Below are 57,671 nucleotides of genomic sequence, written 5' to 3' on the forward strand. Positions count from 1 at the left end.
GATGAATCCCGCCTTGAGCACCTCCGCGAAACCGGCCTTCAGCTCGTTCAGCGGCAGCGGCTCGAGCATCTCGAGATCGCACAGGACGGCCCGCGGCGACCAGAACGCTCCGACGAGGTTCTTGCCCTCCGCCGTGTTGATGCCGGTCTTCCCGCCGATGGCCGCGTCGACCATGCCGAGCACGCTCGTCGGCACCTGGACGACGGCCACCCCGCGCAGCCACGTCGCGGCCGCGAATCCTGCAAGATCGGTCGCCGCTCCCCCGCCGACCCCGACGATCGCGTCGGTACGGGTGAAGTCGGCCTGCCCGAGGATCCCCCAGAGGAAGGAGGCGACCTCGACGCGCTTGGCTGACTCGGCGTCCGGGATCTCGGCGAGGAGAACCTCGAGGTCACCGTCCGCCAGCAGCTCCTCGCGAAGATCGTTCACGATGCGTCCGAGCGTCGGCTGGTGCACGATGAGCACCTTCTTCGCCTCGGACGGCAGCGCCGCGCGGAGCAGGTGGCGCGCCCCGTGCCCGACGGTGACGTCGTAGCCGGGCGTGCCGTCGACGTGGATCGCCGTGTGCTCAGTCATGGGCTTCCTCTCTTGTGTCGTCGGCGCCCGGGGCGGCGTCGCCGAGGCGCGCGGCCGCCCACGCAGCCGCACCCTCGACGACCTCCCGCAGCGGGCCGCGCGACGTGTCGTATGTGATGTCGGCCAGCTCTTCGTAGATCGGCCGGCGCTCGGCCGCGATCCGCCGCCATTCCTCGAGCGGATCGCCCTGGTTCAGAAGCGGTCTCTTCGCGCCGCGTATTCGAGACGCGACCGTGCGATCGGACACCGTCAGCAACACCACGAGGTGCGCGGCGAGATCGGACCGCGTGTCGGGATCCAGCACCGCGCCCCCGCCGAGGGCGACGACGCCACCTTCCCTCAACGCACGGCGCACCGCCTCGCGCTCGAGCCGCCGGAACTCGGCTTCACCCCGCGCAGCGAACAGGTCGGAGATCCGGCCGTGCTCCGCGACGATGAGACTGTCGGTATCGGTGAAAGAGACGCCGAGGCGCTTCGCGACGCGCCTCCCGATGCTCGACTTTCCGGACCCCATCGGGCCGATGAAGACGAGCGACGGTCCGTCAGTCATGCGGGATCGAGTGGGACGCGCTTCGCAGGGTCTCCGGGATCGCTGCGAGGTACGACTCGACGTTGCGGCGGGTCTCCGCGATGGAGTCGCCGCCGAACTTCTCGAGCACGACGTCGGCCAGCGTGATCGCGACCATCGCCTCCGCCACGACGCCGGAGGCAGGGACCGCGCAGACATCGGAGCGCTGGTGATGTGCGGTCGCCACATCGCCGGTCGCGACGTCGATCGTGTCGAGCGCCCGCGGCACGGTCGCGATGGGCTTCATTCCGGCCCGCACGCGAAGGGTGGTGCCGGTCGACATGCCGCCCTCGGTCCCGCCCGCGCGGTCAGACCCGCGTGCGACGCCGTCGTCCGACGGATAGAGCGCATCGTGCGCGGCCGATCCACGACGCCGGGTCGTCTCGAACCCGTCGCCGACCTCGACGCCCTTGATCGCCTGGATGCTCATCAGCGCCTGGGCGAGCTTGCCGTCGAGCCGGCGGTCCCAGTGCACGTGCGAGCCGAGCCCCGGGGGCAGTCCGTACGCGAGCACCTCGACGATGCCGCCGAGCGTGTCGCCCGCCTTGCGGGCGTCGTCGATCTCGGCGACCATCCGCGCGGACGTCTCGCCGTGGAAGCAGCGCAGCGGATCCGCGTCGAGCGTCGCCACGTCGTCGGGCGTCGGAACGGGCGCGCCCTCGGGCGCAGCGACGGGGCCGATCGAGAGAGTGTGGCTCACGAGTCGGATCCCGAGCTCACCGAGGAACTTCCGCGCGACGGCTCCGAGAGCGACACGAGCCGCCGTCTCGCGGGCGCTCGCACGCTCGAGGACGGGACGCGCCTCGTCGAAGTCGTACTTCTGCATGCCGACAAGATCGGCGTGACCGGGACGGGGGCGCGTGAGAGGGGCGCCGCGACCACGCGACTTCTCACTGAGCTCGGTCGGCTCGGCGCTCATCACCTCGGTCCACTTCGGCCACTCGGTGTTGCCGATGCGCAGCGCGACGGGGCTGCCCATCGTGAGTCCGTGTCGGATGCCCCCCGAAAGGGTGAGCTCGTCTTGCTCGAACTTCATGCGCGACCCCCGGCCGTAGCCGAGCTTGCGACGCTGCAGATCGTCCTGGATGTCCTGGGGAGATACGGGCACGCCAGAGGGGAGGCCCTCCATGATGGCGACGAGTTCGGGGCCGTGAGATTCGCCGGCCGTCAGCACGCGGAGCATGCCTTCCAGCCTAGAGGCACACGAGACCACCCACGAACCAGGGCGTCACGCAGCGACCTGTTCAGTCGCCTGCGAGGGCCGCGCGCATGGCCTCGATGACCGCGCGCTCGCCATCGAGTGGCGTGTCCGGGTCGCCGTGCGTGAAGATGCGCACCTGCAGGACCGCCTGGTGGAGGAGCATCGGCAGCCCGTGATGGACGTCGCCGGCCCACGACGCGGCCAACGTGGTGGGCCAGGGGCTGTACGCAACGTCGAAGAGGGTTCCCCCTGTGCTCGCCAGGCGCGCTGCGACGGTCGCGTCCAGCTCCGTTCCACCCGGGAGCGTCGCGATCGTCAGATCGACCGGATCTGTCGCCTGGTCGAGCGCGACCGCGCGCGTGGGCGTGCCAGCGCGCGCTCCGAGGTCGACCAGCCCCTTCGCACGCTCGGGGCTCCGTGCGGCGATCTCGACCGACTCCGACGACAGCTCGCTCACCGCAACGAGCGCGGACGTCGCCGTCGCGCCCGCGCCGAGAATCCGCACACGTCGCGCGCCGTCAGCGCCGATCTCACGCAGCGCCGAGGTGATGCCCCCGACGTCGGTGTTGTATGCGCGGATCTCATCTCCCGCGAATCGGAGCGTGTTTGCGACGCCCGTGAGCTCGGCACGCAGATCGCGTTTCGCCGCCACCGCGAACGCGCTCTCCTTGAGCGGATACGTCACGGCGAGACCCCGGACGCGGGCCCGGGCGAGGTGCTCGGAGAACCGGGCGGCCGACACTTCGCGACGCGTGAACGACCAGTCGAGACCGAGGGCACGATAAGCGGCGAGGTGCAGTACGGGCGATCTGCTGTGTCCGATCGGATCGCCCCAGACCTCGAGGTGCGCCGATGCCATCAGCAGCCCGCCGTACCCGAATTCGCTTCACACCAGGCGTGAAGCTCCGCCTCGGCCGCCAGCTGCTGTTCGTAGGTCTCGCTGAACACGGTCTCCCCCGTGTCGAGATTCACCGTCACGAAGAACTGCCATGGGCCCTCGGCCGGATGCATCGCGGCGTCGATCGCGAGAGCGCCGGGGTTCGAGATGGGCCCGGCCGGCAACCCCGCACGCACGTAGGTGTTCCAGGGATTGTCGTCGTTCAGCGCCTCCTCGGAGCTGAACACATCACCCTCGTGCATCTCGCCGTAGCCGTACTGCGCTGTCGAGTCCATCTGCAGCAAGCCGCCTGTGGCCGAGATCGACTCATCGAGACGGTTCACGATGACGCGCGAAACCTTGTAGAAGTCGTCTTCGTCCCGCGCCTCGCGCTGGATGATCGACGCGATCGTGAGGATCCGCTCGGCCTGAGCGTCGGGGACGCCGGCCGCCTCGAGCGATTCTCGTGTGCCGTCGACCATGCGCTGGATCGCCTCACGCGGTGTCGTCTCGCGATCGAACTGGTAGGTCGCAGGGAAGAGCCAGCCCTCGAGGCTGTCGGCGTCGACGCCGTAGTCGCCCGGGTCGCTCAACGCGTCCCGGACACGGTCTTCCTCGACCTCAAGCCCGGCGGCGATACGCGGCACGATCTGCTCGAGGGTGAAGCCCTCAGGGAAGAACACCGCATCGTCGAGCTTGTTATCCAAGTCCTCGATCGCCTCGAGCGCGGCCGCCGCCGTCATCTTCTGCTGCAGCTGGTATGTGCCCGGCATCAACTCCGGGTCGCGCTGCGACGAGACGAGCATGTCGTAGAACACCGACTCAGTGAGCGTCGTGCCCGCCTCGTACAGCGCGACCGACACCTCCCAGCCCGTGTCACCCTCGCTGATCGTGATGGTGGTCTCACCCGTCGCCAGACCCGGTTCGTAGTCGGTTGGCGTGGGATCGATGCCGAATACGCTGATGCCGAAGCGATCGGCCACCTCTTGACCGTAGGTGCTCACCGCCCAGACACCGACGCCGGCGAGACCGCCGAGGACCGCGAGCAGGATCACGAGCGCGATGAGGCAGCCGCCTCGCCGGCGCTTCTTCTTCGGCGCGGAGTCGTCGTGATGCCCCGAGAGAAGGTCATGCAGCTCGGCGTCCGCGGCCGTTTCCGCATCCGCTTCCTTCACGGATCCCCGAGGGGCCTGCCCGTCCTGCGGGATCTGCCCGCCCTGCGAAGCCTGCCCACCTTGCGTCACCTGCCCACCTTGCGGTGCCTGCCCACCCTGGGAAGCCTGCCCGCCCTGCGGAGCTGCCGCTCCCGCGTCGGCCTGTCCGCTCGCGAGAGGCGCCGTAGGCTCCGGGCGTGGTCTGTCGGCTTCGGTCGGAGGCTCGGGCGCGCCCCCTTCCATTCGCGCACGCCCGGTATCGGCCGGTGCTGAATGCTCGCGCAACTCGCGCAGCTCGCGCCGCGTCCGCGGCCTGCCCTGGGGGGAATCGGGCTGGGTCATCTCGGTCCGTTCACTCCTCGTCGCGCGCGAGCACCTCGCCCGGCGCGCGCCCTGTGCGCTTCTCGGTATCGATCGCGTGCTGCAGGAACACCACCGCCGCCACCTGGTCGACGACGCCGCGCGACTTCTTCTGCGACCGTCCCGACTGCCGGAGCGCGGTGTGCGCGCTCACGGTGCTGAGCCGCTCGTCGACGAGCCGCACGGGCACGGCCGGCAGCGCGCGACGCAGCAGCTCTGCGAACTCCCGCGCATCCGCCGTGGACAGCGTATCCTCGCCGCGCATGTTCAGCGGAAGACCGACGATCATCTCGATCGGATCGTGCTCGCCCGCCAGCTCGACGAGGCGGGCGACCGACCGGTCGTCGCGCATCACCGTCTCGACCGGCACGGCGAGCATCCCGTCGGGATCGCAACGCGCCACTCCAACGCGTGCCTTCCCGACATCGATTCCGAGGCGCACGCCCCGACGGAACTCGGTCATCGTTCGGACAGCGCCTCCACGGCACGGCGCACGGCCTCGATCGCGGCGGGGATCTCCGCCGGATCCGTGCCTCCGCCCTGCGCGAGATCGGGCTTGCCGCCTCCGCCACCGCCGAGCGTCTGCGAAGCCAGCTTGACGAGGTCGCCGGCCTTCGCCCCGGCCTCACGTGCGCGCTCCGTCGTGCCGACCACCACGACAGGTCGTCCCTTTGCGACGCCCGCCAGGACGACGATCGCCGGCTCCGAGGCGAGGCGCTCCCGCACCTGCGTCACGAGCGTGCGCACGTCGTCCGCGGATCCGACCTCGCCGACGCTGTCTGCGACGAGCACCACGCGCCCCACGGGAGACGCGCTCGCAACGATCTCCGGGACACGCAGCTGCAGCTGCTGCGCTTCGAACTCCGCGATACGCTTCTCGGCCTGCTTCAGATTCGCCGACAGCTCGGCGACGCGGTCGACGAGCTTGTCGCGCGGTGTCTTCAGCGCGCTCGTGAGCTCTCCGATCAGCGCGCGCTCAGCAGTCAGCCCGCGGAACGCATCCTGTCCGACGAGAGCTTCGACGCGGCGGTTCGCCGCACCGACCGACGACTCGCCCGTGAGCGAGATCAGTCCGATCTCGGCCGAGGAGCGTACGTGGGTGCCACCGCACAGCTCGCGCGACCACGGGCCGCCGATGTCGACCATGCGCACCTGCTCGCCGTACTTCTCGCCGAACAGCGCCGTGGCGCCCGCGGCCTTAGCCTCGTCGAGAGTCGTGACGCGCGTCGTCACCTCGAGGTTGTCGCGCACGGCTGCGTTTGCGATCTCCTCGATCTCGCTCTTGGTCTGCTCGGACAGAGACTGACCCCACGAGAAGTCGAACCGCAGATAACCTGCGCGATTGAGCGAGCCGGCCTGCGTCGCACCCGAGCCGAGCGTGTCGCGCAGTGCGGCGTGGACCAGGTGGGTCGCCGAGTGCGCCTGCTGAGCCTGGCGACGGTTCGCCTCGTCGACGACCGTCGTGGCAGCGTCGCCGACGCCGACCTCTCCCGACGTCACGAGAACCGTGTGGCTGACGAGACCGGGGACGGGGCGCTGAACGTCGAGCACGTCGAGTTCGAAGCCGCTTCCCACGATCGTTCCCTTGTCGGCGACCTGTCCGCCTGCTTCCGCGTAGAGGGCGGTCTCGGCGAGGATCACCTCGGCCGTCTGTCCGGTCACGGCGCGGTCCGCCGGGGCTCCGTCAACGAGCAGACCGAGCACGCGTGTCTCGGTCACGAGGTCGTCGTATCCCGTGAACGACGTCTCGCCCAGAGCGCGGAAGTCGCGGTACACGCCGACATCGGCGATCGCGCTCTTGCGCGAACGCGCGTCCTCCTTCGCTCGCTCCCGCTGTGCGCGCATGAGCGAGTCGAAGCCGTCGCGATCGACTCCGAGGCCCGCTTCCTCGGCGATCTCCAGCGTGAGATCGATCGGGAAGCCATAGGTGTCATGCAGCAGGAAGGCCTTGTCGCCGTCGAGCGAAGCGCGCCCCTGCTTCTTGGCCGTGTCGACCGCAGTATCGAGGATCGTCGACCCCGAGCTCAGGGTCCGCAGGAAGGTCTCCTCCTCGGCGAACGCATAGTTCGAGATGCGCTGCCAATCGGTCTCGAGCTCCGGATAGGTGGCCTTCATCGCATCGCGCGACGCGGCAAAGAGCTCCGGGAAAGTCGCCTCGCCGACGCCGAGAAGGCGCATCGAGCGCACCGTTCGGCGCATGAGGCGTCGCAGAATGTAGCCGCGTCCCTCATTCGCCGGAGTGACCCCGTCGCTCAGGAGCATGAGCGAGCTCCGCACGTGGTCAGCGATGACGCGGAAGCGCACGTCGTCCTCGTGGTCGGCCCCATAGCGGCGCCCGCTGAGTTCGCTCGCGCGGTCGAGGACCGGACGGACCTGGTCGGTCTCGTACATGTTCTCGACGCCCTGCTTGAGGAACGCGACGCGCTCGAGCCCCATGCCGGTGTCGATGTTCTTCTTCGGCAGATCGCCGACGATGTCGAACTCCGTCTTGCTGCGGACGTTCTCGATCGCGTACTGCATGAACACGAGGTTCCAGATCTCAAGGAACCGGTCGTCGTCGACCGCGGGTCCTCCGTCGCGACCGTACGCCGGGCCGCGATCGAAATAGATCTCGGAGCACGGGCCGGCCGGTCCGGGCTGTCCCGTATGCCAGTAGTTGTCCTCGCGTCCCATCCGCTGGATCCGATGCGCGGGGAGACCGGCGATCTTCCGCCACAGCTGCTCGGCCTCGTCGTCGTCTTCGTAGACGGTGACCCAGAGGTCTTTCTCGTCGAAGCCCAGGCCGCCATCGGACTCACTCGACGTGAGCAGCTCCCACGCGTAGGAGATCGCGCCTTCCTTGAAGTAGTCGCCGAACGACCAATTGCCCATCATCTGGAAGAAGGTGCCGTGGCGCGCGGTCTTGCCGACTTCTTCGATGTCGTTCGTGCGAATGCACTTCTGGATGTCGGCAGCGCTTGGGTACGGCGCAGGCACGACCCCCGTCAGATACGGGATGAACGGCACCATTCCGGCGATCGTGAACATGATCGAGGGGTCGTCGCTGACGAGCGACGCCGACGGCACGATCGTGTGATCCTTGGCACGGAAGAAGTCGAGGTAGCGGGTGGCGATCTCCGCGGTCTTCATGTGAGGGAGTGTGTCCTTGGCAGTTGCGTGTGGAGGCGCCGCTTCATGCGCGACGCCCGTCGAGGTGTGCGGCAGAGAGCCGTCAGTCTTCGGTATCGCGGGCGACCTCGGCGTGGTACGCCTCGGTCAGGGCGTCCGTGAAGCCGCTGATGCGCGCATCGATCGAGGCGAGCAGCTCGTTGCCGCGAGGATCCTTGCTCATGAAGTGCGCTGCGACGAAGCCGCCCACGATGCCGAGCAGGAACCACAGCGTGTTCTTCATGTCTTCTCCACGGGTCGCGAGCGTCACGGACGGTCTTTCCATCCTAGGCGCTTCCCGGGGCGGATACGCGAAGGGCGCCGCGGACCGAGGTCCGCGGCGCCCTGGGCGCTGGAGAATCAGCGTGCGGCGTAGTACTCGACCACGAGCTGGACCTCGCACTGCACCGGCACCTCGGCGCGCTTGGGACGCGCCACGAGCTTCGCCTGCAGCTTGTCGAGGGAGACCTCGAGGTAGCTCGGAACGGCGGGAAGAACCTCGGCGTGCCCGCCGGCAGCGGCGACCTGGAAGGGCTCGAGGCCCTCGCTCTTCGCCTTGACCTCGATCGTCTGCCCCGGCTTCACGCGGAACGACGGACGGTCGACGATCTTGCCGTCGACGAGGATGTGGCGGTGCACCACGAACTGGCGCGACTGCGCCGTCGTCCGGGCGAAGCCCGAGCGGAGCACGAGCGCGTCCAGACGCATCTCGAGCAGCTCGACGAGGTTCTCACCCGTCAGGCCGTCGGTGCGGTTGGCTTCGTTGAAGGCGATGCGCAGCTGCTTCTCGCGGATCCCGTACTGCTCGCGCAGACGCTGCTTCTCACGCAGGCGGACGGCGTAGTCGCTGTCCTGCTTGCGCTTCGTGCGTCCGTGCTGGCCGGGGCCGTACGGGCGGTTCTCGAGGTAGCGCTGCGCCTTCGGCGTCAGCGCGACACCGAGTGCGCGGGAGAGGCGGACCTTGCGACGGTCCTGAGCCTTGGTGACCATGGGATTCCTTTCACGTGCCGCGATTCGCGGCGTCACGGGCGTACATGCCGCCTTCTTCCCATTCGCGGGCGTACGCCGCACTGCCCGCGGGAATCATGAAGGGGATGTGCTCGGACTTCGAGCCGGTCTATCTTAGCAGACACCTCCCGCCGCGTTCACGGGCGTCAGGAGTCGACGATCCGCCGGATCTTCTCGAGACGCTCTCCGACATCACGCTCGGCACCATGCGACGTCGGTTCGTAGTAGCGCACGCCGCGAAGCTCATCGGGGAGATACTGCTGCGGGAGAACGCCGCGCGGGTCGTCGTGCGGGAAGCGGTACCCCTTGCCGTGCCCGAGGCGCTTCGCGCCCGCGTAGTGCGCGTCACGCAGGTGCAACGGCACGGGCCCAAACCGTCCGGCCCGCACGTCTGCCAGGGCACCGTCGATCGCCGAGATCACCGCACCCGATTTCGGGGCCGTCGCGAGGTAGATGGTCGCCTCAGCAAGCGGGATCCGCGCCTCGGGCATACCGATGAGCTGCACCGTATCGGCGGCCGCGACCGCGATCTGCAGCGCACGAGGATCCGCCATGCCGATGTCCTCCGCCGCGTGGACCATCAATCGGCGCGCGATGAATCGCGGATCCTCGCCCGCCTCGATCATGCGGGCGAGGTAGTGGATGGCCGCGTCGGCATCGGATCCGCGGATCGACTTGATGAACGCACTGATGACGTCGTAATGCTCATCGCCCTGCCGGTCGTAGCGCAGGAGGGCGCGATCAACGGCCTGCGAGACACGATCAGCCGTGACGACCGGAGTCTCCTCCCCATCCCGTTCGGAGACGGCGACGCCCGCGGCCGCTTCGAGGGCCGTGAGCGCGCGGCGCGCATCACCCGAGGACAGAGAGATGATCGCCTCCCGCGCCTCCGATTCGACCTCGACGGCGCCGTCGAGCCCGCGCGGATCCGACACCGCCCTGTCGAGGAGGGCGCCGAGGTCGTCGTCGGTGAGCGGCTTGAGGGTGAGCAGCAGCGAGCGGGACAGGAGCGGGGAGATCACCGAGAACGACGGGTTCTCGGTCGTCGCCGCGATGAGGATCACCCAGCCGTTCTCGACGCCCGGAAGCAGCGCGTCCTGCTGAGCCTTCGTGAAGCGGTGGATCTCATCGAGGAACAGGATCGTCGACTGGCCATACAGATCGCGCTGATCGAGCGCCTGCTGCATGACCTCCCGCACGTCTTTCACCCCCGCGGTGATCGCGGAGAGTTCGACGAACCTCCGACCGGAGGACCGCGCGATGGCCTGGGCCAGCGTCGTCTTCCCCGTGCCCGGCGGCCCCCAGAGGATCACCGACACCGTTCCGGGCTTCGTCGCGTCCGGATCCGCGAGCGCCACGATGGGCGAGCCCGCGCCGAGCAAGTGGCGCTGTCCCGCGACCTCATCGAGAGAGTTCGGTCGCATCCGCACGGCGAGCGGAGTCTGCCCCTGGAAGAGCGCGCCGGAGTTCGTCATCCTCTCCACGCTAGACGGTTTGGCGCGCACTGCGCGCCTCGCGTAGTCTCTCCCGCGTTCTACAGAGAGAGCGTCGAGGAGGCACCGTGGCATCGGCCAAGCAGCGTCGAGAGCGGATCGAGCGCGACCGCGCCCGCACCTACGAGGCGCGCGTGCGCTTCCAGGAATCGCGCGTCGCCCGCCGACGGCGCGACAACGTGGTGGCCGGCGTCGTCACGGGCGTCGTCCTCCTGCTGGCTGTCGGAGGCCAGGCGATGTTCTACTCCGTCGGTCCGGGCGCCGCCGACGAGTCCGTCGTCACGCCCACTCCCGAGCCGGCGGAGACCGCCACGCCCGACGACGCGGAGTGACGACGGGGCCGAGAGACTTCAGGCCCCGACTGACATGCCATAGGCTGGGATCGTCCCTTTCCCCTTCCCGCGGACGCCCGCGCTGAGGAGCCTCCCGTGTCGACCTCCGACAACACCCCCGAGACTGACGAGACCGCCGCCGCGAAGCCCGGTCCGGTCCCGAGCCCCGCCGCCTTCGCGAAGCGCACGAAACCCGCCGCTCCCACAGTGGATGCCGCGCCGGTCGTCGTGCCGCCCGCCGCCCCCGCGACCCCCGGTGCCGCCGAATGGGGACGGGTCGACGAGAACGGCATCGTCTCCGTCCGCGAGGGCGACGACTGGCGGGTCGTCGGCGAGTACCCGGACGGCACGCACGAAGAGGCGCTGCAGTACTACGTGCGCAAGTATGACGATCTCGCTTTCAAGGTGCAGGCGATCGAGCAGCGGCATCAGGCTGGCGGCGCCGCCGCGGCCGAGCTGCGCAAGCAGGCGACGCAGCTCAAGGATGATGTCGTCGGCGCCGCTGCCGTCGGCGATCTCGCGGCCCTTGAAACCCGCCTCACGACGATGATCGACGAACTCGCCGAGGCGAGCGCGCAGGAGGCCGCCGCCCAGCGGGAGGCCGTCGACGCGGCGATTGCCGAGCGCACCGCGATCGTCGAGCAGGTCGAGCAGCTCGCGGCACGCGATCCGCAGACGGTGCAGTGGAAGCAGGCAACAGCCGAGCTGAACGATCTCTTCGCGGCCTGGCAGACGCACCAGAAGACCGGACCGCGCCTGCCGCGCGGCACGGCTCAGGCCCTGTGGAAGCGATTCCGGGACGCGCGTTCGAAGATCGAGCGAGCGCGGCGCGCGTTCTTCGCCGAGCTCGACGAGGTGCACAAGACGGCGAAGTCGCAGAAGACCCGCATCATCGAGCGTGCCGAGGCCCTCGCGACGAAGGGTGAGGACGGCATTCCCACCTATCGTGCGCTGCTCGACGAGTGGAAGGCCGCGGGCCGCGCCGGCCGCAAGGCCGACGATGCACTGTGGGCGCGCTTCAAGGCCGCCGGCGACGTGCTCTACCAGGCTCGCGCTGAACGCAGCGCCGAGGAAGAAGCCGAGTCGGCGCCGCGTATCGAAGAACGCGAGGCGCTTCTCGAGGAGGCGAAGCAGGTCTCCGACATCACCGACCTCAAGAAGGCGCGCCAGGTCCTCACCGGGATCCAGCGCCGCTGGGACGAGGTCGGGCGGATCTTCCCCCGAGACGTCGAGCGCGATCTCGACGGGCGCATGCGCAAGATCGAGCAGGCGCTGAAGGACCGCGAAGACGTCGACTGGAAGCGCAACAACCCGGAGACCAAGGCGCGGGCCAACGACATGGAGTCGCAGCTGCGCGAATCGCTCGAAGGTTTCGAGCGGGATCTCGAGGCAGCGCGCGCCGCGGGCGACGACAAGGCAGCGCGCGAGGCGCAGGAGGCCATCGACGCTCGCACCGCCTGGCTTCGAGCCATCGGCAACTGAGCGCCGGGTTCTCCACAGGCGTTCCCGGACGGGGCCGTGCCGCGGCATACTCGCGGCATGGCCCCGTCCGCTTTGCGCAGCCCTGTCCCCCTCTCCGTCGCCGAGCTCTCCGCGGCGGCGCTCGACGGCGATCTGCAGCGCGTTTCCCGGACGGCCTATGCGCCGATCCGACTGCCAGCGAGCGAGATCGTCCGCGCGCGAGCGGCCCGCGAGGTGCTGACCGGTGGTCTCGCCGCCGTCGGCATCACGGCTGCGTGGATCCACGGAGTCACACCGCATGAGCCGGATCCGCACCACGTTCAGCGCATCGAGGATGCACCCGCACGTCGACACTGGCAGGCCGGAGTCGTCGTGCACACCTGGCCGCTCCCCCGTGCAGACGCACTCGAAATCGCCGGCACGCACGTCGCGACGCTCGAGCGCACGTTCTACGACCTCGCCCGCGCCGCCTTCACCGGCGGCGCTGACGCCGCGCACCGCGACGCCATCGGATGGTTCGCGCGGCACAGCGAGCTGCATCCACGCCTCATCGAGTGGCTGAACCGCGGTCGCCGGCTGCGATACACGAAACGCGCCGCCCAGCTGCTGGAGCCGGGTCAGGACGACGTGACGCGGTACACGTCGTAGACGCCCTCGATCCGTCTGACCGCGTTCAAGACGCGATCAAGGTGCACGGTGTCACCCATCTCGAACACGTACCGACTCAGCGCGAGCTGATTGCGGGTCGTCTGCACCGAGGCCGAGAGAATGTTGACGTGGTGCTCTGTGAGGATCCGGGTGATGTCGCTGAGAAGGCCGCCGCGATCAAGCGCCTCGACCTGGATGTGAACGAGGAAGACGGCCTTCGTCGACGGCGCCCACTCGACCTCGATCATGCGCTCCGGGTCCTCGCGCAATGACTCGACGTTCGAGCAGTCTGCCCGGTGCACGCTCACACCGCTGCCGCGCGTGACGAATCCGACGATCTCGTCACCCGGCACGGGCGTGCAGCACTTCGCGAGCTTGACGAGAATATCGGGAGCACCGCGCACGAGCACGCCCGAGTCGCCCACGCGGGGACGCTGGCTCGCTGTCGGCGGCAGCTCGACAGGCCCCGTCGACGTGTCGGCGTCACTCAGGGCCGCCTGCACCTTCTCGAGAACCGACTGCGCGGAGACATGCCCCTCGCCGACCGCCGCGTACAGCGCCGAGATGTCGTGATAGTGCATCTGCGCCGCGACCTCGGGAAGAGCATCCTTCAGGCGCGCGAACGAGACGTTGTGGCGGCGCATCGCACGCGCGATGTCCTCCTTGCCCTGCTCGATGGCCTCGTCGCGGCGCTCCTTGGTGAACCACGAACGGATCTTGTTGCGTGCGCGCGTGCTCTTGACGAACGACAGCCAGTCGCGGCTCGGTCCGGCGTCGGGGTTCTTCGAGGTGAACACCTCGACGACATCACCCGAGTGCAGCTCTGTCTCGAGCGGCACGAGGCGCCCGTTGACCTTGGCGCCCATCGTGCGGAAGCCGATCTCGGTGTGCACGGCGAACGCGAAATCTACGGGGGTCGCCCCTGTGGGAAGGCCGATCACCCGCCCCTTCGGCGTGAAGACATAGACCTCCTTCGCACCGATCTCGAACCGCAGCGAGTCGAGGAACTCCCCCGGGTCCTTTGTCTCGGCCTGCCAATCGCTGAGCCGCGCGATCCACGCCATGTCCTGATCCGAGGCACGTTCGTCGGGGCGTCCGCCCGTCGCCGCCATGCGCTCCTTGTACATCCAGTGCGCGGCGACGCCGTACTCGGCCTGCTGGTGCATCTCCTGCGTGCGGATCTGGATCTCGACGGTGCGTCCGCCTGGTCCGATGACCGTCGTGTGCAGCGAGCGATACAGATTGAACTTCGGCGTCGCGATGTAGTCCTTGAAACGCCCCGGCAGCGGAGTCCAGCGCGCATGGATCGCGCCGAGCACGGCGTAGCAGTCGCGCACTGTCGGGACGATGACGCGAATGCCGATGAGGTCGTAGATGTCATCGAACTCGCGTCCGCGGACGACCATCTTCTGGTAGACGGAGTACAGCTGCTTCGGACGACCCGAGACGTTGCCGCGGATGCGCAGATCGCCGAGATCGCGATTGACCTCGTCGATGACCTTCTGCACGTACTGCTCGCGCTGCGGCGTCCGCTGCTTCACGAGGCTGTCGATCTCGTTGTAGATCTTCGGGTAGAGCACGGCGAAGGAAAGATCCTCGAGCTCACTCTTGATCGCGGCGATGCCGAGTCGGTGCGCGAGCGGCGCGTAGATCTCGAGGGTCTCCGTCGCCTTCTTCTTCGCCTTCTCAGGCGGAACGAAGCCCCACGTACGGGCGTTGTGGAGGCGATCGGCGAGCTTGATGACGAGAACCCGGACGTCCTTCGACATCGCGACGATCATCTTGCGCACGGTCTCAGCCTGTGCGCTCTCGCCGTACTTGACCTTGTCGAGCTTCGTGACGCCGTCGACGAGCAACGCAACCTCGTCGCCGAACTCGGCCGTCAGCTCGTCAAGGGCGTATCCTGTGTCCTCAACGGTGTCGTGGAGTAGTGCGGCCGCGATCGCCCGCGGACCGAGGCCGAGCTCCGCGAGAATCTGCGCGACGGCGAGCGGATGGGTGATGTACGGTTCGCCGCTGCGACGCTTCTGACCGCTGTGCTTCTCTTCTGCGACCCGATAGGCCTTCTCGATGATGCTGAGGTCGACCCGCGGATGCTTCGCCCGGACGGATTCCGTCAGGCGCCTGACGGACTCGTTCGGCTTCGCCCGCGTGAAGATGCGCGGAACGAGCCAGCGGAGGCTCGGCCCGGGAGAAGACGATGTCGACGAATCAGCCATCGCGTCCCGTGCCGTCGGCGTCCGAACGAGCCCTCATGCACCCATCCTAGGCGTCTGCGTCGCCGCGCTGTTCGCGCACGCGCGCGTCGCGCCGAGCGATCTGCGGCTCACGTTCGCGAAGAAGCGAGTACAGAGGAGCCGACACGAACAGCGTCGAATACGTCGCGACGATGATGCCGACGAAGATCGACAGCGAGATGTCGCTCAATGTCTCGGCCCCCAGGCCGAACACGCCGATGAACAGGATCGCGGCGACCGGGAGCGCCGCGACGACAGACGTGTTGATCGAACGGATGAGCGTCTGATTCACCGCGAGATTCACCGACTCTCCGAAGGTGCGATCGCCCTGCTCTTCCTGGGTGTTCTCGCGGATCTTGTCGAACACCACCGTGGTGTCGTACAGCGAGTACGCGAGGATCGTGAGGAAGCCGATGACGGCCGACGGCGAGATCTGGAAGCCCGCGAGCGAGTAGATACCCACTGTGACGACAAGCACGTCGACGAGACCGATGATCGCCGCGATCGACATCTTCCAGGTGCGGAAGTAGATCGCCAGGATGAGGAATGTCAGCGCAAGGAAGATCGCGAGTCCCCACAGCGATTGCTTCGTGACGTCGGCGCCCCACGACGGGCCGATGAACGAGTCCGTTACCTCTTCCGTCGAGACTCCGTATGCCTCCGCCAGCGCCACGGCGAGGTCGCGGGTGTCTTCGTTCGAGAGGGTCGACGTCTGCACGCGCACGTCGCTGCCGCCGACGATCGTCACGGTCGCTTCCGCTCCGGGAGCGACGTCGTCGACGGTGTCGGTCGCGATCTGCTGATCGGTCGAGGACGGGTTCGAGATCGTGAACTGCGAGCCGCCGGTGAATTCGATCGACGGCTCGATACCGCGCACGAATGGCGCGATCGCGGAGATCACGACGAGCGCGATCGCGATCTTGAACCAGAGGCTCCGGCGCGCGACGAACGGGACGGAGGTCTTGCCGGTGTAGAGGTCGTTGCCGACCTCGTTCATGGTGCGCATCAGGCGCGGCCCTCCCCGCTCGTCGTGTCCGTATCGCCCACGGCTGTCTTCTCTGCCTCGAGCTTTCTCTCGGCGATCGTCTGTCGCCTGCTCGCCTCGTTCCGGGAGCGGCTGTTCTTCGCTCCTACGCCAACGGGTTCACGGAAACGTGCCCGGCCACTGTAGACGGCTCCGAGTGCATCCGGATCGAGCCCCGAGAGCGGGTGCCCGCCACCGAAGAACTTCGTACGCACGACCAGCTGCATCACGGGGTGCGTGAAGATCACGAAGATCAGGATGTCGAGCAGGGTCGTCAATCCGAGGGTGAAGGCGAAGCCCTTCACCGTCGCGTCCGCCAGGATGTAGAGCACGACGGCGGCGAGAACGTTGATGGACTTCGAGATGAAGATCGTGCGCCGAGCGCGCGCCCAACCATCCTCGACGGCGGCCGTCGCGGTCTTCCCATCGCGCAGCTCGTCGCGGATGCGCTCGAAGTACACGATGAACGAGTCTGCAGTGAATCCGATCGTGACGATCAGACCGGCTACGCCGGCGAGCGACAGTCGGTAGTCGATGCGCCACGAGAGCAGACACAGCATGACGAAAGTCAGAACAGCCATGACCGCGAGCGAGGCGATGATCACGAAGCCGAGTGCGCGATAGCTGACGAGCAGCACCCAGAGGGCGACGAGCGCAAGACCGATGAGACCCGCGACGAGGCCGATCATGAGCTGCTGGGATCCGAGCGTCGCCGAGATCGTGTCGCTCGAGACGACCTGGAAGCTCATGGGCAGTGCCCCGAAGCGCAGCTGATCGGCCAGGACCTTCGAGCTCTCCTCGGTGATCCCCTGTCCTGAGATCTGAGGCGTGCCGTTGGTGATGATGCCGTCCATCGACGGGGCCGAGATGACATTGCCGTCAAGAACGAATGCGAACTGATTCTGCGGCGACTGCAGGTTGTACAGCCGCTGGCTGATCTCGCCGAAGACATCGGAGCCTTCGGCGTCGAAGTCGATCGTGACCAACCAACGACCGTTCTGCTGGCTCACGCCGGCCTGCGCGTCGTCGATCGCCGATCCGTCGAGCTCCACGGGGCCCAGGATGTACTTGGCCTGCCCCGCCGGATCGCACGTGATGAGCGGCTCGTCGGCGGGAGCATGAGCGGGGTCGTTCTCCTCCGACGTGCAGTCGTACGCGAGCATCTCCGCCCACAGTGCGTCGGTCACCCACGCAAGGTCACTCGCGTTCGTCGGCTCCGCCGTCGGCTCCGCGTTGAGCGAAGGATCGGGCGTCGGATACGGCGTCTCCTCGCCGTCCTCACCCACGAAGCTCGTCGCGGGCGCGGCCGCGTAGAGCACAGGGCGCAGCTGCATCTGCGCGCTCGCCTGGATCCGCTCGCGCGTCTCCTGATCGGCGTTCCCGGGGATCTGCACGACGATGTTGTCGGCGCCCTGCGTCGTGATCGATGCTTCCGACACACCCGATGCGTCGACACGCTGGCGGATGATCTCGACGGCTTGCGCCATCTGATCCGCACTGGGCGTCTCGCCGGCCGTATCGGCCTCCATGATGATCTGCGTCCCACCCTGCAGATCGAGCGCGAGCTCGGGCACCCACGTGCCTTCTTTGAACAGGTGCACGCCGAGAGCGTTCGCGCCGAACAGCACGAGCGTGATTCCCAGCAGGCCGATAAGTGCGCGCCATGCTCGGCGCGTCGGAGGGGCTGTCGCCACGACGGGATCCCTTACGTGAGTCGCTGTCGATGTGTCGCGCGGGCGCCGTCAGATGGCGCGCCGCGAGTCAGTCCTTCTTGGGGTCGTCCGCCTCGGCCTCGGCCTCGGCCTCGCCCGATGCGCGATCCGCGTCCGCTTCGACGGTCTCGACGTCGTCGCCCTCGTCGTACACGTCCTCATCTTCGTCCTCGTCGGTCTCGTCCTCGTCGAGGGGAGCTTCGGGATCGATCGTCACCGTCTGCGCGTGGACCTCGACCTCGACGCCGGGCGCGATCTCGATGATCGCGTGGCGCGTGAGATCGTCCGCGTCGAACTCAACGAGCGTGCCATAGAGGCCCGCGCGGGTCATGACCCGCGTGCCGGGAACGAGCTGCTGCTGGCGCTTCTGCTCTTCCTCCTGCATCTTCTTGCGGCGGCGACTCGAGCTCCAGAACATGAAGACGAGAAGGGCGCCGGCGACGACGAGCAGGATGATGTCCATAGAAGAGCTGAGGCCTTTCGAGGTGGGGGACGTGCGATGCGGAACGCGCCGTCAAGACGAGCTCGCGTTCCGCGGACGCTGCGCCGAGAGGCCCCGGCGCATCCCGTCGATTATAGGGCATGCGCATCAGCGCACGGACCGCTCAGACCCCCTCCGGAACGGGGAGCTCCAGATGCTCGTAGGCGTCAGGAGTCGCGACACGCCCACGCGGCGTGCGACCCATCAGCCCGATCCGCACGAGGTATGGCTCAACGACGCTCTCGACCGTGTCGGCTTCCTCGCCGACCGCGACGGCGAGGGTCGACAGGCCCACGGGGCCGCCCCGGAAACGGCGCACAAGGGCGTCGAGTACGGCTCGGTCAAGACGGTCGAGCCCGATCGCATCGACATCGTAGAGCTCGAGTGCAGCACGAACGCCTTCGAGCGTCACGGCACCGCCTCCGGCATGAACGAGGTTCCAGTCGCGCACGCGTCTCAACAGGCGGTTGGCGATGCGCGGCGTGCCCCGCGAGCGTCGGGCGATCTCACCACGCTGCTCGGGACCGAGATCGACGCCGAGCACCGCTGCCGAACGGTCGACGACGCTCTCGAGCTCGTCGGTCTCGTAGAACTCCAGGTGCGCCGTGAACCCGAAGCGGTCGCGAAGCGGATTGGGAAGAAGCCCGGAGCGGGTCGTCGCGCCAACGAGGGTGAAGGGAGCGAGATCGAGCGGAATGCTCGTCGCACCGGCGCCCTTGCCGACCATGATGTCGATGCGGAAGTCTTCCATCGCAAGGTAGAGCATCTCTTCGGCTGAGCGCGCCATTCGATGGATCTCGTCGATGAAAAGCACTTCCCCCGGCGTGAGGCTCGAGAGCACCGCCGCGAGATCGCCGGCGTGCTGGATCGCGGGCCCGCTCGACATCCGCAGGGGTCGCGACGCCTCGTGCGCGACGATCATCGCCAGGGTCGTCTTACCGAGGCCCGGCGGGCCCGCAAGCAGAATGTGATCCGCGGGCCGATCCTGCATACCCGCAGCATCGAGGAGAAGCTGAAGCTGCCCGCGCACCTTGTGCTGCCCGATGAACTCACCGAGACTCTGCGGACGCAGCGCTCCCTCGACAGCGAGCTCGGTCTCGTCCTGTGGCTCGGGTGAGACGACGTCGTCAGCCACGCACTCCTCCCGTCTTCGCTGGTCCAAGCGCCGCGAGAGTCAGGCGGAGGAGCGGCTGAACGGCCCCCCGATCGGCATCCGATGCACTTTCCGATACCTGCCGGACGGCGTCGACCGCCGTGCGCTCCGGCCAGCCGAGCCCGACGAGGGCCTGCACCACCTGCTCGGAGACGCCGGCGGGCGCCGCTCCGGCCGCCGGGGATGCCTGCGAGACATGCTGCAGCTTGCCCTGCAGCTGGACGGCGATGAGCTTCGCGGTCTTGGGACCGATGCCCGAAACTTTGCGGAACGGCGCGGGGTTTTCGTCGGCGACGGCCTCGGCGATCTGGTCGATGGTCATGCCCGACAGGACGCCGAGGGCCGACTTCGGGCCCACGCCACTCACGCCGAGAAGCGTGCCGAAGACGTCGAGTTCGTCGCGCGAGGCGAAACCGAAGAGGCTCAATGCGTCTTCGCGGACGACCAGATGAGTGTGCAGGAACAGCTCCTGCCCGGGGTGGGCGGTGCGCGCGACGTCGGGCGGAACGGCGACGGCATAGCCGACACCCGCGACTTCCAGGATGACGCTGTCGGTTCCGGCGTGCTGGACGGTGCCGCGCAGGGACGAGATCATCCCTCCACCCTATCGGGGCGTTCGTACGTATGTTCGAGCGACACGCGATCGCTTCTCGGCCTCGGCCCACGCCCGTTGCGCCGGCGTCTGGCCCCCACCAGCCCCGGCGGTGTCGGGAGCGGTTCCTGAACGCCAAGCGTGACAGAGCGCAATCGCCAGAGCGTCAGCCGCGTCGGCAGGCTTCGGCAGCACGGCGAGCCGCAGCACGCGCGCGACCATGTGCTGCACCTGGGCCTTCTCGGCAGAGCCGTAGCCCGTGATCGCCGCCTTCACCTCGCTCGGCGTGTGCGTCGCCGTCGGGAGACCGCGTTCAGCCGCAAGCATGAGCGCCACACCGGACGCCTGCGCCGTTCCCATCACGGACGCGACATTGTGCTGAGCGAACACGCGCTCGACGGCGACGACCTCGGGGGCGTGCGCGTCGAGCACCTGGCGGATGCCGCGGGCGATCGTCGCGAGCCTGTCCCCCGGATCCGCGTCAACGGGCGAGCGCACGACGCCGACATGCACGAGCGAGGCCGTGCGATCGGCCGCGACGTCGACGACGCCGACGCCGCACCTTGTCAGGCCGGGGTCGATCCCGAGAACGCGCATCTGGCTCTCCTCATCCTCTCCTCACAGCGTACGACGAGGTGCGCGCCAGCCGCGGAGCGGAGCACCCGACGGAAACTACTCTTCGTCGTCCGCGAGCTCCGCCTGCACCTCATCGCTGAGGTCGAGGTTCGAGTAGACGTTCTGGACGTCGTCGCTGTCCTCGAGCGCGTCGATGAGCTTCAGCACCTTGCGTGCTGTGTCGGCGTCGAGGGGAACCTTCACGTTCGCGACGAACTCGGCATCGGCGGAGTTGTACTCGATTCCCGCGTCGACGAGGGCCGAGCGCACCGCGACCATGTCGGTCGCTTCGGTGACGACCTCGAATCCGTCGGGGTGCGGTTCGATCTCCTGCGCGCCCGCCTCAAGCGCGGCCATCATGACGTCGTCCTCGGTCGTGCCCTCGGACGGGACGATGATGACGCCCTTGCGCTCGAAGTTGAACGAGACGCTGCCGGGATCGGCCATGTTGCCGCCGTTGCGCGTCACGATCGTGCGCACCTCGGCCGCCGCGCGGTTCTTGTTGTCGGTGAGACACTCGATGAGAAGCGCCGTGCCGCCCTGACCGTAGGCCTCGTACATGATCGTCGTGTACTCGACGGCTTCGCCGCCGATGCCCGCGCCGCGCTTGATGGCGCGCTCGATGTTGTCCTTCGGGACCGACGTCTTCTTCGCCTTCAGAACGGCGTCGTACAGCGTCGGATTGCCCGCTTCATCGGGGCCTCCCAGGCGCGCCGCGACCTCGATGTTCTTGATGAGCTTCGCCCACGACTTCGCGCGCTTAGCGTCGATCGCGGCCTTCTTGTGCTTGGTCGTGGCCCACTTGGAGTGACCGGACATATGACTCCTCGCAAAACGTCTGCGGCTGTTCGGCGCCCGCGCACCGCGGATCACCGGTGAACAGGCCTCGGGCCATACTACGCGGACGACCGCGTCCGCCCGAGTCGGCGTCAGGCCGTCACATGCACGGGCGTCCCCGCCGGAAGCGCGGCAAGCCGCTCGATCACGTCCGCGGAGACGCGAAGACAGCCGTTGGAGATCTCCCCCGTGCGAGCATCGTGATAGTGGAACGCGGTCACCGCGACCGACTGGCCGCCGAATCCCGCCAGGGTCGGCGACTGGACCGAGAGGTAGATCATCTCGTGGCCGCGCGTGTAGGCGAACGAGACCTGCTCCGTGAGCATCACGAAGGAGCGTCCGAGCGGCGTCGGCGTCTCATCAGTTCCGGAGGCGAAGTCGGTCGCGATCGTCTCGCGCGCGGCGTCATCGCCGTCGATCGTCACGAGGTCGATCGTCCGCTCCGAGAGGTCGACCTCGACGCGCCTGTCGTTGGATGCCATCGCGACGTCCGCCGTACGGATCCATCCCGACAGCTGGCTCGGGTCTCCCTCGCCGGCCACGGCCTGGCGTCCGACGAGAAGCACCTTCGCCCAGGCTTCGTGGATCTCGACAACGGGAACCGTGGTGCCTCCGTAGCGCTGCTCGGGCAGCAGCCACGCGACGGGCTCGCCTGTGGGGTCGGCGAACACCGGCGCACCCGCATCGTGCGGCGTCGCCGTGAGGCCGACGGTCATCGCGTCGGGAGCGTCGTCGACGGGAAGTTCGGGGATCACGGCATGCACGTCGACGGTCGGGAGCCCCTCCGCCTCGTATGCGCGTTCGTTCGCCGGCGGACCCGTCGGCGTCGGGGTGGCGGTGGGCGTCGGAGCCGGTGTCGTCGCGACGCTCACCGTCGGATCGGGCGTCGCGATCGCGTTCGTCTCGCCGCGCGGCCACACGAGCGCCGCGACGATGACCGCCGCCATGACCACGCTCGCCGCCGCGCCCGCGATCCACGCCCCTCGCGTCCCCATGGATCCATGGTGGCATGATCGAGGGATGCAGATCCTGTCGATTCAGTCCGCTGTCGCATACGGGCACGCGGGAAACTCCGCCGCCGTCTTCCCGATGCAGCGCATCGGCGTCGAGGTGCTGCCCGTGTACACCGTGAACTTCTCGAATCACACGGGATACGGCGCGTGGCGCGGTCCGGTCATGGATCCGTCGGATGTCGCAGAGGTCATTACAGGCGTCGAGGAGCGCGGCGCGTTCGGATCCCTCGATGCCGTTCTGAGCGGCTATCAGGGATCCGAGGGGATCGCCGACGTCATCATCGATGCCGTCGCGCGCGTGAAGCGCGAGAATCCGCGGGCGCTGTACTCCTGCGATCCCGTGATGGGCAACGCGCGATCGGGCTGCTTCGTGGCGCCCGCGATCCCCGAGCTCCTGCGCGACAAGGTCGTCCCGGTCGCCGACATCATCACTCCGAACCAGTTCGAGCTCGGATACCTCACCGGCACCACTCCCGACACGATCTCCTCGACGCTCGCGTCCGTCGACGCGGCGCGCGCGATGGGCCCGTCCACCGTCCTCGTCACGAGCGTCGAGCGCCCCGACCGCGAGGACGGGACGATCGAGATGATGGCCGTCGACGACACGGGCGCGTGGATCGTGCAGACGCCGCATCTGCCCATGAAGGCAAACGGATCAGGCGACGTCACGGCCGCCCTGTTCACGAGCCACTACACCCGCACGCGCGATGCGGCCGACGCCCTCGCCCGCACGGCATCGAGCGTCTTCGGCCTGCTCGAGCAGACCCACACGGCGGGGACGAAGGAGCTGCAGCTCGTCGAGGCGCAGGAGCACTACGCGTCTCCACGCATGGAGTTCACGCCGCGGCAGGTGCGCTGAACGCCCGACCGGAACGCCGGAGAATTGCCCGAACGCCGGAGAGATCCGCCCGGCTGCGTCCGGAGATCGGGCGATTCTCCGTCGAATCGGTCCCCGGCTGATCAGCCTGCCGCACGCACCGTCCGGAGGAAGCGCTCGTGGAACCGCGTCTCCCCCGTCTGTTCGGGGTGGAAGGCGGTCGCCAGGACCGAGCCCTGCTCCGCCGCCACAGCGCGCCCGTCAGCGACGCGAGCGAGCACGGTCACGCTCCGGCCGGTCTCCTCGATCGCCGGCGCCCGGATGAACGCCGCCCGCACGGGCGGACCCCCCAGCACCGGCACCTCGAGCTCGGTCTCGAACGACTCGCTCTGACGGCCGAACGCGTTGCGGCGCACCGTGATGTCGAGCCCTCCGAAGGTCTGCTGCCCCGTGATCCCGTCCCGAATCCGGTCGGCGAGGAGGATCATTCCCGCGCACGTGCCGTAGACCGGCAGGCCCTCACGGATCCGCGCGATGAGCGGATCCCGCAGCTCGAACGCGCGCGCGAGCTTGTCGATCGTCGACGACTCGCCCCCGGGAAGGACAAGCCCGTCGATGTCGTCGAGCTCCCCCGCCCTTCGCAAACGGACCGTGCGAGCGCCGAGTGCGGCGAGGACGCCCTCGTGCTCACGCACATCGCCCTGGAGCGCGAGGATCCCGACCCGCGGACTACCAGCCACGCTCAGCAAGGCGGTGCGGCGCGGGCACGTCAGCGACGTTGATGCCGACCATCGCCTCGCCGAGACCGCGCGAGACCTCCGCGACGATGGCGGGATCATCGTGGAAGGTGGTCGCCTTCACGATCGCCTTCGCGCGGCCGGCCGGGTCACCCGATTTGAAGATGCCTGAGCCGACGAACACGCCGTCCGCACCGAGCTGCATCATCATCGCCGCGTCCGCCGGAGTCGCCACGCCGCCCGCTGTGAAGAGCACGACGGGGAGCTGTCCCGTGCGAGCGACCTCTGCGACGAGCTCATACGGAGCCTGCAGCTCCTTCGCCGCAACATACAGCTCGTCTGCGTTCTTGCCCGCGAGCGCGCGAACCTCCCCCGTGATCTGACGGATGTGACGCGTCGCTTCCGAGACGTCGCCCGTCCCTGCCTCGCCCTTCGAACGGATCATCGCCGCACCTTCGGTGATCCGGCGCAGCGCCTCGCCCAGATTCGTCGCGCCGCACACGAAAGGAACCGTGAACGGCCACTTGTCGATGTGGTTGACGTAGTCCGCGGGCGAGAGCACCTCGGACTCGTCGACGTAGTCCACGCCGAGCTCCTGCAGCACCTGCGCCTCGACGAAGTGCCCGATACGAGCCTTCGCCATGACGGGGATCGACACGGACGAGACGATGTCGTCGATGAGGTCCGGGTCGCTCATGCGCGCCACACCGCCCTGCGCCCGGATATCCGCAGGAACCCGCTCGAGCGCCATGACGGCCACGGCCCCCGCGTCCTCCGCGATCTTCGCCTGCTCGGCGGTGACGACGTCCATGATGACGCCGCCCTTGAGCATCTCGGCGAGCCCGCGCTTGACGCGCGCAGTTCCCGTCTCATTCGCTGCACTCGATGCCATGAGGTCCTCGTCCCGCTCGGGGCGCGCGGTGCGCGCCGTTTTGTCCTATGCCAAAATCGTACAGCTCCTCGGGCATACACTCGGCTCCGATGACACACGACGACATCGCGGACGCGATCCGCGGCAGCACGGCGGCCGAGATCGCCACGAGCGTGCGGGGCCTCATCGAACGCGGCGCACTGCCGCCGTCGAGCGCATTGCCGCCCGTTCGGGTCCTCGCCGAACGTCTCGGCGTGAACAGGAACACGGCCGTCGCCGCCTACCGACAGCTCGCATCCAGCGGGATGGTCGTCAGCCGGGGCCGCGGTGGCACGCGCGTCGCCTCGCCGGATCCCGTCGCTCACGAGGGCTTCGCCCGCGACACCGACCTCCGTGACGTCGGCACGGGGAACCCGGATCCGGCCCTCATCCCGGATCCATCGTCCGCGCTCGCCTCCGTTGTCGGCCGACCCGTGCTGTACGGCGCGCCGGTCGTCGATCCCGAGCTCGAAGACCGGGCGTACGAACTGCTCTCCGCCGATCTGTCCCGCGACGACGTCCGCGTCAGCGTCACGGGCGGCGCCGCGGACGCCCTCGAGCGACTCCTCACGGCGACGCTCGCCCCAGGAGACGCGGTCGCGATCGAGGAGCCGGGCTTCCTGACCGGCATCCACATGGTGCGCGTGGGTGGCTATCGCGCGGTCCCCGTCGCCGTCGACGCAGAGGGCATCACACCGAGCGGCCTGCGCGAGGCCCTCGACGCGGGGGCACGGGCGATCATCTGCACGCCGCGGGCGCAGAACCCCACGGGCGCATCACTGACGGAGGAACGCGCACGGGAGCTGCGCGGGATCCTCGCTGCCCACCCCTACGTGCTCGTGATCGAAGACGACCACTTCTCGATGCTGTCGCGGCACCCCTATCGCTCGCTCATCCCCCGCGACCATCGGCGCTGGGCGCTCGTGCGCTCGGTGTCGAAGTTTCTCGGCCCCGATATGGGGCTCGCCCTCGTCGGATCCGATCCCGAGACCGCGGCACGTCTTGGCATCCGGCTGCGACCCGGCACCGCATGGGTGAGCCACCTCCTGCAGCGCCTCTCACTGGCCCTGTTGAAGGACGAGGGCGTGCGTCGCGAGATCGAGCGCGCCGGGGCTCACTACGCCGACCGCAATCGTGCGCTCTGCGCACGGCTCGCCGACCACGGGATCTCCTGTGATCCGAGTGACGGCCTCAACGTCTGGATCCCCGTCGGCGCTCCCGCGACCGCGACGACGGAACGTCTTCGGCGGCGCGGCTGGCTCGCCCGATCCGGCGACGAGTTCCGCGTCGCACCCGACGCGCCCGCATCGACATACCTGCGCGTCACTGCTCACCAACTCGACGAAGATGCCGCTGCCGAACTCGCGGCGGCGATCGCCGCGTCGGCGAAAGAGGCGCGGGGCTGACTCCCCGATTCCTCTGACACGCGCCGCCCCGCTTCCGGGATGAAGCCGACGGCGCGCGCCTTCCGATTCACGACGCGTCAGGCGTGGTGGTGCTCCGGCCACGCATCCGCGACCGCCTGCCGGACGTCGCCCAGCAGCTGCGGAAGCGCCTTCGTCCGTCCGATCACGGGGAAGAAGTTCGCGTCGCTCGCCCATCGCGGCACGATGTGCTGGTGAAGATGCTCTTCGATGCCCGCGCCCGCGACCTCGCCCTGGTTCATACCGATGTTGAAGCCATCGCAGCGCGACGTCTTCCGCAGCACGCGCATCGCGATCTGCGTGAGATAGGCGATCTCGGCGGTCTCGTGCGGGGTCGCCTCGTCGTACATGCCCACGTGACGGTAGGGGCAGACGAGGAGGTGCCCCGAGTTGTACGGGAACAGATTGAGGCACACGAACGCGTGCTCACCGCGGTAGACGATGAGCCCGTCCTCGTCGGACTTCTGCGGGTTCGCGCAGAACGGGCAGCCGCTGCCCCGGTTCGCGTCCGCGCCAGCCTGGATATACGCCATGCGATGCGGCGTCCACAGACGCTGGAAGGCGTCGGGCGTCCCCCCGAAGGATCCCTCGGGCTCGAGGGCGGAGTACTCGTCGCGGGGATCCGTCACGCGGCGTCCCCGTCGCACAGCACGAGCGTCTTCTCGTCCACGAGTCGGTTCACGAGCGCGACCGCCTCATCCACCGCGACGCCATTGCGCTGCGTGCCGTCACGGAAGCGGAACGACACCGTGCCGGCCGCGCGATCCTGCTCGCCCGCGATGAGGATAAGCGGGACCTTGCCCGTCGTGTGGGTGCGGATCTTCTTCTGCATGCGGTCGTCCGATGCGTCGAGCTCGGCGCGAACGCCCGCGCGCCGCAGCTGGTCGACCACACCGCCGAGATAGTCGGCGAACTCGTCGGCAACAGGGACACCGACCGCCTGCACCGGCGCGAGCCAGAGGGGAAAGTCGCCCGCGTAATGCTCGAGGAGGATCGCGAAGAAGCGCTCGATCGAGCCGAACAGGGCTCGGTGGATCATGATGGGCCGCTGCTTCGTTCCGTCGGCGGCCGTGTACTCGAGGTCGAAGCGCTCGGGAAGATTCGGATCGACCTGCACCGTCGAGAGTTGCCAGACGCGCCCCAGGGCGTCGCGCGTCTTCAGGTCGATCTTGGGGCCGTAGAAGGCGGCCTCCCCCGGAACCTCGGTCAGCTTCAGACCGCTCGCGACAGCGACGTTGCGCAGCGCGTTCGTCGAGTCGTCCCAGAACTCGTCAGTTCCGATCCACTTCGACTTCTCGTCGTCGCGCATCGACAGCTCGAGCTCGAAATCGTCGAGTCCGAAATCGCGCAGCATCGAGATGATGAACTCGAGCACCTTCGTGACCTCCCCCTCGAGCTGATCGGGGGTGACGAACAGGTGGGAGTCGTCCTGCGTGAATCCGCGGACACGGGTGAGGCCGTGCAGGGCGCCCGAGAGCTCATTGCGGTAGACCGTGCCGTTCTCGGCGAACCGCAGCGGCAGATCGCGGTAGCTGCGCGCACGCTCCTTGTAGATGAGGATGTGCATCGGGCAGTTCATCGGCTTCAGGAAGTAGTCCGAGCCCTGCTTCGTGATCGCGCCGTCCTCGTCGCGCTCTTCATCCATGTGGATGGCCGGCCACATGCTGTCGCCGTACGTCGAGAGGTGGCCGGATGCCTGGAACAGGTCGCTCTTCGAGATGTGCGGCGTGTACACGTAGGTGTAGCCGCCCTCGATGTGGCGGCGGCGGGCGTGCTGCTCCATCTCGCCGCGCACGATGCCGCCCTTGGGGTGCCACACCGAGAGGCCGGAGCCGATCTCATCGGGGAACGAGAACAGGTCGAGCTCGCGGCCGAGCTTGCGGTGATCGCGCCGCGCTGCCTCCGCCAGACGATCCTGATAAGCCTTGAGCTCGTCCTTCGACGGCCACGCGGTTCCGTAGATGCGCTGCAGCTGGGGATTCTTCTCGCTGCCGCGCCAATACGCGCCGGCGACGCGCACGATGTCCCAGCCGTTGCCGATGAGCTTCGTGTTCGGAAGGTGCGGACCTCGGCAGAGGTCCTTCCAGATGATCTCGCCCGTCTTCGGGTTGACGTTGTCGTAGATGGTGAGCTCGCCTGCGCCGACCTCGACGTTCGCGCCCTCGGCCGCTTCCTTCTTGCCACCCTTGAGGCCGATCAGCTCGAGCTTGAAGGGCTCGTCTGCGAGCTCGGCGTGCGCCTCCTCGTCAGTCACGACTCGACGCACGAAGCGCTGCCCCGACTTGACGATGCGCTGCATCTCTTTCTTGATCGCCTTGAGCGCCTCCGGGGTGAAGGGCTCGTCGATGCCGAAGTCGTAGTAGAAACCGTCGGTGACCGGCGGCCCGATGCCGAGGTTCGCCTGCGGGTGGATCGCCTGCACGGCCTGCGCCAGAACGTGCGCCGTCGAGTGACGGAGGATCGCGAGCCCGTCCTCACTGTCGATCGTGACCGGCTCCGTGGTCTGCGTGTCAGAGACCTCGGCAGCGAGGTCGCTGAGCTCTCCGTCGACGCGCATCGCGACGACGTTCCGGTCGGGGTACAGATCGAATCCAGTGGTCACCAGACCATCCTAAGACCGTCCCGTACGGCCGCCTGCCCGTTCTCTCAGACGGTCGGCAGGGTGCGGCCGTACATCGCGGCCGTGGCGCGCACGCTGGGCGAACCTGCGTTCGGATCGGCCCCGGCGCGCAGCAGGGTCTCGATGATCTCCTCGTGCCCCTTGAACACGGCGCCGGCGAGAGGGACGAGCCCCTTCGCGTTAGGACGGTTGACGTCGGCGCCCCGAGCGACGAGCCCGCGCACGAGCTCGACGTGACCGTGGTACGTCGCGAGCATGACGAGGGTGTCGCCGTTCTGATTGGCCTTGTCGACGTCGAAACCGTCGTCGATGGCCTGCAGGAGCACCAGGTCTCCCGTGCGCGCGAACTCGAAGAGATCCATGCGACCAGTATCCTCCGTCGGCACTCGGAGTGCCATAACGATGCCGAAGCAAGCCGACACTTCCCCATCACAATGCAGTCAATACGGCGACGTGATGGCCGGCATGCCGTACACCAGAGCCCCCTCGCCACCGATTGACTGCATTGTGTTGCGAGGCGAGGGCGGGCACACCCGAGCTGTGGACGCCGAACCGGCGATGAACGCAAACGAGGCCCCTGTGATGAAACAGGGGCCTCGTGTAACGAGAGCGGATGACGAGACTCGAACTCGCGACCCTCACCTTGGCAAGGTGATGCGCTACCAGCTGCGCTACATCCGCGGATGCGAAAACCCCCGACAAGCGGGGGTTCCGTGCGCGATACTGGGATCGAACCAGTGACCTCTTCCGTGTCAGGGAAGCGCGCTACCGCTGCGCTAATCGCGCTCATGAGAGCTATTCAATTATGACGAGGTGGCGACGGGATTCGAACCCGTGTAAACGGCTTTGCAGGCCGGTGCCTAGCCTCTCGGCCACGCCACCGTGCGGATCGAACCCGCGTGCCAGGCCGCACGTGGCGACCCCAACACTCGAGCGGATGACGAGACTCGAACTCGCGACCCTCACCTTGGCAAGGTGATGCGCTACCAACTGCGCTACATCCGCATTTTCGCTCCCAGCGACTCGCGCCGGGCACTTGAAATACATTAGCCCAGATCCAGCGGTCCACCAAACCGGTCGGCGCCACCGGGCGTGTCTGGCGCAGGCGCCCCGGCGACACCCCCGGACGACGTGCGCGTTCCCGAGCATGGCCTCGCGTCCTGTACTATTGCTACTCGTGCCGCTCGGCACACACAATTCCACACGGGCGATTGGCGCAGTTGGTTAGCGCGCTTCCTTCACACGGAAGAGGTCATGGGTTCGAGTCCCGTATCGCCCACCACGAGGGCCCTGGCAGACGCCAGGGCCCTTCTTCGTTCCCGGATCGCAACGAACGCGCCGCGCGTCGGACAGACCGGTTTCGATAGCGTCAGACGATGCGCAGAACGATCCTCACCTTTGCGGCGACCCTCACCATCCTCGGCACCGCAGGGTGCGCGGATCAGGCGCCGCCCGAGGCGGCCGTGACGCCGACTCCGACTCACATCGTGTCTCCCTCCCCGACCCCGACCCCGACCCCGACGCCAGACCTCTTCCCCTTCGAGGTCGACGATCGTGGTGTTCCGGTGATCTGGGACGTCCCCGTCCCCGAAGCGGAGATCGCTGAGGCCGTCGTCCAGATCGACAGCTACGACGATGTTCGAGCCGTTCTTCTCCGGCCGCGCGACGCACCATCGAACGACGTCACCCGCGCCTGGCTGGACGCCGCAGGGGCGGACTTCGGTAAGGCCCCTACCGTCTTTGAGGACGACGGAGTGCTCCGCGGCGAAGTCGACGACGCAGAAGGCACCAACTACGAACACCTCGTTATCGCCACGGACCGCCTCGAGGGGTTCCAGTTCGAGCTCGTGACGCGCGCGTACTGGGAGAACGCCCTCAACGATGCGGTACCCGAGAGCCGCGAGCTCCCCGCCGATTTCGACGCTCCACTCCCGCAGGGCGACGGCTTCTCCGTCCTCAACTGGTGGAAGACGTACTCGACTGCGACCAGCGATGTCACGACGGTCGCCTCCCTGTCGGGCGTGAATGCCGAGGATCGCCCACAGCTGAAGGAATGGCCCGCAAGCCTCGAAGAGTGGGAACTCGTGGACGAACGTGAGGGCGAGACCTGGTACTACGCGACGCTGACGCGTGGGGACGGAGCCGAACTCGCATTCTCCCTCCCCATGGATCTGCATCAAGGACCTGAGGTGCGCTTCACTCCGTAGCGGCCGCGCCGCCCACTCGAAGCTTCGAATCCCCGCACATCGCCGCACGGACGCTCACGTCGTCGCGTTCGGGCCGTGCGAGCACCGATCATCGCGTCCGCTCATCCGGTCGCTCGCCAGCCGAAGCGCCTCTGCAACTCCCCGGCGACGCGCGTATAGCGGTCCAGGTCGAGCGCGGCGGCCTCGCGCCGCATGCCGTCTTCGTGCACGCTGTAGAGCTGATCCAGGTCGACCCATGACTCCCGCCCGCGCGCGTCCCACGGACCGGTGCCGATCGAGAAGTACTCGCGGTCGCCGTCTTTGTCCTTGCTCGTCAGCTTGACGGCGTACACGCGATCCCCCGTGTGGCGGGCGATCACGAGCACCGGACGATCCTTGCCGCGCCCGTCGTTCTCGGCATAGGGAACCCACGTCCAGACCACCTCCCCCGCGTCGGGTGCGCCGTCGATCGTCGGGGCGTAGGAGAGCGTGAGTCCCTCGACGGAGAGCGGATCCAGCTCGACCGTGCGGGTCCCTTCGATCGGTGTCGCCCGCGACCGCCGTCGCACACCGGACTCGCGCCGTCGCGAGGGGCGCAGCATCGCAGAAGCCACGTCAACCCCGGCCGCGAGCAGCCTCTTCCACACACCGCTGTTCGTCATCCCGTCAGCGTAGAGGCCGACGCGGCCGCGCACCGCACGACGCGGGGCGCCGCCTCCCGAAGGAAGCGACGCCCCGCGTCGTGCTGTGAAGTGAGATCGGGATCGGATCAGCGAGCGTCAGCCGCGATCGCATACCCCTCTTCGCCGTGCACCGAGACGTCCACGCCGGCAACCTCATCCTCGTTCCGGATACGGAATCCGATCGTCTTCTGGATTGCGAAGCCGAGCACGAGCGCCACCACGAAGGAGTAGACCAGCACGGCCACCGCCGAGATGACCTGCACGACCAGCTGCTCGATGCCGCCGCCCAGGAACAGGCCGGTGTCGATCGCGAAGAAGCCGAGGTAGATGGTTCCGATGAGGCCACCCACGAGGTGGACGCCGACGACGTCGAGCGAGTCGTCGTAGCCGAGCTTCCACTTCAGCTCGATCGCCAGCGCGCAGACCGCACCCGTGATGATGCCGAGCACGATGGCCCAGATCGGCTCGAGATTCGCGCACGCCGGGGTGATCGCGACGAGACCGGCGACGGCACCCGATGCGGCGCCGACCGACGTTGCCTTGCCGTCCTTGAACTTCTCGACGATGATCCAGCCGAGGATCGCTGCCGCCGGGCAGACCATCGTGTTGATGATGATGAGACCGGTGGCGAGGTTGCCCTCTTCACCCAGCGGAGCGGCAGTGACGCCCGCGTTGAAGCCGAACCAGCCGAACCACAGCACCGCGGCGCCGAGCATGACGAGCGGAACGTTGTGCGGCTTCTGGATGCCCTTCTGGAAGCCCACTCGTCGGCCGAGGACGAGGGCGAGAGCGAGCGCTGCGGCACCCGCGTTGATGTGCACGGCGGTGCCGCCGGCCCAGTCGATGACCTCGACACCCGCGTCCGGGAACATCTCCCCGCCAAGGCCGAAGATCCATCCACCGCCCCAGACCCAGGCCGCGACCGGGAAGTAGACGACGGTCGCCCAGATGCCGGCGAACACCATCCAGGCGCCGAACTTGGCGCGATCGGCGATCGCGCCCGAGATGAGGGCGACGGTGATGATGGCGAAGGTCGCGCCGAACGCGACGCCGATCGTGCTCTCACCAGTCGGGTCGTCGGCGATCGTCGAGGCGAGGGCGAAGTCTCCGAACGGGTTGCCGGCGAAGCCCCAGGTCGACGAGACGGCGCTCATGCTGAAGCCGTAGAGCACCCAGAGAACGGCGACGAGGCCGAGAGCGCCGAAGCTCATCATCATCATGCTGACGACGCTCTTCGCCTTCACGAGGCCGCCGTAGAAAAGGGCGACGCCCGGCGTCATGAGGAGCACGAGCGCGGTCGCGATCATGAGCCACGCGAGGTTGCCGCTGTCCATGTGAATCCTTACGGGTCGGGTAACAGAACACCCGGAGAGCGGGGACGAAGTCATTCGCTCGACCGGATGCGCCCCATCGTCGCCGCCCGGAGTTACCCGCGAGGTGCGTCACATGTTTCTGACAGATGACATCACCCTCGGCATGTGAACTCTGCGTTACTTCCCCGACATGAATCGGCGACGCCCGTCGGTCACGCGTGCGACGACGCGACGAGCCGCGAAATCGCTCGCAGGTACTTCTTCCGATATCCGCCCTGCAGCATCTCGTCTGAGAAGAGCTGGTCCAACGGCAGCCCCGTCGCGCGAATCGGGATCTGCGCGTCGTACACGCGATCGACGAACGCCACGAAGCGCAACGCCTCCGATTGATCGGTCAGCTGGCGCACATCCCGCAGACCCACGAGGTCGACACCCTCGACGAGCCGGATGTAGCGCGACGGATGGACCTGCGCGAGATGCGCGACGAGGGCCGAGAAGTCGTCATCCGAGGCCGTCTCCGCCGCCGCGGCCAGAACGGACTCGTACGCGGAGTCGGCGACGACGGCTGCGCCGCCGTCGAGCGACCTCTGACGGAAATCGACCCCGTCGATGCGGATCGTCTCGAAGCTCGACGACATCGACTGGATCTCGCGCAGGAAGTCCTGCGCCGCAAAGCGCCCCTCGCCGAGCGCGTTCGGCGGCGTGTTGCTCGTCGTGGCGAGACGGGTGCCGGTGCTCACGAGTTCTCCGAGGAGGCGCGTCATGACCATCGTGTCGCCGGGATCGTCGAGTTCGAACTCGTCGATGCAGATCAGCGCCGTTCCGGTCAGCAGGTCGACGGCGTTCTTGTAGCCCAGCGCGCCCACGAGAGCCGTGTACTCGATGAACGATCCGAACAGCTTCCGACGGGCGGGAACCGCATGATAGATCGCCGCGAGCAGGTGCGTCTTTCCGACACCGAAGCCACCGTCGAGGTAGACGCCCGGCTTCGTGTCGGGAACGGGTGCCTTCTTCTTCCGCCCGAACGAGAACAGCCCACCGCGGGCGACCGCCGTTCCACCGCCCGCCGCGAACCGCTGCAGATGCTCCTTCGCCTCATGCTGCGAGGGATACGCCTCGTCGGTGCGATACGACTCGAATGTCGCCTCATCGAACTGGGGCGGCGGCACGAGGCCCGCCAGCATCTCCTCCCCCGTGAGCCGGGGGTGGCGGTCGGCGAGACGGACGATCGTGGCGGTCGGGAGGGAAGTCATCGCCTCTCAGACTACTGCGCGGGTGAGCCCCCGCTCGTCCAGCCACGTCTGGATGTGCCCCTCCCAGCGCGCTTCGTCGAAGTTCCAGAGCTTCGTGTGGCGCGCCTCGACGTAGGGAACGAAGCGGACCAGATCCGGACGAGCCTCGGCGAGCCCGTGCGATGCCTCCGAGGGAACGAAGCCGTCGTCGTCGCTGTGCAACAGGAGGATCGGATGCGTCAACCGATCCGCGTGGCGCACGATATCGAGATCGTCGAGCGAGATGGCGTCACCGGAACGGACGACGCGGGACCACGACGGCATCGTCAGCTGCCGCAGCGCGATGTGCGTCACGGGCGGGGGTACGCGCAGCGCACGCGCCTGGAAGCCGAGCACCAGACGCCAGTCGACGACGGGAGAATCGAGGATCACGCTGTCGATCGCATCCGCGTGCGCCGTTCGGAGAACCGTCTGCAGCACGATTGCGCCGCCCATGGACCATCCCATGAGAACGATGCGCCGGGCGCCCCGAGACAGAGCGAAGTCGATCGACGCCTCGACATCCCGCCACTCGGTCGCCCCCAGGCCGTAGCGTCCGGAATCGGACCGCGGCGCCTCGCCGTCATTGCGGTACGAGATGGCGAGCGTCGTGAGCCCGGCCGACCGATACACGGGCACGGACCGCAGCACTTCGGATCGCGTCGTTCCGCGCCCGTGCACGGCAATCACCCATGTGTCCGATTGCCCACTTTCCGCCGGGAAAAGCCAGGCGGGGCACTCGCCCACGGGCGCCGGAACCATCACGTCTTCATACGGCACGTGCAACTCATCGGCGTGTTCGAAATACCAGCCGCTGAACGTCGCGGCTCGTCCGATCCGCTCCGACGGCGCGACGTGTGTGAGGAGCTTGCGCGTCACCTCGTCTTCATTCGAGGAGAGGACCGCGCCGAGCTTCAGATAGGAGCGCGAGCCGTTGACGAACAGTCCGTATCGCCCCGGCAGGGATGTGTCTCGCGTGCGCGCGAGCGTGATCGTCTGCGCCGAGCGATCGATTCCGAGGATCTCGGTGTCGGCGAGGCGACGCGTCTGGGGCGTCACGGCCTTCCTCGCGATGGCGAAAGCCACGATCGTTCCGCCTATGACAAGACCCGCCGCTGCGGCGGTCGCCGCGATCAGCGCCTCGAGGGCGCGCGCTCGTCCGCGCGCGGCGTGCCTGGATCCCCTCACCACGATCTCAGCCTAGTCTGACCGCGTGAGTGACGACGGGGGAATCTCCAGCGGTTTCGAGGCCGCCGCCGACAGATTGCGGGCTGCTCGCCTCCGCGACGACTTCACGGTGCGCGCGATTCCCTCCCCGAGCGGCGTCGCTCCGCACAGCATCGCCTTCGCAGGCGATGTGCGGCCCGACTCCCACGGCGATTCCCCGTACGGCACGGGCCGGTTCCTCCTCTTGCACGATCCCGATGCTCCCGATGCGTGGGGCGGGCCATGGCGCATCGTCTCGTTCGCGCAGGCTCCGCTCGAGCCTGAGATCGGTACGGATCCGCTTCTCGCGGATGTCGCCTGGTCCTGGCTCGTCGATGCGCTCGCCTCGCGCGGCGCCGATCATCATTCCCTCTCAGGCACGGCGACGAAGACGGTCTCGCGCGGCTTCGGCTCCCTGGAGGAGCAGGGTGTCGGATCCCAGATAGAGCTTCGCGCCTCCTGGACGCCCCGTGCGCCCACGGTCGCTCACATCGAGGCATGGGCCGAGCTCGTGTGCATGCTCGCCGGCCTTCCTCCCGGTTCGGAGGACATCGCTGTGCTGCGCCCCGGCCCCCACCGCCCGTGAGCCCGCGAGAGAATGTCAACGACGCGCGGACCGGCGCGCGATCTGCACGAAGGAGAACCGCCATCCCGTACCGCGTGATCGACACCGTCGAGGGCCTCGCCGAGGCCTCCCGCCTTCTCGCCGATGCCGGCGGCCCTGTCGCCGTCGACGTCGAGCGCGCATCGGGATTCCGCTACTCGGCTCGCGCCTACCTCATCCAGGTGTTCCGCCGCGGTGCCGGAGTATTCCTCTTCGATCCTCCCGCCATCGGCGATCTCTCCGCTCTCCGAGAAGCAATCGGAGAGGAGGAGTGGGTCTTCCACGCCGCAAGCCAGGATCTGCCCTCGCTGGGCGAGCTCGACCTTGTGCCGCCGCGTCTGTTCGACACAGAGCTTTCGGCTCGGCTCCTCGGCTGGGACCGCGTCGGGCTCGGCGCCGTCGTCGAGCGCACACTCGACATCGTGCTGAAGAAGGAGCATTCCGCGGCCGACTGGTCCACGCGCCCGCTGCCGCAGGACTGGCTCGAGTACGCCGCTCTTGACGTTGAGTATCTTCTCGACGTGCGCGATGCGATCGCGGCGGAGCTCGACGAGACAGGAAAGCGCGACTGGGCCGAGGAGGAGTTCGCGGACGTCCTCGTCCGCCCGCCCAAGCCGGCTCCCGCGGAGCCCTGGCGCCGCCTGACTGGACTGCATAAGGTGCGTGGGCGCCGCAGCCTCGCGATTGCGCGCTCGCTCTGGATCGCCCGAGATGAACTCGCGCAGCAGCGCGATACGGCGCCCGGTCGGCTCGTGCCCGACCGTGCTCTCGTTGCCGCCGTCCTCGCGCAGCCTCGGGCGAAGGACGATCTCGCCGCGCTCAAGGACTTCACTGGACGCGAGAGCCGTTCCGAGCTCGACCGATGGTGGCGGGCGATCCTCGACGGCCGCACGACCGACGACCTCCCGCTCGAGCGCGTTCGCGGGGACGCGCTTCCCCCCGTCCGTTCCTGGGCCGGACGCCGACCCGACGCCGACCGTCGGCTGAAACGTGCACGGCCCGCCGTCGAGACGCATGCGGAGTTCCTCTCCCTTCCCACCGAGAACCTCCTCACCCCCGAGCACCTGCGCCGCGTCGCGTGGGAGCCGAGCCTCCCCGTGACGACGGATGGCGTGGCAGACCAGCTCCGCGACCTCGGGGCGCGCGAGTGGCAGATCGCCCAGACAGCTCCCCTCATCGCGGGCGCCTTTGTGCACGCGGCGCAATCTCCCGACGAGGAGTCCCGAGCGGCTTCGTAGGATCGGCCCAACCGGCTCGCTTCCTGCCGCTTCCCTCCCCCTAGGCTGGCGTCGCACACCAATCTCAGGAGGCAACGTGGCCCAGCTGACGGATGTCTATTTCGTCGACGGCGTACGCACTCCCTTCGGTCGCGCAAGCGACTCGGGGCTGTACGCGAACACTCGCGCAGACGACCTCGTCGTGAAGGCGCTCATCGGACTGATGGAGCGCAACGGCGATGTCCCGAAGGACCGGATCGACGACGTCGCGATCGCCGCGACATCGCAGACAGGCGATCAGGGACTCACCCTGGGACGCACGGCGGCAATGCTTGCGGGCCTGCCGCAGTCGGTGCCGGGCTTGGCGATCGAGCGCATGTGCGCGGGCGCCATGACGTCGGTCACCACGATGGGTTCCTCGATCGGCTTCGGTATGTACGATCTCGCCATCGCGGGCGGCGTCGAGCACATGGGGCGCCATCCGATCGGCTCGAACGCCGATCCGAACCCACGCTTCGTCGCGGAGAAGCTCGTCGACCCGCAGGCCCTCAACATGGGCGTCACAGCCGAGCGCCTGCACGATCGGTTCCCGCAGCTGACGAAGGAACGCGCCGACCGATACGGCATGCGCAGCCAGCAGAAGGTGCAGGCGGCGTACGACGACGGAGTGATCCAGCCCGACCTCGTTCCCGTCGCCATCACCGACGCCGATGGCGCCGCCGGTCTCGCGATCGAAGACGAGGGGCGCCGTCCCCAGACGACGATGGAGGGTCTCGCCGGGCTCAAGACGCCGTTCCGTCCGCACGGGCGCGTCACGGCGGGCACGTCCTCTCCGCTCACCGATGGCGCGACGATCAGCCTCCTTGCCGGTTCCGACGCGGTGAAGGATCTCGGGCTGAACCCCAAGATGCGCATGGTCGCGTTCGGCTTCGCCGGCGTCCAGCCCGAGGTGATGGGCATCGGGCCGATCCCCTCGACCGAGAAGGCGCTCGCGAAGGCGGGCCTCGACATCTCCGATATCGGATTGTTCGAGCTCAACGAGGCGTTCGCCGTGCAGGTGCTCTCGTTCCTCGACCACTTCGGCATCGACGACGACGACCCCCGCGTCAATCCCTGGGGCGGCGCGATCGCCATCGGCCACCCGCTCGCCGCGAGCGGCGTGCGCCTCATGATCCAGCTCGCCGCGCAGTTCGCCGCGCGACCCGATGTGCGGTACGGCCTCACGGCGATGTGCGTCGGCCTCGGCCAGGGCGGCAGCGTGATCTGGGAGAACCCGCACTACACCGGCAAGAAGGCGAAGAGGAAGTGACCGGGCAGATGACCGACTACCGCAGCATCGACTTCTCCGGGCTCGAGGCGGCCGCGGCCGACGAGGTCGTCACGCACTCTCTCGTGCGCGACGTGACCCTCCCGAGCGGCCGTACCCTCGCCCTCATCACCCTGCACAACGGCAAGGATCACAAGCGTCCGAACACGCTGGGCCCGCTCACGCTGCGCGAGCTCGGAGACACGCTCGATGCGCTCCGCGATCGCGCCGCGAACGGCGAGATCGACGCCGTGGGCGTCACTGGCAAGCCGTACATCTTCGCGGCGGGAGCCGATCTTTCGCAGATCGGCGCGCTTCGAACGGTCGACAACGCCCGGAAGATCGCCCAGCGCGGACACGACGTGCTCGGCCGCCTCTCCGATCTCGGCGTGCCGTCGTTCTCGTTCGTCAACGGGCTCGCCCTCGGCGGAGGGCTCGAGGTCGCCCTCAACTCGACGTATCGGACGGTCGACTCATCCGCCGCGGCGATTGCACTTCCCGAGGTGTTCCTCGGTCTCATCCCCGGATGGGGCGGCGCCTACCTCCTCCCCAACCTCATCGGGATCGAGAACGCGCTCGAGGTCATCATCTCGAATCCGCTCAAGCAGAACCGGACGCTGAAGCCGCAGCAGGCGCACGACCTCGGCATCTTCGACGCGATCTTCTCCCCCGCGAACTTCCTCGAGGATTCCCTCGCCTGGGCTGACCGCGTGATCGCAGGCGAGCAGAAGGTCGAGCGGCAGCGGGTGCCCGGCCGCATCGAGCGGGCGACGAAGTGGCCGGCCGCGATCAAGATCGCGCGTGGGATGCTCGAGCAGCGCATCGGTTCGGTGCCGGCATCGCCCTATCGAGCCCTCGATCTCCTCGAACGGGCGGCGAAGGGAACGAAGGAAGAAGGGTTCGCCCGAGAGGACGACGCGCTCGCGGAGCTCGTCGCAGGTGATCAGTTCGCCGCGTCGATGTACGCCTTCGATCTCGTCCAGAAGCGTGCGAAGCGGCCCGTGGGCGCACCGGACAAGGACTTGGCCCGCCCTGTGAACAAGGTCGGCGTGATCGGCGCCGGGCTCATGGCGAGCCAGTTCGCCCTGCTCTTCGTCCGTCGACTGCAGGTTCCCGTCGTCATCACCGACGTGTCGCAGGACCGCGTCGACAAGGGGCTCGGATACATCCGCGACGAGATCGGAAAGCTCGAGGAGAAGGGGCGCCTCGACGCCGATGCCGCCAGCCGCCTGCGCGCGCTCGTCTCCGGCACGACCGACAGATCCGACTACGCCGACTGCGACTTCGTTATCGAAGCCGTGTTCGAGGAGACGAGCGTCAAGCAGGAGGTGTTCCGCGCGATCGAGGAGCACATCGCGGACGACGCGATCCTCGCGACGAACACGTCGTCGCTCTCGGTCGAGGAGATCGGCTCCGTCCTCGCACATCCCGAGCGCCTCGTCGGCTTCCACTTCTTCAACCCGGTCGCCGTCATGCCGCTCGTCGAGGTCGTCCGCACGCCCCAGACGAGCGACGCCGCGCTGTCGACTGCATTCGTCATCGCGAAGGCCCTGAGGAAGAACGCGATCGGATCCGCCGACGCACCGGGGTTCATCGTCAATCGCCTGCTCGCGAAGGTCATGGGCGAGGCGATCCGCGCGATCGATGAGGGCGCCGAGCTGACGGATGTCGAGACGGCGTTCGCGCCCCTTGGGCTGCCGATGGGGCCGTTCGAGCTGATCGACCTCGTCGGCTGGAAGGTGGCTGCCCACGTGCAGGACACGATGGCGACGCACTTCCCGGAGCGGTTCCACTCATCCGAGAATCTGCACGCGCTCTCCGGCGTCGACACTCCCCTCGAACGCGACAAGAAGAAGCGCATCACGGGCTGGTCGAAGAAGGCGCGGAAGGCGATCACCGTAGGCGACGCCCCCGCCTCCGCGGAGGAGATCCTTCGTCGTGTCGAGGACGAGCTCGCTCGGGAGATCCGCATCATGCTGGACGAAGAGGTCGTGCCCGAGGTCGAGGACATCGACCTCGCGCTGGTCCTCGGCGCCGGCTGGCCGTTCATCGACGGCGGCGCGACGCCCTACCTCGATCGCTCAGGCGCTTCCGAGCGCGCCGCAGGCGGAGCGTTCCACGATCCGCAGATCCGCGGGATCTGAGAGATCGACCGCTTCGGGCCCGCCGCACTCCGCGGCGGGCCCGAGTCGTCAGCGGGCGCGGCGGACCCGCGCCGTCTCTCCCGTGTATGGCGCGGCCGACGGCGTCTGCCGCGCGACCGGCACCCGGGTGCCGAGCACCTGCGAGACGACGTCCTGGGCGATCTTCGCCGGAGTGAGGCCAGCCTCTTCGAGGATCTCTCCGCGCGAGGCGTGGTCGATGAACGTGTCCGGGAGGCCCAGCTCGTCGACGGCCGTATCGATTCCCCGCTCGCGCAGCACCTGGCGCACCTGCGTCCCGATTCCGCCCACCCGGATCCCGTCTTCGAGCGTGATGACGAGACGATGGCTTCGGGCCATGTCGACGATGGATTCGGCGACGGGAACAACCCAGCGCGGGTCGACGACCGTCGCCCCGATCCCCTGCGCCCGCAGCCGTTCGGCCACCTCGAGCGCCGTGCGCGCGAACGAGCCGATCCCAACGAGCAGCACGTCCTCGTCTCCGAAGCGCGCGAGCACGTCGACGCCGTCCGTCATCCGCTCGATCGCTTCGATCGGTGCTCCGACCTCCCCCTTCGGATAGCGCACGACCGTCGGCGCATCGTCCACCGCCACAGCCTCGTCGAGCAGCTCCCGCAGTCGATCGGCGTCGCGGGGCGCGGCGATACGCACGTTCGGCACGATGTGCAGCAGCGCGAGGTCCCACATCCCGTGGTGGCTCGGACCATCGGGGCCCGTCACTCCAGAACGATCGAGAACGAACGTCACGCCTGCCCGATGCAGAGCGACGTCCATGAGCACCTGGTCGAAGGCGCGGTTCATGAAGGTCGAGTAGAGCGCGACGACGGGGTGCAGCCCCCCGTACGCAAGACCTGCCGCCGAGGTCACCGCGTGCTGTTCGGCGATGCCCACGTCGTACACGCGATCCGGGAACCGCTCCGCGAACGGAGCGAGGCCCGTCGGGCGGAGCATGGCCGCCGTGATCGCGATCACATCATCGCGCCGCTCGCCGATCTCCACGATCCGCTCGGCGAACACATCGGTCCAGCTCTCACCGGAAGAACCGAGGGGTTCACCCGTGGCGGGGTCGATTCGACCGACCGCATGAAACTGGTCGGCCTCATCTTCGCGAGCCGGATCGTATCCGCGCCCCTTCTCGGTGATGGCGTGCACGATGACCGGTGCGCTGTAGGACTTCGCGAGCTGCAGCGTCTCCATGAGCGCCTCGAGATCGTGTCCGTCGACCGGCCCCAGGTACTTGACGTCCAGCTGCGCGTAGAGCGCTGTGTTGTTCGTGAAGCGCGAGAGGAAGCCGTGGGTGCCGCCGCGGACGCCGCGATAGAACGCGCGCCCGATCTTGCCGAGTCGGCGCGCAACGCGCCCGGATTTCGCGTCGAGGTCGCGGTATGGTCCTGCCGTCCGGACGCGGTTGAGGTAGCGAGCCATGCCGCCGATCGTCGGCGCGTACGAGCGACCGTTGTCGTTCACCACGATGACGAGATTGCGGTCATTGTCGTCGGTGATGTTGTTGAGGGCCTCCCAGGTCATCCCGCCCGTCAGCGCGCCGTCGCCGACGACGGCGACGACGTGACGATCGGCGCGACCCGTTCGCGCGAAGGCTCGTGAGATGCCGTCTGCCCAGCTGAGCGAGCTCGAGGCGTGGGATGACTCGACGACGTCGTGCTCGCTCTCGGAGCGCTGCGGATAGCCGGCGAGACCTCCGCGTGCACGCAGCTCGGCGAAGTCCTTCCGGTCTGTCAGCAGCTTGTGCACATACGACTGGTGCCCCGTATCCCAGACGATCGGATCCCGAGGGGAGTCGAACACGCGGTGCAGGGCGATCGTCAGCTCGACGACGCCAAGATTCGGCCCGAGATGGCCGCCCGTGCGGGCGACGTTCTCGATGAGGAACTCCCGCACTTCATCCGCCAACGACGCGAGCTCCTGTCGCGACAGACGGTCGAGATCCCGGGGCCCGGAGATCGTGTCCAACAGACTCATGCCACGAGACTACGCCCCCTGCCCGGGAAGATCCCGCCCGCGCGCGCAAGAGGGATAACCCGAGGAATCACCGTACGCAGACGCCGAGGGCTCCCTCCCGCCGGAGCGGAAGGGAGCCCTCGAGATACACGGCCCCCGTGCAGACGGCGAACCCGTATCGGCCGTCAGCCGGAGTCCTCTGCCGCCCCAGGGCGGCAGAGGATCACACCAGGCTGCGAAGCACGTACTGCAGGATGCCGCCGTTGCGGTAGTAGTCGGCCTCACCCGGCGTGTCGATGCGGACGACCGCGTCGAACTCGACCGTCGCCTTGCCTGCCGGCGAGTGCTCGCTCGGCTGCGCCGTCACTCGCACCGTCTTCGGCGTCTCGCCGTCGTTGAGCTTCGTGAGCCCCTCGATCGAGAACACCTCGGTGCCGTCCAGCCCGAGCGATTCCGTCGACTGTCCCTCCGGGAACTGCAGCGGAACGACACCCATGCCGATGAGGTTCGAACGGTGGATGCGCTCGAAGCTCTCGGTGATGACCGCCTTCACACCGAGAAGGCGCGTGCCCTTGGCCGCCCAGTCGCGCGAGGATCCGGATCCGTACTCCTTGCCGCCGAGGACGACGAGCGGGGTCTCCTGCTCGGCATAGTGCTGCGCCGCGTCGTAAATGAACGACTGCGGAGCGCCCTCCTGCGTGAAGTCCCGCGTGTAGCCGCCCTCGACGCCGTCGAGGAGCTGGTTCTTCAGACGGATATTCGCGAACGTGCCGCGGATCATCACCTCGTGGTTGCCGCGGCGCGAGCCGTAGGAGTTGAAGTCCTTGCGGTCGATACCGTGCTCGCCGAGGTAGTGACCGGCAGGGCTGTCGGCCTTGATCGCACCCGCGGGCGAGATGTGGTCGGTCGTGACCGAGTCGCCCAGCTTCGCGAGCACGCGCGCGCCCTCGATGTCCTTCACCGGGTCGAGATCGAGCGTCATGCCGTCGAAGTACGGAGGCTTACGCACATAGGTCGACTCGGGGGCCCACTCGAAGGTCGAGCCGGTCGGCGTCGGAAGGTTCTTCCACCGCTCGTCGCCCTCGAAGACGCTCGCGTACTGGCGGTCGAACATCTCGGTCGAGATCGACGAGTCGATCGTCTGCTGGACCTCCTCGGCCGACGGCCAGATGTCCTTCAGGAACACCTCGTTGCCGGCCTCGTCGGTGCCGAGCGGGTCGTTGTCGAAGTCGAAGTTCATCGACCCCGCGAGCGCGTAGGCGATGACGAGCGGCGGCGACGCAAGGTAGTTCATCTTCACATCGGGGTTGATGCGCCCCTCGAAGTTGCGGTTGCCCGAAAGCACGGCCGTCACGGCGAGATCGCTGTCGTTGACCGCCTGCGAAACCTCCTCGATGAGGGGGCCCGAGTTTCCGATGCACGTCGTGCAGCCGTAGCCGACCGTGTAGAAGCCAAGAGCCTCGAGGTCGGTGTTGAGTCCGGCCTTCTCGTAGTAGTCGGTGACGACCTTCGAGCCCGGCGCCATCGTCGTCTTGACCCAGGGCTTCGAGGTGAGGCCCTTCTTGGCGGCGTTGCGCGCAAGCAGACCCGCGGCGAGCATCACCGACGGGTTCGACGTGTTCGTGCAGGACGTGATCGCCGCGATGGTCACGGCGCCGTTGTCGAGCTCGTACTCGGCGTCGGCCGTCGTCACCTTCGTGGGCTTCGACGGGACCTCCGAGTAGACCGGAAGGTCCTTCGCGAACTGGTCCTTCGCGCTCGTCAGCTCGATGCGGTCCTGCGGACGCTTCGGGCCGGCGATCGACGGAACGACCGTCGAGAGGTCGAGCTCAAGGTACTCGCTGAACGTGGGCTCGACCGCCGGGTCGTGCCACATGTGCTGCTCCTTGGCATACGCCTCGACGAGGGCGAGCTGCTCCTCGGAGCGGCCGGTCAGGCGCAGGTAGTCGATCGTCACCTCGTCGACGGGGAACATCGCGGCCGTCGAGCCGAACTCGGGGCTCATGTTGCCGATCGTCGCGCGGTTCGCAAGCGGGACCTGGGCGACGCCGTCACCGTAGAATTCCACGAACTTGCCGACCACGCCGTGCTGGCGAAGCATGTCGGTGATCGTCAGAACGACGTCGGTCGCCGTGACGCCCGTGGGGATCTCGCCCGTGAGCTTGAAACCGACGACCTTCGGGATGAGCATCGACACGGGCTGGCCGAGCATGGCCGCCTCGGCTTCGATGCCGCCGACGCCCCAGCCGAGCACGCCGAGTCCGTTGACCATCGTCGTGTGCGAGTCGGTCCCGACGCAGGTGTCGGGATAGGCCTGCGTGACGCCGCCGACCTCGCGCGTGAAGGTCGTGCGCGCCAGGTACTCGATGTTGACCTGGTGGACGATGCCCGTCCCAGGAGGCACGACCTTGAAGTCGTCGAACGCCGTCTGGCCCCAACGGAGGAACTGGTACCGCTCACCGTTGCGCTCGTACTCGATCTCGGTGTTGCGCTCGTAAGCGTCAGCCCGTCCGAAGAGGTCGGCGATGACCGAGTGGTCGATGACCATCTCGGCCGGTGCGAGCGGGTTGATCTTGTTCGGGTCGCCACCGAGACTGGCGACGGCCTCGCGCATCGTAGCGAGGTCGACGATGCAGGGCACGCCCGTGAAGTCCTGCATCACGACGCGCGCGGGCGTGAACTGGATCTCCGTGTGCGGGTCGGCGGAGGCGTCCCAGCTGCCGAGCGCACCGATCTGCTCCCGGGTGACGTTCGCACCGTCTTCCGTGCGAAGCAGGTTCTCGAGGAGGACCTTGAGGCTGTAAGGCAGCTTCTCGTAGCCCTCGACCGCATCGATGCGGTAGATCTCGTAGTCGGAGCTGCCGACCGTCAGGGTGCTCTTGGCACCGAAGCTATTCACCGTGGACACCGGATTCGTCTCCTTCAGGATCGACCGCGGACTTCCCCCTCATCCTGCCGCGGCACCCGCACCTCGGCTAGTAAGGGACACCTCACCGCCGACCTGCCCGAGCACCACCTCAGACGAGGAGATTTATCTTGACGTCAAGATAAATTCTACCCCACGGATCCCGCGCCCGCAGGCCCGTCACAGATCAGGCGTGTCGACGGCCCGGGCGGGTCGGGCGTAGGCCGCCCGCACCGCCAGCCAGGTGATGGCGACGAGCGGGGCGAACAGGGGGATCCCCATGACGAGCTTTACCGTGCCGAGCACCTGCACATCGACGCCTGCGAGCCACATCGGGAACTGAACGCCGAGACGCACGAAGAACAGGGCCGACCACATGATGGCTAGCCAGAAGAACACACGGCGCTTACGACGATCCTTCCGCCAGCGCAGGCCGTCATCCATGAGGAAGCCGGCGGCGAGCCCGATGACCGACCAGCCAGAAGCGGCGGAGAGGAGGATCGCCGTGCCGTAGACGACGTTCGTGATGAAGCCGGGGATGAAGTTGTCCTCCGCGCGCCCTGTGAGCAGCACAAGAGCTCCCGCAACGCCGACCGCGACAAGGCCGCCGAGCGCGGCCGATGGCGGCTGACGCTGGAAGAGGCGCGCAATCGTGAAGACGCCCGCAGCCGCGACCGAGGCCACCACGGCGAGAACGAGCCGGTCGGGCCACAACGCGAGGCACACGAGGAAGATGACAAGCGGAAGGACCGATTCGACGACCCCGCGAACGCCGCCGATCGCCTTCCAGACAACCCCTCCGGTCGAGGTGGACTGGGCGGGGTCGAGACCGGCCCGTCGCGCGGCCTGGCCCAGCGCCTCGCCGAACATTTCGGACGCACGGCGCCCCTCACTCGCCTCCGGCGGCGTCAGCGGCGTCGGCGTCGCGTCGGCCTCCTCGGGCTCGCCGTCGGGTCGGCGCGCGTCGGAAGCCGTCATCAGGATCCCGGAGTCGACGGCATCGACAGCGGGATCAGGTCACGCGGCGGCATGGGGGCGTCCCCGCGCACGACGACGATCGACCGGAACAGGTCCTCGATCTTCTCCGCCGCGTCGGGAGAGCTCGCACCCTCACCACCGATGACTCCGCGGAGGAACCACCGCGGACCGTCGACGCCGACGAAGCGCGCGATCCGCTTGCCCGAGCCGGCGTCGGCACCGACCGGCACCTCCGCCAGAAGCTCGGCCCCGAGCGGCCCTTCACGCTCCTCGACACGGCCGCCCTGCTGGGCGACCTGTGCACGGATCTGCGCGCGGGTCTCGTGCCAGAGCCCGCGCGAGCGCGGCGCGGCGAAGGGCTGCACCTGCAGCGTCGATTCGGCATAGTCGAGCCCGACGGCAACGATGCGCTGCGTCTTCTCCTCGACTTCCAGCCGCAGATTCAGCCCCTCGCGCGGCAGCACCTTGATCCCGCCGATATCGATGTAGGGGCGCACCGGATTCGCTTCGGACGCGTCGAACGGCCCTCTCTCGGCGCGATCAGTCGGCGCCGACTTCTCGTTCGACATCGGCTCTTCCTGCTCTTCGTGGGATTCAGTCATCGCTCTCGTCACGTCTTCCTTGTCGTTGCGTGGGCCCGCAGTCAGCGGGCGGTATCGCGCGCATAGCCCGAGGATCCGAACCCGCCGTCGCCGCGGACGCTCTCGTCGAGATCGGAGACGGGCTGGAATCGGGCGCGCAGAACGGGCGCGACGATCAGCTGGGCGATCCGATCACCCGCCGACACCTGGTACGGAGTGTCGCGGTCGGTGTTGAGAAGCGCGACCTTGATCTCGCCTCGGTATCCGGCGTCGATCGTGCCGGGAGCGTTCACGATCGTGATGCCATGCTTTGCCGCAAGACCGCTCCTCGGAACGACGAATCCGGCACACCCGCTCGGCAGCGCAATGCGAACGCCCGTCGGCACGAGCGCACGCTGGCCAGGTTCAAGTCGCACGTCGACGGTCGAGACGAGGTCTGCCCCTGCGTCACCCGGGTGCGCGTAGACGGGGGGCTCGGGTGCGACAATGGGGATGTCCACGGTTTCACTCACGCATCGAGGGTAATGCAGAACCACCCCGCTCCCCGCGCCGTCCGCGGCATCGCCTCCGGCAGATACCGCGAGCGCCTCGCGCCATCGCTCAAGATCATCGCCGCCGCCGCGATCATCGCCCCCATGGTGATGCTCGTCTTCGTCCGAATGAATGTGTTCGTCGCGCTCGCGCTGAGCGTCGGCACGGCGCTCGCCCTCATCGGACTGCTCATTGCGCTCGCACCCGTCGTGGAGGTCGAAGGCGGGGAGCTCCGGGCGGGTCGCGCCCACATCGATGTCGCATTGCTCGGCGATCCGGAGCCGCTTGACGGCGACGCCGCCCGCGCGGCCCGAGGCGCGGACATCGACGCGCGTGGCTGGTACCTGATACGCGGAGGGATCGCCGGGATCGTGTTCGTTCCGAACATCGATCCCGACGATCCCGTCACTTCGTGGACGATCTCCACGCGCACGCCCGACCGGCTCGCCGCCGCGATCCGTCGAGCGCAGCGTCGAGAGGCCGATTAAGCGGCGCAGTCCTTGCAGATCGGGCCAGTCTTGTCGGCGTGGTCGAGCTGCGAGCGGTGCTTCACGAGGAAGCAGCTCATGCAGGTGAACTCGTCCTGCTGCGGCGGGAGCACGACGACGTCGAGCTCCACGTTCGAGAGATCGTTGCCGCCGAGCACGAAGCTCGGGTTGTCGGCGTCCTCGCTCTCGACCGCGGTGCCCTGATTCGATCGAGCGGCCTTCAGGGCCTCGATCGACTCATTGCCTTCGTCTTCGTTCTTCCGCGGTGCATCGTAATCAGTTGCCATCGGCGGGCGTCACTTCTTTCGCAGGTCTGTGAATGGGAGTGGGCTCCGCGTCTGAACGGGCGCGTCCTCGACGGGCGGCGTTCGGCGGGGCGCGTCTGCGGTCGTCGACAGCTGACTCTGACGCGGTACCCTGCGCGGGGCGGCGACAGTTTGCACGAGTGCGCCGCGATTCGCAAATGCATGCGGTTGTCCTCGGCGCGTCGTGTCTGATCGCACCGGATCAAACGAGCGGCGCGCCCGCGTTATTCCCGGATTCACACCCCCTCCGTGTCACCATGTGTGCGGACGCGCTCGAAGCGCCCGCAGGCGGAGAGGAGCAGGATGGAACAGCTGACCATCGTCGGCACGGAGGGCGAGAGGCTCGTCCTCGCCACCGAGCAGGGACAGCGCTTCACTCTCGACATCGACGACATGCTGCGCACAGAAGTGCGGCGCTCGCGCGCCGACGCCGAGCAGAAGCCGCGACAGATCGGCCCGAGCCCCCGCGAGATCCAGGCGCACATGCGCTCCGGCATGTCCGCGGAGGATGTTGCAGAGCTGCTCTCGTGCGATCTCGACCGGGTCCGGCTGTTCGAGGGGCCGGTCCTCGCCGAACGCGAGCACGTCGTGGACCGCGCTCTCGCGATGCCCGTTCTGACGGGCGTACGGGTGGATCAGGACGAGAACCCCACCTTCGGCACCGCGATCCGCCAGAAGCTCGCCGACATCTCGGCAACGCAGGAGCGGTGGTCGAGCTGGAAGGAAGAGGACGGCTGGGTCGTCAAGCTCACGTTCGAGGCCGCCGGGATCGAGCGCGACGCGCGGTGGACCTTCGACCCCCGCCGCAGTGCGCTCGCCCCCGCGAACGACGACGCCGTTCAGCTGTCGCGACAGGGCAAGATCCCCGACGGCCTCATCCCACGGCTGCGTGCCCTCGACACCGTCGACGACGGCAAGGATGCTTCGACGTTCGACGAGCAGGCGTTCCAGCAGGAGCCGGAGCCCGCCGCCCCGAGTGAGCCCGAGAAGACCGCTGACACGGCAGATCTGCTCGAGGCGCTGCGCCGCAAGCGAGGCCGGCGGGAGACGCCGCCGGTGGCGGAAGAAGACGAGGAAGAGACGGACAAGAAGCCGGGCCGCCCCGTTGCGGTGCTCGGATCGATCGATCCGCGCCTCGAGGAGACGCCGCCGGCCGAGACCTCCGATGATGGCTCCGATGGCGAGGAGGCTCCCTCCGACCAGGCGTCCCGCCGACGCGGCCGCCCGGCGATGCCCTCCTGGGACGAGATCGTCTTCGGAGCTCGCGGCGACGACTAGACGTCGTAGGATCCGCGACGGATCAAGGGGACCGTCGTCTCCTCCGGTGTGATCGAGCCGTGCTGCCCGATCATCTTCTGCGGCCCCTTATCGGCTAGCCGGTCATCGTAGAACGCCCAGATTCCGCGCGCGGCGACGAGCACGTCCCCGATCCGCCCCGTGACGTGCGGCGCGACCTCGCCGCCGAACAGCCCGTCGGCGATCGCCTCCGCGCGGGTCGACACATCGGCCGTGCGCTCCGAGAGTTCCCGCCAACGGCCGGCCAGGGCGACGGGGTCCTCCCCCGGCTCGGCATAGACGTGAAGGAGCCGGGGCTCGCCGCCGAGGTGTCGGACACCGTCGAGACGAGGATCCCCCTCGCGCAGCAGTACGTGACGGGTGCGCGGCACGTCGACCATGCCGTGATCCGCCGTGACGATCACGCCGACGCCGCGCGATGGGTCGAGCGCGGGGCGCAGGGCACGATCGATGCTCTCGAGCGTCGACCTCCACTCCTCCGAGTCGACGCCGTACCGGTGCCCGGCCTGGTCGAGTTCGGGGATGTAGCAGTAGACGAACGCCCCCTCCTCCTGCGCGGCGAGAGCACACGCGACGCGCACGCGCTGATCGAGGTCGTCCTCGGCGACGTACTCCGCCCCGCGCATGAGCGCCGATGTGAGACCCGTCTTCCGATACGCGGCCGCACCGACCGCGTATCCGGCCACACCCGCCGCCGCGGCGCGCTGGAAGACCGTCTCGCTGCGCTGCCAGGTCTCCGGATCCAGCCCATCGCGCTCGTATCCGTTCAACTGATTCGCGAGAACGTCGCGCGCGGGGTCGAGCGTGCGGTACCCGACGAGGCCGTGCCGGCCCGGGCGTTCCCCTGTGAGGAACGAGCCGAGGGCGGCCGCCGTCGTCGAGGGGAACACGGTCTGCGCGACGTGCCGGCGCGGCATCGCCTGCGCGAGGTGTCGGGCGTGCGCCTGGTGGGCCCGCAGCTGGATCGCGCCGAGACCGTCGACGAGGAAGGCGACGCCGGACGAGGCGGGCGGGAGCCACTCCCCCTCGCCGCGAAGCGAACGCAGGATCTCGGGCGCCACTCCGGCGAGATTCCGGGCGACGGCGGGCCCCGCGGGTAGGATCTTCTGCATCCGGGCCAGTCTCGCACAGCCCGAGGACCGGGCCGTGAGGCCGCATCCTCGACATGGTGCGCGGAGCCCGACCCGACAGTCTTCCCAGCAGAGAGAGTTGCATGGCGCGCAAGCAGGAATCCGCCGCCTCACCGGCCGCCGAGCGTATCGAGGACGTCGCCCTCGAGAGCGAGATGCAGGGCTCGTACCTGGAATACGCCTACTCGGTGATCTACTCGCGCGCCCTGCCGGACGCCCGTGACGGCCTCAAGCCCGTACAGCGGCGCATCCTCTATCAGATGGCGGAGATGGGCCTGCGGCCCGACCGAGGCCACGTCAAGAGCGCCCGCGTCGTCGGCGACGTCATGGGCAAGCTCCACCCGCACGGCGACAGCGCGATCTACGACGCGCTCGTGCGCCTCTCACAGGACTTCGCGATGCGCGTGCCGCTCGTCGATGGACACGGGAACTTCGGCTCCCTGGACGACGGCCCCGCGGCGGCGCGCTACACCGAGGCTCGGCTCGATCGCGCTGCGATGCGGATGACGGAGCACCTGGGCGAAGACGTCGTCGACTTCGTGCCCAACTACGACGGACAGTTCCAGCAGCCCGAAGTGCTGCCGGCCGCCTACCCGAACCTCCTCGTCAACGGAGCCACGGGCATCGCCGTCGGCATGGCCACGAACATGGCGCCGCACAATCTCATCGAGGTCGTGTCCGCGGCCACGCATCTGCTCGAGAACCCCGACGCCACAACCGACGAGCTGATGAGGTTCGTGCCGGGCCCCGACTTCCCCTCCGGTGGCATCATCATGGGGCTCGACGGACTCCAGGGCGCCTACGAGACCGGACGCGGATCCGTGAAAGTGCGGGCCAAGACACGGATCGAGCAGATCGGTCCGCGACGCACGGGCATCGTCGTCACCGAGCTGCCGTACATGGTCGGCCCGGAGCGCGTCATCGAGAAGCTCAAGGATGCCGTGCAGTCGAAGAAGCTGCAGGGCATCAGCGACGTCAACGACCTCTCGGACCGCAAGCACGGCCTGCGCCTCGTGATCGGGGTCAAGACCGGGTTCGACCCCGAGGCCGTCCTCGAGCGCCTCTTCCGGCTCACACCGCTCGAAGACTCGTTCGGATTCAACAACGTTGCTCTCGTCGACGGGCAGCCGTCGACGCTCGGGCTGCGCGACATGCTCGTCGTGTACGTGAATCACAGGATCGATGTCGTCACGCGCCGCACGGCGTTCCGCCTCGCCCGCAGGCAGGAACGCCTGCACCTGGTCGAGGGTCTGCTCATCGCGATCCTCGACATCGACGAGGTCATCCAGGTCATCCGTTCCTCGGAGACGAGCGACGAGGCAAGGAGTCGCCTGTGCCAGGTCTTCGACCTTGACGAGGTGCAGGCCGAGTACATCCTCGAGCTGCGACTGCGCCGCCTCACGAAGTTCTCGCGAATCGAACTCGAGACGGAGCGCGACGAGCTGCTCGCCGAGATCGCCCAGCTCGAGGAGCTGCTCGGCTCCGAGTCCCTCATCAGGCGCCAGGTCGCGCAGGAACTCGAAGCGGTCGCCGATGAGCTCGGCACGCCGCGGCGTACCGTGCTCATGAACGCGAAGCCGCAGCCGAAGCGTTCGACGAAGTCCGGCGACGCCGATCTGCAGATCGCCGACGCCCCGACGCGCGTCGCGCTCTCGACAACGGGCCGTGCGGTGCGCATCGATACACCGAATGGCGAGGAGATCGCGCCCCCTGCGCGCCGAAGCAAGCACGACGCGATCCTCGCGACCGCCGCGACCACCGTCCGCGGCGAACTCGGCGCAGTTACATCGGCCGGTCGTCTGCTGAGATTCTCCCCCGTCGATCTGCCGTCGGTACCGCCGACATCGATCTCTCTCAGCGCGGGACAGCGTCTGCGTGACTACATCGGTCTCACAGATCGGAACGAGGAGATTCTCGGACTCGTCGTGCCGGGAAGCGACACGCCTCTCGCGCTCGGGACGGCGAGCGGCGTCGTCAAGCGCGTCGTGCCGTCCGCGTTGCCCGCGCGCCCCGAGCTCGAGATCATCTCGCTCAAGCCCGGGGACCGCGTCGTCGGCGTCGCGGACGCGGTCGATGAAGCCGATCTGGTGTTCGTCACAACAGACGCACGACTGCTGCGGTTCTCTGCGTCGTCGGTGCGCCCGCAGGGCGCTTCGGCGGGCGGGATGTCGGGCATCAAGCTCGCTGCCTCGTCCTCGGTGCTCTTCTTCGGATCCGTCGCGGGCGACGGCAACGTCGTCGTCACGGCCTCGACCGCGGAGGGAATGATCGACGGCACCGACGCGGGCCGAGCGAAGATCAGCGACTTCGGGGAGTATCCGACGAAGGGCCGCGCGACGGGCGGCGTGCGCGCGCACGCGTTCCTCAAGGGCGAGGATCGTCTCCAGCTCGCGTGGGTCGGCCCAGATCCGGCGTACGCGCTCGACGCGAAGGGGGCCGTACGGAAGATCCCGATGACGCTGTCGAAGCGTGACGGCTCGGGTCAGCCGCTCGAGGCGCCCATCGCGACGATCGGCCGCACGCTGTAGTCCTTCTCATGCGGAGAGCACGACTCTCGCTGGCCGCCGCGATTCCAGCGCCTCAGTGAGCGCGGATCGGAATGCCGCGACAGCGGGATGCTCCACACGTCCGGTATGGACGGCGGTGCAGACGCGAGGGCCGAGAATAGACCAGTGCCTTCCCGTTCTTCCTCCCCTACCCTCGGGGTGCCCGTCGCCCTCATCGTCGGATCCTGCATGTCGCTGCAGTTCGGCGCCGCCCTCGCCGTCCAGCTCTTCCCGGGGCTCGGCGCGTGGGGCGTGACGGCGCTGCGTCTCACGATCGCCGCGGCCCTGCTCGTCGTCGTCGCCCGCCCTCGGATCAGCGCGTGGACCCGAAAGCAGTGGATCGCCGTCGTCTGGTTCGGACTGGCTCTCGGCGGCATGAACGGGTTCTTCTACGCGAGCCTCGAGCGACTGCCGCTCGGTCCCGCGGTCGCGATCGAGTTCGTCGGTCCCCTTCTCCTCGCCGTCGTGCTGTCCCGCCGGCGCACCGATCTCGCCTGGGTGGGGCTCGCCATTGCGGGCATCGCCCTCTTCGGGATCGACAGTGTTGTCGGTGCAGATCCGCTCGATCCTCTCGGCGTCGGCCTGGTCCTCATCGCAGCAGCGTTCTGGGTGCTCTACATCCGCACGAGCTCGCGCGTCGGCGAGCTGATCCCGGGCATCGGCGGGCTCGCCGCGGCGCTTGCCATCGCGTCCATCGCGATGCTCCCCTTCGGCGTACCGGCCTTCGGTGTTCTCGTCGCGCGCCCTGAGCTCATCGGACTCGCCATCGGCACCGCCGTCTTCGCCTCGGTCGTGCCGTACACGCTCGAGCTGCTCGCTTTGCGCCGCCTCCCGCAGCGCGTCTTCGGAGTCCTCATCAGTCTCGAACCCGTCTTCGCCGCGCTCTTCGGCTGGCTCCTGCTCGCGCAGTCGATCGGGCCGATGAAGATCGCAGCGATCGCGCTCATCGTCGCGGCGAGCATCGGCACGGCGACCGCAACGCGCACTGCCGCCGTCGCTCCTGTCGAACCGGTCTTCACCGGGTCGATCCCCACCGTCACGGGCACGATCGCCGTCGTCACCGACGACAGGCGCCCCTCACACTCAACGGAGGAGCCGTGAACCCGGCTATGCGTCGATTGCATCCTTGTCGAGCTGCGCAGCGCCCTGGACGATGAAGTTGCGCCGCGGGGCGACTTCGTTTCCCATGAGCATCTCGAACACGTGCCCCGCAGCCTCAGCGTCCTCCATGCGCACGCGGCGCAGCAGGCGACCGTCACGCGACATGGTGGTCTCGGCCAGCTGATCGGCGTCCATCTCCCCGAGCCCCTTGTAGCGCTGGATCGGCTCCTGCCAACGCTTGTTCTGTCGGCGCAGCTTTGCGAGAAGCGCGTTGAGCTCGCGATCGCTGTACGTGTAGATCGTCTCGTTCGGCTTGGACCCCGGGTTCATGACGATCACACGGTGCAGCGGCGGGACCGCGGCGTACACGCGCCCGTCCTCGATGAGAGGTCGCATATAGCGGTAGAAGAGCGTGAGCAGCAGGGTGCGGATGTGTGCGCCATCGACGTCGGCGTCACTCAGGATGATGACCTTGCCGTAGCGGGCCGCGTCGATGTCGAAGGAGCGACCAGATCCTGCGCCGACCACCTGGATCAGCGCCGCGCATTCGGCGTTCGAGAGCATGTCGCCGATCGATGCCTTCTGCGTGTTGAGAATCTTGCCGCGGATCGGGAACAGAGCCTGATGTTCGCTGTCGCGCGCCTTGCGGGCCGTGCCGAGCGCCGAGTCTCCCTCGACGATGAACAGCTCGGAGTTCGACACATCGTTCGTCCGGCAGTCGATGAGCTTCGCCGGCAGCGAGGACGATTCGAGCGCGTTCTTCCGACGCTGCGTCTCTTTGTGCGCGCGCGCAGACACGCGCGCTTTCATCTCGCTGACGACCTTGTCGAGCAGCATCGATACCTGGTTCTTGTCGTCGCGCTTCGTCGACGTGAACCGCGCCTTCATGCCCTCGCGCACGACCTTCGCGACAATGGGGCGCACGGCGGGCGTGCCGAGCACCTCCTTCGTCTGCCCCTCGAACTGCGGCTCGGGGAGGCTCACGTTGAGCACCGCTGTGAGACCCGCGAGGACGTCGTCCTTCTCGAGCTTGTCGTTTCCGACCTTCAGCCGACGGGCGTTCTTCTCGACCTCGGCACGCAGCTGCTTCGTGAGCTCCTGCTCGAAGCCCTGCTGGTGAGTGCCGCCCTTCGGCGTCGCGATGATGTTCACGAACGACCGCGTGATCGTGTCGTAGCCCGTGCCCCACCGCAGCGCGATGTCGACGTGGCACTCGCGCTCGACCTCCGTCGATCGCATGGATCCGTCGGCTTGCAACGTCGGCACCGTCTCGGTGAACGAGCCCGTCCCTTCGAGCCGCCACGTGTCGGTCACGGGAGCATCGGTCGACAGGAACTCGACGAACTCGGCCAGTCCGCCGTCGAAGCGATACGAGCTCTCCCTCACGCCGATCTCGGGATCATCGACAGCCCGCTCGTCGCGGATGACGATCTCAAGGCCGGGAACGAGGAAGGCCGTCTGACGGGCACGTGTGACGAGCTCGTCGTATTGGAACGCCGCATCCGCCGTGAAGATCTGTCCATCCGCCCAGTAGCGCACGCGCGTTCCCGTGACGCCCTTCCGAGCCTTCCCCACGACACGCAGCTCGCTGTTGTTCTCGAACGGCGTGAAAGGTGCGTCGGGTCGCGCCTCGCCCGAGTCCGTGAAGATACCCGGCTCTCCCCTGTGGAAGCTCATCGCGTAGGTCTTGCCGGACCGATCGACCTCGACGTCGAGCCGCTCGCTCAGGGCGTTCACGACCGACGCTCCGACACCGTGCAGGCCACCCGACGCCGCATACGAGCCGCCGCCGAACTTTCCACCGGCATGCAGCTTCGTGTAGACGACTTCGACACCCGTCAGACCCGTGCGCGGCTCGACGTCGACGGGCACACCGCGTCCGCGGTCCTGCACCTCGACGCTCCCGTCTTGACGCAGCACGACATCGATGCGGTCACCGTTGCCTGCGACGGCTTCGTCCACCGCGTTGTCGATGATCTCCCAGAGGCAGTGCATGAGGCCGGGAGATCCGTTCGACCCGATGTACATCCCCGGCCGCTTGCGAACGGCCTCCAGGCCTTCAAGAACCTGCAGATGATGGGCGGAGTACTCGGCTGTCACAAGATTCGATCCTATCTTCGAACGGCCCCGTGTTCGGGAGAACACACCTCGCACCCACAGGCCCAGGGGCCGCGTACGCCGAGCGCGAAACATGCGTCATCACGGGAAGTCTCGCGGGTGCGTCGTGGTTGTATGGAACATGCCCCGCGATATCGGATCCATCACGAAGGAGGCAGCCCGATGACTGCAACGACGACAGCCGACGCCACTGTCTCCCACCGCCTCACTGCGGCCGATCGCTGCGACGCCTGCGGAGCGCAGGCGTACATCGCCGCGTCGGTCGGCGGGAGCGAGCTGCTCTACTGCGCGCACCACGGGCGCAAGTTCGAGGAGAAGCTCCGGGCCGTGGCCACGGATTGGCACGACGAGACGGACAAGCTCGTCGACGAGAACTGACGGCGACTCTGACGGCGCCCTCCCGCGAAACCGCGGGAGGGCGCCGTCGTGTTCGTCAGAGGGAGACGCGCGGCACGAGAGGCGAGACGCGCAGAAGAGGCTCCTCACCGACCGTTCCGATCGCCTCCCCCAGGTCTGTCGGCGTCGGTTCCCCGTGTTCGCCCGGACCGAACAGCACGACCTCGTCACCGCACTGAGCACCGTCCCAGGCTTCTACGACCGATTCGAACGGATTCACGTGCCTCAGCTCGCGTCGCCCGCCGGGGGTGCCGACGTGCACGCGGCCCGCCAGCGTCGAGGGGAGACCGTCGACGGATCCGATCCCGATGCGCGCCTCGCCGCCCTCGATCGCCACAACGCGCGCAACAAGCGATGAGACGGGCGCGATGCCGGAAATCTCGGGCCCATCC

At 68.0% G+C, this 57,671-nt stretch carries 52 protein-coding genes and 5 tRNA genes (2 of these 57 cut by a window edge); 16 read left to right on the forward strand and 41 right to left on the reverse strand.

From position 1 onward, the window contains the following. From aroB to C0012_RS09335, 10 genes are all read right to left on the reverse strand, one after another. Nucleotides 1-576, reverse strand: the 5' portion of a protein-coding gene (aroB, locus tag C0012_RS09290) for a 3-dehydroquinate synthase (protein ID WP_110588912.1). It extends 543 nt beyond the left edge of the window; 576 of the gene's 1,119 nt are visible here — the first part of the coding sequence; its start codon is at nt 574-576; its stop codon lies off the left edge, out of view. Next, the gene (locus C0012_RS09295) at nt 569-1,126 is read right to left on the reverse strand and encodes a shikimate kinase (RefSeq protein ID WP_110588911.1); all 558 of its coding nucleotides are present in this window, start codon (nt 1,124-1,126) and stop codon (nt 569-571) included. The genes aroB and C0012_RS09295 overlap by 8 nt, the downstream gene beginning before the upstream one ends. Further along, nucleotides 1,119-2,327, reverse strand: coding sequence for a chorismate synthase (gene aroC, locus C0012_RS09300; RefSeq protein WP_110588910.1), 1,209 nt, complete (start codon nt 2,325-2,327; stop codon nt 1,119-1,121). Before aroC ends, C0012_RS09295 begins: the two co-directional genes overlap by 8 nt. 61 nt (nt 2,328-2,388) lie before the next feature. After that, nucleotides 2,389-3,204, reverse strand: a complete 816-nt coding sequence (locus C0012_RS09305) for a shikimate dehydrogenase (RefSeq protein WP_110588909.1) — start codon at nt 3,202-3,204, stop codon at nt 2,389-2,391. Then, a complete protein-coding gene (gene mltG, locus C0012_RS09310; RefSeq protein ID WP_110588908.1) occupies nt 3,204-4,466 on the reverse strand; it encodes an endolytic transglycosylase MltG in 1,263 nt (420 codons plus the stop codon). Before mltG ends, C0012_RS09305 begins: the two co-directional genes overlap by 1 nt. 262 nt (nt 4,467-4,728) lie before the next feature. After that, nucleotides 4,729-5,199 carry a Holliday junction resolvase RuvX gene (gene ruvX, locus C0012_RS09315; protein ID WP_110588907.1) on the reverse strand — a complete coding sequence of 157 codons (471 nt, stop codon included), beginning with the start codon at nt 5,197-5,199 and terminating at the stop codon, nt 4,729-4,731. Then, entirely contained in the window at nt 5,196-7,865 is a 2,670-nt protein-coding gene (gene alaS / locus C0012_RS09320; protein WP_110588906.1) for an alanine--tRNA ligase, read from the reverse strand. The genes ruvX and alaS overlap by 4 nt, the downstream gene beginning before the upstream one ends. 82 nt (nt 7,866-7,947) lie before the next feature. Further along, on the reverse strand, nt 7,948-8,127 hold the full coding sequence (locus C0012_RS09325) for a hypothetical protein (protein ID WP_110589377.1): 180 nt from the start codon (nt 8,125-8,127) through the stop codon (nt 7,948-7,950). A gap of 116 nt (nt 8,128-8,243) precedes the next feature. Then, nucleotides 8,244-8,873, reverse strand: coding sequence for a 30S ribosomal protein S4 (rpsD, locus tag C0012_RS09330; protein WP_110588905.1), 630 nt, complete (start codon nt 8,871-8,873; stop codon nt 8,244-8,246). 164 nt (nt 8,874-9,037) lie between these two features. Further along, nucleotides 9,038-10,366: a replication-associated recombination protein A gene (locus C0012_RS09335; RefSeq protein ID WP_110588904.1), complete on the reverse strand. Its 1,329-nt coding sequence runs from the start codon at nt 10,364-10,366 to the stop codon at nt 9,038-9,040. 86 nt (nt 10,367-10,452) lie between these two features. Here C0012_RS09335 and C0012_RS09340 point away from each other — a divergent pair, with 86 nt between their 5' ends. From C0012_RS09340 to C0012_RS09350, 3 genes are all read left to right on the forward strand, one after another. Then, complete coding sequence (locus C0012_RS09340) at nt 10,453-10,716, forward strand: dioxygenase (RefSeq protein WP_110588903.1); 264 nt, start codon at nt 10,453-10,455, stop codon at nt 10,714-10,716. Nucleotides 10,717-10,812: 96 nt separating this feature from the next. Next, nucleotides 10,813-12,198, forward strand: a complete 1,386-nt coding sequence (locus C0012_RS09345; RefSeq protein ID WP_110588902.1) for a DUF349 domain-containing protein — start codon at nt 10,813-10,815, stop codon at nt 12,196-12,198. A gap of 57 nt (nt 12,199-12,255) precedes the next feature. Further along, a complete protein-coding gene (locus C0012_RS09350; protein ID WP_110588901.1) occupies nt 12,256-12,825 on the forward strand; it encodes a hypothetical protein in 570 nt (189 codons plus the stop codon). Here C0012_RS09350 and C0012_RS09355 read toward each other — a convergent pair. The 9 genes from C0012_RS09355 to C0012_RS09395 all read right to left on the reverse strand — a co-directional run bounded on the left by C0012_RS09355 (nt 12,795) and on the right by C0012_RS09395 (nt 22,471). Beyond that, nucleotides 12,795-15,044 carry a RelA/SpoT family protein gene (locus tag C0012_RS09355; RefSeq protein WP_110588900.1) on the reverse strand — a complete coding sequence of 750 codons (2,250 nt, stop codon included), beginning with the start codon at nt 15,042-15,044 and terminating at the stop codon, nt 12,795-12,797. The two genes, C0012_RS09350 and C0012_RS09355, sit on opposite strands and share 31 nt — an antisense overlap. Before the next feature lie 46 nt (nt 15,045-15,090). Next, a complete protein-coding gene (gene secF / locus C0012_RS09360; RefSeq protein WP_110588899.1) occupies nt 15,091-16,068 on the reverse strand; it encodes a protein translocase subunit SecF in 978 nt (325 codons plus the stop codon). Next, nucleotides 16,068-17,780 carry a protein translocase subunit SecD gene (gene secD / locus C0012_RS09365; protein WP_110588898.1) on the reverse strand — a complete coding sequence of 571 codons (1,713 nt, stop codon included), beginning with the start codon at nt 17,778-17,780 and terminating at the stop codon, nt 16,068-16,070. The genes secF and secD overlap by 1 nt, the downstream gene beginning before the upstream one ends. A gap of 67 nt (nt 17,781-17,847) precedes the next feature. Then, a complete protein-coding gene (locus C0012_RS09370; protein ID WP_110588897.1) occupies nt 17,848-18,261 on the reverse strand; it encodes a preprotein translocase subunit YajC in 414 nt (137 codons plus the stop codon). Nucleotides 18,262-18,403: 142 nt separating this feature from the next. Continuing rightward, nucleotides 18,404-19,414: a Holliday junction branch migration DNA helicase RuvB gene (ruvB, locus tag C0012_RS09375; RefSeq protein ID WP_110588896.1), complete on the reverse strand. Its 1,011-nt coding sequence runs from the start codon at nt 19,412-19,414 to the stop codon at nt 18,404-18,406. Continuing rightward, nucleotides 19,407-20,027, reverse strand: coding sequence for a Holliday junction branch migration protein RuvA (gene ruvA, locus C0012_RS09380; protein WP_110588895.1), 621 nt, complete (start codon nt 20,025-20,027; stop codon nt 19,407-19,409). Before ruvA ends, ruvB begins: the two co-directional genes overlap by 8 nt. Nucleotides 20,028-20,036: 9 nt before the next feature. Further along, on the reverse strand, nt 20,037-20,621 hold the full coding sequence (gene ruvC / locus C0012_RS09385; RefSeq protein WP_110588894.1) for a crossover junction endodeoxyribonuclease RuvC: 585 nt from the start codon (nt 20,619-20,621) through the stop codon (nt 20,037-20,039). Between the two features lie 75 nt (nt 20,622-20,696). Further along, nucleotides 20,697-21,458 carry a YebC/PmpR family DNA-binding transcriptional regulator gene (locus C0012_RS09390; RefSeq protein ID WP_110588893.1) on the reverse strand — a complete coding sequence of 254 codons (762 nt, stop codon included), beginning with the start codon at nt 21,456-21,458 and terminating at the stop codon, nt 20,697-20,699. 110 nt (nt 21,459-21,568) lie between these two features. Then, a complete protein-coding gene (locus tag C0012_RS09395; protein WP_110588892.1) occupies nt 21,569-22,471 on the reverse strand; it encodes a L,D-transpeptidase family protein in 903 nt (300 codons plus the stop codon). A 25-nt stretch (nt 22,472-22,496) separates the two neighbouring features. Between C0012_RS09395 and pdxY the strand changes: the two genes are divergently transcribed. After that, nucleotides 22,497-23,348: a pyridoxal kinase PdxY gene (gene pdxY, locus C0012_RS09400; protein ID WP_110588891.1), complete on the forward strand. Its 852-nt coding sequence runs from the start codon at nt 22,497-22,499 to the stop codon at nt 23,346-23,348. 101 nt (nt 23,349-23,449) lie between these two features. Here the strand turns inward: pdxY and pdxT are convergent, their stop codons facing one another. Then, entirely contained in the window at nt 23,450-24,046 is a 597-nt protein-coding gene (gene pdxT, locus C0012_RS09405) for a pyridoxal 5'-phosphate synthase glutaminase subunit PdxT (protein WP_232527851.1), read from the reverse strand. Further along, entirely contained in the window at nt 24,036-24,935 is a 900-nt protein-coding gene (gene pdxS, locus C0012_RS09410) for a pyridoxal 5'-phosphate synthase lyase subunit PdxS (RefSeq protein ID WP_110588889.1), read from the reverse strand. Before pdxS ends, pdxT begins: the two co-directional genes overlap by 11 nt. Before the next feature lie 89 nt (nt 24,936-25,024). Here pdxS and C0012_RS09415 point away from each other — a divergent pair, with 89 nt between their 5' ends. Beyond that, entirely contained in the window at nt 25,025-26,359 is a 1,335-nt protein-coding gene (locus tag C0012_RS09415; RefSeq protein WP_110588888.1) for an aminotransferase class I/II-fold pyridoxal phosphate-dependent enzyme, read from the forward strand. A gap of 77 nt (nt 26,360-26,436) precedes the next feature. Here the strand turns inward: C0012_RS09415 and C0012_RS09420 are convergent, their stop codons facing one another. The 7 genes from C0012_RS09420 to C0012_RS09450 form a co-directional block, all read right to left on the reverse strand. Continuing rightward, a complete protein-coding gene (locus tag C0012_RS09420) occupies nt 26,437-27,006 on the reverse strand; it encodes an HIT family protein (protein WP_110588887.1) in 570 nt (189 codons plus the stop codon). After that, nucleotides 27,003-28,934 carry a threonine--tRNA ligase gene (thrS, locus tag C0012_RS09425; protein WP_232527869.1) on the reverse strand — a complete coding sequence of 644 codons (1,932 nt, stop codon included), beginning with the start codon at nt 28,932-28,934 and terminating at the stop codon, nt 27,003-27,005. The genes C0012_RS09420 and thrS overlap by 4 nt, the downstream gene beginning before the upstream one ends. 89 nt (nt 28,935-29,023) lie before the next feature. After that, complete coding sequence (locus C0012_RS09430) at nt 29,024-29,359, reverse strand: ankyrin repeat domain-containing protein (RefSeq protein ID WP_110588885.1); 336 nt, start codon at nt 29,357-29,359, stop codon at nt 29,024-29,026. Nucleotides 29,360-29,605: 246 nt separating this feature from the next. Beyond that, nucleotides 29,606-29,678, reverse strand: a tRNA-Gly gene (locus C0012_RS09435). A gap of 33 nt (nt 29,679-29,711) precedes the next feature. Then, nucleotides 29,712-29,783: transfer RNA gene (locus tag C0012_RS09440), tRNA-Val, on the reverse strand. Nucleotides 29,784-29,808: 25 nt separating this feature from the next. Next, nucleotides 29,809-29,879: transfer RNA gene (locus C0012_RS09445), tRNA-Cys, on the reverse strand. 50 nt (nt 29,880-29,929) lie between these two features. Further along, nucleotides 29,930-30,002: transfer RNA gene (locus tag C0012_RS09450), tRNA-Gly, on the reverse strand. 200 nt (nt 30,003-30,202) lie between these two features. Between C0012_RS09450 and C0012_RS09455 the strand changes: the two genes are divergently transcribed. Then, a tRNA-Val gene (locus tag C0012_RS09455) sits at nt 30,203-30,279 on the forward strand. A gap of 94 nt (nt 30,280-30,373) precedes the next feature. Further along, entirely contained in the window at nt 30,374-31,204 is an 831-nt protein-coding gene (locus tag C0012_RS09460; protein ID WP_110588884.1) for a hypothetical protein, read from the forward strand. A gap of 101 nt (nt 31,205-31,305) precedes the next feature. Here C0012_RS09460 and C0012_RS09465 read toward each other — a convergent pair whose 3' ends face one another. The 4 genes from C0012_RS09465 to C0012_RS09480 all read right to left on the reverse strand — a co-directional run bounded on the left by C0012_RS09465 (nt 31,306) and on the right by C0012_RS09480 (nt 35,641). Next, nucleotides 31,306-31,845 carry a type II toxin-antitoxin system PemK/MazF family toxin gene (locus C0012_RS09465; RefSeq protein WP_110589376.1) on the reverse strand — a complete coding sequence of 180 codons (540 nt, stop codon included), beginning with the start codon at nt 31,843-31,845 and terminating at the stop codon, nt 31,306-31,308. 107 nt (nt 31,846-31,952) lie between these two features. Beyond that, nucleotides 31,953-33,200, reverse strand: coding sequence for an ammonium transporter (locus C0012_RS09470; RefSeq protein ID WP_110588883.1), 1,248 nt, complete (start codon nt 33,198-33,200; stop codon nt 31,953-31,955). A gap of 191 nt (nt 33,201-33,391) precedes the next feature. Further along, on the reverse strand, nt 33,392-34,432 hold the full coding sequence (zapE, locus tag C0012_RS09475) for a cell division protein ZapE (RefSeq protein WP_110588882.1): 1,041 nt from the start codon (nt 34,430-34,432) through the stop codon (nt 33,392-33,394). Nucleotides 34,433-34,438: 6 nt separating this feature from the next. Then, the gene (locus C0012_RS09480; protein ID WP_232527852.1) at nt 34,439-35,641 is read right to left on the reverse strand and encodes an alpha/beta hydrolase family protein; all 1,203 of its coding nucleotides are present in this window, start codon (nt 35,639-35,641) and stop codon (nt 34,439-34,441) included. A gap of 22 nt (nt 35,642-35,663) precedes the next feature. Between C0012_RS09480 and C0012_RS09485 the strand changes: the two genes are divergently transcribed. From C0012_RS09485 to C0012_RS09500, 4 genes are all read left to right on the forward strand, one after another. Further along, on the forward strand, nt 35,664-36,242 hold the full coding sequence (locus tag C0012_RS09485; RefSeq protein ID WP_110588881.1) for a DUF3000 domain-containing protein: 579 nt from the start codon (nt 35,664-35,666) through the stop codon (nt 36,240-36,242). Between the two features lie 74 nt (nt 36,243-36,316). Beyond that, entirely contained in the window at nt 36,317-37,498 is a 1,182-nt protein-coding gene (locus tag C0012_RS09490; RefSeq protein ID WP_232527853.1) for an HRDC domain-containing protein, read from the forward strand. 76 nt (nt 37,499-37,574) lie between these two features. Next, nucleotides 37,575-38,786 (forward strand): thiolase family protein, encoded by a 1,212-nt coding sequence (locus C0012_RS09495; RefSeq protein WP_110588879.1) that lies wholly within the window; start codon nt 37,575-37,577, stop codon nt 38,784-38,786. An 8-nt stretch (nt 38,787-38,794) separates the two neighbouring features. Beyond that, nucleotides 38,795-40,927, forward strand: a complete 2,133-nt coding sequence (locus tag C0012_RS09500) for a 3-hydroxyacyl-CoA dehydrogenase NAD-binding domain-containing protein (protein WP_110588878.1) — start codon at nt 38,795-38,797, stop codon at nt 40,925-40,927. 48 nt (nt 40,928-40,975) lie between these two features. Here C0012_RS09500 and dxs read toward each other — a convergent pair whose 3' ends face one another. The 5 genes from dxs to dut all read right to left on the reverse strand — a co-directional run bounded on the left by dxs (nt 40,976) and on the right by dut (nt 47,880). Beyond that, the gene (gene dxs / locus C0012_RS09505) at nt 40,976-42,925 is read right to left on the reverse strand and encodes a 1-deoxy-D-xylulose-5-phosphate synthase (RefSeq protein ID WP_110588877.1); all 1,950 of its coding nucleotides are present in this window, start codon (nt 42,923-42,925) and stop codon (nt 40,976-40,978) included. Between the two features lie 202 nt (nt 42,926-43,127). Further along, nucleotides 43,128-45,812: an aconitate hydratase AcnA gene (gene acnA, locus C0012_RS09510; protein ID WP_110588876.1), complete on the reverse strand. Its 2,685-nt coding sequence runs from the start codon at nt 45,810-45,812 to the stop codon at nt 43,128-43,130. A 177-nt stretch (nt 45,813-45,989) separates the two neighbouring features. Continuing rightward, entirely contained in the window at nt 45,990-46,787 is a 798-nt protein-coding gene (locus C0012_RS09515) for a DUF3159 domain-containing protein (RefSeq protein WP_110588875.1), read from the reverse strand. After that, complete coding sequence (locus C0012_RS09520; protein ID WP_110589374.1) at nt 46,787-47,356, reverse strand: DUF3710 domain-containing protein; 570 nt, start codon at nt 47,354-47,356, stop codon at nt 46,787-46,789. The genes C0012_RS09515 and C0012_RS09520 overlap by 1 nt, the downstream gene beginning before the upstream one ends. Before the next feature lie 74 nt (nt 47,357-47,430). Continuing rightward, nucleotides 47,431-47,880 carry a dUTP diphosphatase gene (gene dut, locus C0012_RS09525; protein ID WP_198411111.1) on the reverse strand — a complete coding sequence of 150 codons (450 nt, stop codon included), beginning with the start codon at nt 47,878-47,880 and terminating at the stop codon, nt 47,431-47,433. Nucleotides 47,881-47,892: 12 nt separating this feature from the next. Here dut and C0012_RS09530 point away from each other — a divergent pair, with 12 nt between their 5' ends. Further along, a complete protein-coding gene (locus C0012_RS09530) occupies nt 47,893-48,387 on the forward strand; it encodes a DUF3093 family protein (RefSeq protein ID WP_110588873.1) in 495 nt (164 codons plus the stop codon). On the opposite strand, the gene C0012_RS09535 is transcribed toward C0012_RS09530, so the two are convergent. Further along, entirely contained in the window at nt 48,384-48,674 is a 291-nt protein-coding gene (locus tag C0012_RS09535; protein WP_110588872.1) for a DUF4193 domain-containing protein, read from the reverse strand. The genes C0012_RS09530 and C0012_RS09535 overlap by 4 nt on opposite strands. A 321-nt stretch (nt 48,675-48,995) precedes the next feature. Between C0012_RS09535 and sepH the strand changes: the two genes are divergently transcribed. Further along, nucleotides 48,996-49,970, forward strand: coding sequence for a septation protein SepH (gene sepH / locus C0012_RS09540; RefSeq protein WP_110588871.1), 975 nt, complete (start codon nt 48,996-48,998; stop codon nt 49,968-49,970). On the opposite strand, the gene C0012_RS09545 is transcribed toward sepH, so the two are convergent. Then, nucleotides 49,967-51,100 carry an alkaline phosphatase family protein gene (locus C0012_RS09545; protein WP_110588870.1) on the reverse strand — a complete coding sequence of 378 codons (1,134 nt, stop codon included), beginning with the start codon at nt 51,098-51,100 and terminating at the stop codon, nt 49,967-49,969. The genes sepH and C0012_RS09545 overlap by 4 nt on opposite strands. A gap of 101 nt (nt 51,101-51,201) precedes the next feature. On the opposite strand from C0012_RS09545, the gene C0012_RS09550 reads away from it, so the two are divergent. Continuing rightward, on the forward strand, nt 51,202-53,646 hold the full coding sequence (locus C0012_RS09550) for a DNA gyrase/topoisomerase IV subunit A (RefSeq protein WP_232527854.1): 2,445 nt from the start codon (nt 51,202-51,204) through the stop codon (nt 53,644-53,646). A 177-nt stretch (nt 53,647-53,823) separates the two neighbouring features. Further along, the gene (locus C0012_RS09555) at nt 53,824-54,765 is read left to right on the forward strand and encodes an EamA family transporter (protein ID WP_232527855.1); all 942 of its coding nucleotides are present in this window, start codon (nt 53,824-53,826) and stop codon (nt 54,763-54,765) included. 6 nt (nt 54,766-54,771) lie between these two features. On the opposite strand, the gene C0012_RS09560 is transcribed toward C0012_RS09555, so the two are convergent. Then, nucleotides 54,772-56,865 (reverse strand): DNA gyrase/topoisomerase IV subunit B, encoded by a 2,094-nt coding sequence (locus C0012_RS09560; RefSeq protein WP_232527856.1) that lies wholly within the window; start codon nt 56,863-56,865, stop codon nt 54,772-54,774. A 180-nt stretch (nt 56,866-57,045) separates the two neighbouring features. Between C0012_RS09560 and C0012_RS09565 the strand changes: the two genes are divergently transcribed. Continuing rightward, entirely contained in the window at nt 57,046-57,261 is a 216-nt protein-coding gene (locus C0012_RS09565) for a DUF7455 domain-containing protein (RefSeq protein WP_110588867.1), read from the forward strand. A gap of 55 nt (nt 57,262-57,316) precedes the next feature. On the opposite strand, the gene C0012_RS09570 is transcribed toward C0012_RS09565, so the two are convergent. Beyond that, nucleotides 57,317-57,671: the 3' end of an alanine racemase gene (locus C0012_RS09570; RefSeq protein ID WP_110588866.1), read on the reverse strand. Its footprint extends 686 nt past the window's final position; only the last 355 of its 1,041 coding nucleotides appear in the window; the start codon falls outside the window, past its right edge; the stop codon is at nt 57,317-57,319.

This window comes from Microbacterium suaedae, assembly GCF_003254645.1.
Lineage (GTDB): Bacteria > Actinomycetota > Actinomycetes > Actinomycetales > Microbacteriaceae > Microbacterium > Microbacterium suaedae.

Bases quoted from the DNA above. Each gene is read 5' to 3' on its own strand.
- C0012_RS09295 (WP_110588911.1), bottom strand. From the start codon at position 1,126: ATGACTGACGGACCGTCGCTCGTCTTCATCGGCCCGATGGGGTCCGGA.
- aroC (WP_110588910.1), bottom strand. From the start codon at position 2,327: ATGCTCCGCGTGCTGACGGCCGGCGAATCTCACGGCCCCGAACTCGTC.
- C0012_RS09305 (WP_110588909.1), bottom strand. From the start codon at position 3,204: ATGGCATCGGCGCACCTCGAGGTCTGGGGCGATCCGATCGGACACAGC.
- ruvX (WP_110588907.1), bottom strand. From the start codon at position 5,199: ATGACCGAGTTCCGTCGGGGCGTGCGCCTCGGAATCGATGTCGGGAAG.
- alaS (WP_110588906.1), bottom strand. From the start codon at position 7,865: ATGAAGACCGCGGAGATCGCCACCCGCTACCTCGACTTCTTCCGTGCC.
- C0012_RS09325 (WP_110589377.1), bottom strand. From the start codon at position 8,127: ATGAAGAACACGCTGTGGTTCCTGCTCGGCATCGTGGGCGGCTTCGTC.
- rpsD (WP_110588905.1), bottom strand. From the start codon at position 8,873: ATGGTCACCAAGGCTCAGGACCGTCGCAAGGTCCGCCTCTCCCGCGCA.
- C0012_RS09335 (WP_110588904.1), bottom strand. From the start codon at position 10,366: ATGACGAACTCCGGCGCGCTCTTCCAGGGGCAGACTCCGCTCGCCGTG.
- C0012_RS09350 (WP_110588901.1), top strand. From the start codon at position 12,256: ATGGCCCCGTCCGCTTTGCGCAGCCCTGTCCCCCTCTCCGTCGCCGAG.
- C0012_RS09355 (WP_110588900.1), bottom strand. From the start codon at position 15,044: ATGGCTGATTCGTCGACATCGTCTTCTCCCGGGCCGAGCCTCCGCTGG.
- secF (WP_110588899.1), bottom strand. From the start codon at position 16,068: ATGCGCACCATGAACGAGGTCGGCAACGACCTCTACACCGGCAAGACC.
- C0012_RS09370 (WP_110588897.1), bottom strand. From the start codon at position 18,261: ATGGACATCATCCTGCTCGTCGTCGCCGGCGCCCTTCTCGTCTTCATG.
- ruvA (WP_110588895.1), bottom strand. From the start codon at position 20,027: ATGATCTCGTCCCTGCGCGGCACCGTCCAGCACGCCGGAACCGACAGC.
- ruvC (WP_110588894.1), bottom strand. From the start codon at position 20,621: ATGCGCGTTCTCGGGATCGACCCCGGCCTGACAAGGTGCGGCGTCGGC.
- C0012_RS09390 (WP_110588893.1), bottom strand. From the start codon at position 21,458: ATGTCCGGTCACTCCAAGTGGGCCACGACCAAGCACAAGAAGGCCGCG.
- C0012_RS09395 (WP_110588892.1), bottom strand. From the start codon at position 22,471: ATGGGGACGCGAGGGGCGTGGATCGCGGGCGCGGCGGCGAGCGTGGTC.
- pdxY (WP_110588891.1), top strand. From the start codon at position 22,497: ATGCAGATCCTGTCGATTCAGTCCGCTGTCGCATACGGGCACGCGGGA.
- pdxS (WP_110588889.1), bottom strand. From the start codon at position 24,935: ATGGCATCGAGTGCAGCGAATGAGACGGGAACTGCGCGCGTCAAGCGC.
- C0012_RS09415 (WP_110588888.1), top strand. From the start codon at position 25,025: ATGACACACGACGACATCGCGGACGCGATCCGCGGCAGCACGGCGGCC.
- thrS (WP_232527869.1), bottom strand. From the start codon at position 28,934: ATGCGCGTCGACGGAGAGCTCAGCGACCTCGCTGCCGAGGTCTCTGAC.
- C0012_RS09430 (WP_110588885.1), bottom strand. From the start codon at position 29,359: ATGGATCTCTTCGAGTTCGCGCGCACGGGAGACCTGGTGCTCCTGCAG.
- C0012_RS09460 (WP_110588884.1), top strand. From the start codon at position 30,374: ATGCGCAGAACGATCCTCACCTTTGCGGCGACCCTCACCATCCTCGGC.
- C0012_RS09465 (WP_110589376.1), bottom strand. From the start codon at position 31,845: ATGACGAACAGCGGTGTGTGGAAGAGGCTGCTCGCGGCCGGGGTTGAC.
- C0012_RS09470 (WP_110588883.1), bottom strand. From the start codon at position 33,200: ATGGACAGCGGCAACCTCGCGTGGCTCATGATCGCGACCGCGCTCGTG.
- zapE (WP_110588882.1), bottom strand. From the start codon at position 34,432: ATGACTTCCCTCCCGACCGCCACGATCGTCCGTCTCGCCGACCGCCAC.
- C0012_RS09500 (WP_110588878.1), top strand. From the start codon at position 38,795: ATGACCGACTACCGCAGCATCGACTTCTCCGGGCTCGAGGCGGCCGCG.
- dxs (WP_110588877.1), bottom strand. From the start codon at position 42,925: ATGAGTCTGTTGGACACGATCTCCGGGCCCCGGGATCTCGACCGTCTG.
- C0012_RS09515 (WP_110588875.1), bottom strand. From the start codon at position 46,787: ATGACGGCTTCCGACGCGCGCCGACCCGACGGCGAGCCCGAGGAGGCC.
- C0012_RS09520 (WP_110589374.1), bottom strand. From the start codon at position 47,356: ATGTCGAACGAGAAGTCGGCGCCGACTGATCGCGCCGAGAGAGGGCCG.
- C0012_RS09530 (WP_110588873.1), top strand. From the start codon at position 47,893: ATGCAGAACCACCCCGCTCCCCGCGCCGTCCGCGGCATCGCCTCCGGC.
- C0012_RS09535 (WP_110588872.1), bottom strand. From the start codon at position 48,674: ATGGCAACTGATTACGATGCACCGCGGAAGAACGAAGACGAAGGCAAT.
- sepH (WP_110588871.1), top strand. From the start codon at position 48,996: ATGGAACAGCTGACCATCGTCGGCACGGAGGGCGAGAGGCTCGTCCTC.
- C0012_RS09545 (WP_110588870.1), bottom strand. From the start codon at position 51,100: ATGCAGAAGATCCTACCCGCGGGGCCCGCCGTCGCCCGGAATCTCGCC.
- C0012_RS09550 (WP_232527854.1), top strand. From the start codon at position 51,202: ATGGCGCGCAAGCAGGAATCCGCCGCCTCACCGGCCGCCGAGCGTATC.
- C0012_RS09565 (WP_110588867.1), top strand. From the start codon at position 57,046: ATGACTGCAACGACGACAGCCGACGCCACTGTCTCCCACCGCCTCACT.